Source organism: Nonomuraea ceibae, from assembly GCF_019396325.1.
Lineage (GTDB): Bacteria > Actinomycetota > Actinomycetes > Streptosporangiales > Streptosporangiaceae > Nonomuraea > Nonomuraea ceibae.
The window spans coordinates 53,891-110,196 of the sequence record NZ_JAHKRO010000010.1 but is presented as its reverse complement, the minus strand read 5'-3'; the positions used below and the strand labels follow the sequence as shown (position 1 = coordinate 110,196).

The window sequence follows — 56,306 nt, the reverse complement described above, 5'->3', positions numbered from 1 at the left end:
ACCACCTGGCAGTGGGTCGGCTTCCCCATGCTGCTGTTCAGCGCCGCCCTCGGCGGCATCCCGCAGGAGTACGCCGAGGCGGCCACGACCGACGGGGCCAACGCGTGGCAGGTCTTCTGGCGCATCACGCTGCCGCTGCTGCGCCCCGCGATGGGCACCATCACGATCCTGAGCTTCATCGGCAGCATGAACACCTTCGCCCTGGTGTACGCGCTCGGCGGCTCCAACGGCGCGCCCGCGGGCGCCACCGACGTCCTGGGCCTGCTGTTCTACCGGGCGGCGTTCGCCTCGGGCGACGTCAACGCCATGGGCACCTCCTCCGCGCTGGCCGTCCTCATGTTCACCTTCATCTTCGGCTCGACCCTCCTGCTCGAACGCGTACTGAGGAGGAAGGCGTGAAAACCCTGTGGATCAAGCTGCTGCTGTGGGGTTACGCCGTCTTCTCCATGGCGCCCCTGGTCGTGATGCTGCTGAGCTCCTTCCGGCCGACCAGCGACATCTTCGACGACCCGATCGGGCTGCCCGCCGGGCCGGAGTTCGGCAACTACGTCAAGGCGTGGACCGAGGCGTCCTTCTCCACGTACGTCATCAACTCGCTGGTCGTCGTGGTGACGGCGGTGCTGCTCGGCGCCGCCGTGTCGCTGCTGGCCGCCTATCCGCTCGGCCGCAGGCGCTTCACCGGGCGCGGGCTGTTCACCGCCTACTTCATCTCCGGCATGACCCTGCCCGCGCACCTCGGCGTGCTGCCCCTGTTCTACCTGCTGGAGAGCATGGGGCTGATCGACTCGCTGCTCGGCCTGATCCTCGTCTACGCGGCCGGATCGGTCCCGTTCAACGTGTTCGTGCTGACCGCGTTCTTCCGGCAGCTTCCCGGCGAGCTCGACGAGGCCGCCTCGCTGGACGGGGCCGGGCCCCTGGCGACGTTCTGGCACGTGATGCTGCCCCTGGTGCGGCCCGCCATCGCGACCGTGATCGTCTTCCAGTTCGTACCCCTGTGGAATGACTTCTTCTACCCGCTCGTCCTGATGCGCGACGAGAGCAAGCTGACGCTGCCCGTCGGGCTCACCCACTTCTTCGGCGAGTTCCAGAACGACTGGGGGACGTTGTTCGCCGGGCTGGTGATGACGACGGTCCCCCTCGTCGTGCTCTTCGTCCTCGCCACCCGCCAGATCGTCGCCGGCCTCACCGCCGGCATGAACCGTTGAGGAGCACCCTGTGGACCTTGTGACAGCTTTCGCCGACGAGACGCGCGAACGCGTCGACGAACTTGTGGCGACCCAGTTGCCGGCCATCAGGCAGGCGGGCGCGCTGATCGCCGGCGCGGTGCGGGCAGGCGGGGTGGTCCACGCCTACGGCACCGGCCATTCCGAGGCCGCCGCGCTGGAGCTGGCCGGGCGCGCCGGCGGGCTGATCCCGGCCAACCGGCTCGCCCTGCGCGACCCCGTGGTGCTCGGCTCGGCCAAACCCGGCGACTTCGACCCGCTGGCCGAGCGCGATCCGGACACCGCCCACCAGGTGCTGGCCCTGCACACGATCGACCCCCGGGACGTCTTCGTGATCGCCTCCAACTCCGGCGGCAACGGCTCCACCGTGGAGATGGCGAAGCTGGTCAAGGAGCGCGCGCTGCCGCTCGTCGCGATCACGTCGATGGCGCACACGAGCGCGATCACCTCACGCCACCCGTCGGGCGAGAGGCTGTTCGAGCTGGCCGACGTCGTGATCGACAACCTCGCACCGTACGGCGACGCGGTCCTGCAGACCGAGCACGGCCCGGTGTGCGGCATCTCCTCGATCACCTCGGCGCTGGCCGTGCAGCTGATGGTCGCCGAGGCGATCGGCCTGCTGAGCGCGGCGGGGATGGTCCCGCCCACCTACCTGTCGGCCAACATCCCCGGCGCCGACGCGCACAACGACGCCCTTCAGGCCCGCTACGCCGGGCGCATCAGGATCGGTGCGCTGTGACGCTGACGATCGCGGCCTTCTGGCCACCGCCCCCGCACGAGACCACCGTGGCGCGCTACCGGCAGATCGCCGACGCGGGCGTCGACCTGGTCATCACCGGAAACTACCTCAACGACGCGATCTCCATCCGGCACGCGCTGAACTGCGCCGACGAGGCGGGGCTCGGCGTACTGGTCGCCTCCGACCCGAGGATCGAGGTGCTCATGCGCGACCTCGACCCCGGCGAGGAGCAGACCAGGGCGCTGATCGGGCGGGTGATCGACGACTACCGGGACCACCGCTCGTTCCGCGGCCTCAGCCTGATGGACGAGCCGACGCCTGACCGGTTCGGACGCCTGGCGATCGGCGTGTCGGCCGTGCGGTCGCGCGGCTTCCTGCCGTACGTCAACCTCTTCCCGAGCCACGCCACCGGCCCGTACGACGAGTACGTGGGCGGCTTCGTGTCGGCCGTCCGGCCCGCCCTGCTCTCCTTCGACCGCTACCCCTTCCTCTCCTCCGGCGACGACCCCGGCTACTTCGCCGATCTGGCCACGATCCGCGCCCACGCCGCCAAGGCCGAGGTGCCGGCCTGGATGTACGTCCAGACACTCGCCTACGACGGGCACCGCACGCCCACGGCCGCCGAGATCGCCTGGCAGGTCAACACCGCGCTGGCCTACGGCTACACCGGCATCCAGTACTTCACCTACTGGACGCCCGACCCCTCGCGAGGCGAAGGCTTCCGGCCGGCCCTGGTCGACGACGGGCGGCCCACCGAGCGCTACGCCGCGGTCCGCGAGCTGAACACCCGCTGGCTGCGACCGGTGGCGGAGGAGCTGGCGCGTCGGCCGTGGATCTCGGCCGGGCACACGGGCCCGCTCCCCGACGGCGCGCGCCCTCTCCGCGACGGTCTCGTCGCCTCGGGCGAGGTCGTCGCCGGCCGCTACGGCGAGCGGCACCTGTTCGTGTGCAACGCCCGCCACGACACCGCCACCACCGTCACGCTCGCCGCCCGGGCCTGCGCCTTCGACCCCGCCACCGGGTCCTACGACCCGTGCCCCGCCACCTTCACCCTCGACCCCGGCGCCGCCCGGCTGCTGCGGCGGGAATCCTGATGCTCTTCGCAGGCGTCGACGCGGGCGGCACCTCCACCCGCGTCGCCGTGCACACCGCGTCCGGCGCCAGAGTCGGGCACGGCACGGCCGACGGGGGCAACCCGGCCGCCCACGGGCCCGGCCCGGCAGGCGCGGCGATCGCGGCGGCCCTGCGCCAGGCGATCCACGCTCTCCCCGTCGCCGAGGTGACCGCGTCCGTGGCCGGGGTCGCCGGGGCCGACGACGCCTTCGCTCCCGTGCTCGACCGGATCTGGGCCGAGCACGGTCTGACCCACCGGCCCAGCCTGGTCAGCGACCTCACGGTCGCCTACGCCGCGGGCACACCCGCGCCGGCCGGCACGCTGCTGCTCGCGGGAACGGGGGCGGCCGCGGCCCGGTTCGCGAAGCGGGAGATCGACGGCGTGGCCGACGGGCTCGGGTGGCTGCTCGGGGACGAGGGCGGCGGCTTCTGGATCGGCCGGGCCGGGGTACGGGCCGCGGTCCGCGCCCTGGACGCCGGATCACCGCACGGCCCCCTCGCCGAGCTGGTCTCACAGCGGTTCGGCGCCTCCGGCCCGCCCCGGCGACGGGCCGACCACATCGTCCGAGCAGCGCAGGCGGACCGGATGGCGCTGGCGGCCAGCGCCCCACTGGTCGGGCAGGCGGCCGACCTGGGCGACCCCGACGCCCGCGCGATCGTCCACGAGGCCGCACGACGCCTGGTGGCCACGGCCCGCCGGGTACACCGCGCCGGACCGGTCGTGCTGGCGGGCGGAGTCCTGGCCAACGACGGCCCGGTCCGCAGAGCCGTCATGCGGTCACTGACCGGACCGGAGCCCGTACCGGCCATGGCGGAGGTGACCGGTCTGCGCACCGCCCGCGACGGGCCGGGCGCGGCGAGCTGGCTCGCCGCCCTCGAACACCTGGGAGACAGCCGGGCGCGGGCGGCACACCTGCGGTTCACCACCGCGGACGGATGACGGCTGGTCGCGGTGATCGTGGTCACCTGCCGCGTAGTCCTTCGACCGGACGATCTGCCCGCAGGTCACTTCAGGCCGTTGGCGGCGGTGTCCCGCTGGGGACGGAGCGGCCCGAGGGTGAGCGGCGTCCGGACCACATTGGGGGCTGCCCATCGCATCCCCGGACCTCGTTGACGCAACCCGGCCAGCAGGGGCACCGGACGGTAGCTCTCATCATCGAACGAGCCCCGGACTCGGCGGGAGCGTGCGGCAGGCCGGGGTCAGCCCTGGGCGCGAGCCGCCTGGCTGTGCGGCCGGACAGGGGCAGGTCGAGGGACTGGTAGGTCAGCTCCAGTTGGCCGACCTGGGGGTGCCACAGCCGTTCGGCGCCGTCGTGGCGGATGCGGACGTCGTGGGCGGCCCACCGGCTGCGGAACTCGGTGCTGAGGGTGGACAGCTCGCCGATGAGTTCGCGCAGGGCCCGGTCGTGGGGCTCGCGGCCGGCCTCGGCGCGCAGCAGTGCCGCGGTCGCGGCAGGCCGTCCTGATGGTGAATCCTGCGGGGATCGAGCCCGACCTCATCCTCGCCTTGTGCCCTTCAGCGCGTGTTGAGCGGCGCGTGTGTGCTCGCGGGCCGTCTCCGGCCGTCCCATGCGGTCGGCCAGCTCGGCGAGGACCTGATGGGTGGAGCCCCAGCACGCGCTGCCGATCCCGAGCACGACGAGCAGGTCGGCGGATGGCAGGAGCGTCTCGTACAGGTCGTGCGGCGAAGGGGTGCCGAGGCGGGCGGCGACGAGACCCCAGACGGGGGTGAGGAAGTCGGCGGTCCAGTCCTGCCTGATCCGGGCGCCCCACCGGGCGATCAGGTCGTGGGCGAGATCGGTCCGCCCGGATTCGGCGGCGGCGAGGATCGCGAGGGGCCGGACGGGCTCCAGATGGCGCTCCTCGGCCGCGGCCAGGAGGTCGTTCAGCACCGTGCCGCTCTCACCGTGGGCCCGGGCGCGGGAGTAGACGGTCGCCAGCCGCCGGTACGGCGCGCCCCACAGGCTGGAGCCGTACCGCGGCGACGCGTGCCCGGTCGCGAGCTGTTCCACCTGGTCCCAGTCGCCGTCGAGCATGTGGCGGCCGGTCTGCGCGATGCGCACCATCGCCTCCAGGTCCGGCCGCCGGTCGCGGTCGAGGAGGCGTTCGCAGCGGGCCAGCTCGCGGTCCCACTCGTCCAGCTCCGCCGTACGCAACAGGCAGGCCAGGCGGGTGACGCGGGCGACCAGTTCGGTGCTCGGCGACAGTCCCGGCAGCGCCGCCATCCGTTCGGCGACGGCCCGGCGCTCGTGGGTACGGCCGGGCACGAAGGCGGCGAGCAGGTGGTTGCTCAACGTCCGCGCCTGCAGCATGCGGTCGCCGGTCCGGCCGGCCAGGTCGATCGCCTGCGCGGTGAGGCGTTCGCCTTCGGCCTGCCTCGGGCCGTAGTGCAGCTCGACGCCGAGCGTGCCGAGCAGCCGGGCCCGGTCGTCGTCCGGGAGTGGCCCGTCGAGCAGACCTTCGAGGGCTGCCACGAGCCGCTCGTCGACCTGACCGTAGGGCCGCCAGTACCAGAGCGCGGGCGTGCCGAAGAAGCTCAGCGCGTCGATCATGGCGGTGCGGTCGCCGAGCCGGTCGGCCAGCTCGATGGCTTCGAGCAGGTCCCGCTCCGCGGCCTCGGCATCGCCGTTGGCGCGCCTGGCGTGCGCCTGGCCGATCAGCAGCCGGGCGCGGGTGGCCTGGTCGCCGGGCGGCAGGTGGGTCAGGGCGAGCTGCCAGAACTGCACGGCCTCGGTGTGGGCGAGCTGGCGGGCCGCGTGCTCCGCCGCGCGGGCGGCGTGCCGTACGGCGTCGGCGGCGCCGCCGACCTTGGCGGCCTGGGCGAAGTGGTGGGCCAGCGTGGCGGCTTCGGCGTCGGCGGTGTACGGCTCCAGCGCCCGCCCGACGCGCAGGTGCAGGCGGGCTCGCTCGACCCGGGACAGCTTGCCGTACAGCGCTTGGCGGACCAGGGCGTGGCCGAAGCGGTAGTCGGGTCCGTCGGCGGGCTCGGTCAGCAGTCCCGTCGCCACAGCCGGTTCCAGGGTGAGCATGACCTCCTCCGCCGATCTGGAGGTGACGGCCACGAGCGTCTCGACGTCGAGCTCGCGCCCCACGACCGCCCCGGCGCGCAGGAGCTCGCGGGTCTCCTCCGGCAGGCGGGCGACCCGGCGGTCGATCACGTCGCCCGCGCCCCTGGGCACGGCGGTGGGGTCGCGGCGCTCGCTCTGCCGCAGCCGCAACACCTCGCCGAGGTAGAACGGGTTGCCGCCGGTGCGCTCCAGCAGCGTGCCCGGTTCCTCGTCGAGGTTCCTGGCGCGCAGGTAGGCTGCGACTTCCTCCAGGGTGAACGAGGTCAGCTCCAGCCGGTCCGCCCCGTGCTGGCGGGCCAGCGCGGCGAGCGTGTCGCCCAGCTCTTGGGGGTGGTCGCCGGGCTCGGGACGGACGGTGACGACCGCCAGGACCGGGAGCCGCGAGAAGGGGCCGGCCGCGTAGGCGAGCAGCCGCAGCGAGGAGGCGTCGGCCCAGTGCAGGTCGTCCAGGATCACCAGGAGCGGCCAGGGGTCCTCGGTGAGGGCCGCGACGGCCTGTTCGAACCGGCCGTACAGGGTCGGTTCGAGGGCCTCACCCGACAGCGGCTCGCCCGCGTGGCCGCTCTGCCGGATGATCTGCGTCCAGGGCCAGAAGGCGGGAGCCGTACCCTCCGCGCAGCGCCCCCAGGCGACGCGGAAGCCGCGCGCCTGCGCCAGCTCGGCCGCGACCTGGGCGAGCCTGGACTTGCCGACGCCCGCCTCGCCCGTGACCAGGACGACGCCGCCCCGGCCCGCGCGGGTCTCGGCGAACCGGTGTTCCAGCACCGCGAGCTGGTCCGACCTGCCGATCAGCGTGGTCGTCGCGGGCGCGGGCGCCGGGGCGGGCGGGCTGGGCGGTTCAGGGGCAGGTGTGGCCGGGCGCAGCTCCGCCGTCTGGCCGAGCACGGCCTGTTCCAGGGCGCGCAGTTCGGGTCCCGGATCGAGTCCGAGATCCTCCGACAGCCGGTCCCGCACACGGCGCAGCGCCGCCAGCGCGTCGGCCTGGCGTCCGGAGCGGTAGAGGGCGAGCGCCAGCAGCGCCCATCCACGCTCGCGGTAGGGGCGTGCTTCGACGAGGTCGTGCAGGCCGGGGACGAGCGAGGCCGCCTCGCCGAGTGCGAGCCGCGCGTCGAAGCGGTCCTCCAGCGCCGCGGTCCGTACCTCGGCGAGCCGCGCCACGGTGGGCCGCGCGAACTCCTGGCCGGCGAACTCCCCGAGCGGATCGCCCGTCCACAGGGCCATGGCGTGGTCGAGGGCCGAGATCGCCTCCTGGTGCTCGCCGCGCGCCAGGGCCAGCCGCCCTTCCTCGGCGTACGAGACGAAGCGCCCGAGGTCCACCTGGCCGGGAGCGACGGCGAGCAGGTAGCCGGGCTCGCGGGTGAGAAGCACCCTCGGCGGGGTGCGCGCCGCCCGGCCGGGCTCCAGGATTCTGCGCAGGTGCGCGATGTACGCCTGCAGCGTGCGGGTGGCTCCGGCCGGTGGCTCGCCGGTCCAGAGCTCGTCGATCAGCCGGTCGAGCGAGACTACGCGACCCGGCTCCAGCGCCAGCATCGCCACGAGCGCCCGCTGCTTGCGCGTGCCCAGATCGTACGGCTCGCCGGAGGCGTCGGAGACCTGCACCGCACCGAACAACCGAAACGCCAGCATCATCCCACTTTGCCGATAGATTCCCCGAGGTCACAGCATATGCCGCCCGCCTCAACCGGACCTCAGCTCGACCCCAGCTCGACCCCAGCTCACCTGCGAGAGCCTTGCTCCAACGCCGACGAAGGGGATGCGACATGAACATCGGGGACGAACTGCGCAGTGTGGTCAGGGGCGCCGTGCTCGCGGCCGGGGACGACGGCTTCGAGCAGGCTCGCCGCCCGTGGAACCTGGCGGTGGAGCAGCCCGTCCGCGCGGTCGTGGAGGCCGCCGACGCCGACGACGTGGCGGCTTTGGTACGGCACGCGCGCCTGGCCGGTCTCACCGTCACCACCCAGCCGAACGGCCACGGCGCCAGCGGTGACGTGGACGACGTGATCCTGCTCCGCACCGGCAGGCTGGACGAGCTGGTGATCCGCCCGCAGGAACGGCGGGCCCGAGCGGGTGCCGGCGTGAGCTGGGGCCGGGTGCAGCAGGCGGCGAGCCGGCACGCGCTCACCGGACTGGCGGGCAGTTCCCCGGTGGTCAGCGTCACAGGCTACACGCTGGGCGGCGGTCTGAGCTGGTTCAGCCGCAAGCACGGGTTCGCCGCCTCCAGCGTGCGCGCCTTCGCCGTCGTCGACGCCGACGGTGCTCGTGCCCGGGTCGACGCCGACAGCGACCCCGACTTGTTCTGGGCCCTCCGTGGCGGCGGCGGTGACTTCGCGATCGTCACCGCCGTCGAGTTCGACCTGCACCCCGCTCCCGCCCTGTACGGCGGGCGGATGCTGTGGCCGGGCGACAAGGCCCGCGACGTCCTCGCGGCCTACCGGGAGATCACCGCCGACGCGCCCGAAGAGCTCACCGCCTGGTACGACCTCCTGCGCTTCCCCGGCGCCCCGCCCATGGTCGCCGTGGACGTGACTTTCCTCGGCTCGCAGGGGGACGCCGAACGGCTGCTCCGCCCGCTCGACAAGATCGACGGCGGGCTGTCGGACTCCCGCGCCATGATGGCCGTCGCCGACCTGCCCGCCATCACCGCGGAACCCACCGATCCCGGCGCCGGCCGCTCCCGGGCGGAACTGCTGACCGGGCTGGGACCGGAAGTCGCCGACGTGCTGCTGGAGCGGCCCATCGACCCGCTGCTCAGCGTGCAGCTCCGGCACCTGGGCGGCGCACTGGTCCGCCCCTCGGACACGGCCGCGGGCCACCTGGCCGAGCCGTACGCCCTCTACCTCTTCGGCCTGTCCCCCACCCCGGAGGCGGGCGCCGCCGTCACCGAACGGCAACGCGAACTCAGCACCTCGCTGCTGGCGCACACCAGCGGGCGCAAGCCGTACACCTTCCTCGGCCAGGGGGAACGCGCCGCGAGCGCCTTCACGGGCGCGACTCTGGCCCGCCTCCGCGACCTCAAGCATGCCCGCGACCCGCACGGGGTCTTCCGGAGCAACTTCCCAGTCCTCGCCTGAGCTCCCACCCCGTACTGCTCTCGGCCGAGGCCTGTCAGCCTGCCGCCGGGCTCTGCCCGCTGTCATGGCGAACCGTCCCGAGGGGGATGCAGTTGTCCGGGGTTCCGGTACGTACCCCCTCGCACAGTTGAGCCCGCGACAGGTCGGCCTTCTCCGGTACCAGTTGCCAGGCGCGGGTCCAGTACGGAGTGTCCGCCGCCAGGTCGCCGAACTGCTTGGAGACGCCGGTGCCGTACTCGGGGGAGTGCATGTCCTCTTCGGTGAAGTAGTTGGTCCCGTTGTCCATGCCACCACAGCCGACCTGACTGTTGGCGTCCTGGGCGGCCTTGCAGCCGTCGTAGTGAACCACCCAGTACGCCTGGGGATGCGGGGCTTTGAGGGGGCGTCCCGGAGCGCTGGTGACCTTCAACACGAGCTGGATGTAGGTCAGGCCCAGCGGCGCCGGGGATTGCGGAGCGTCGGGACTGAGCTGGGCGTCCACGATCTGAACGGAGTGCGGATAGGGCCCCTTCTTCACAGACAGCACCGGACCGCGTCCCTCGAACGAGGCACCCGATGGAGAGGGTGACGGGCTCGCCGTGGCAGGCGTCTCTGGCGTGACCGCCAGGTCGGGGGCAGACCGGTCCGGTTGCGCCCACCCTCCGCACGCAGCGAGAAGAGCACTGCAGGCGAGGGCAAGACCGCCTCGCGCCCACCGGACCAGGTGCATGCGTCCACCGTTCCCCATCGATCCTCCCATTGGCTGCAACGGGGTCGCGCTCCCAGCCACCCCCTTCTGATCTTGGAACACAGTAGCGAAAGCGGTTCTTCAGGCTTTAGAGGGGCATCTAATCTTCTTTCGTAATGATCTGTCCGTATCGGAGCCAGCGCCGCTATCCGATCCTGCCGGTGCTGGTCGCTCAGACGCGGTCGATCAGCTGGGCGAGGTCGGGGCGTTGTTCGATCAGGCGGTGCCGGCACGCGAGCCGCACGCCAAGGCCGAGTCTCCCCGTCCGGCCGATTTGAAACGACCATTACTAATGGAGTAGGTTGATCGTCATGTCCCGGGCGCGAGGCTTCGATGATGAGCAGGTGCTTGACGCCGCCATGGAGGCGTTCTGGGCCCGCGGGTACGCCTCCACGTCCGCGCAGGATCTGGTGGACTGCACCGGATTGGGGCGCAGCAGTCTCTACAACGCCTTCGCCAGCAAGCACCGGCTCTACGAGCTGGCACTGCGCCGATACCTCGAACGCAACACCGAGGCCGATATCGCACTGCTGGAGGAGTCCGGGCCGGTGAAGGAGCGCATCCGGCAGTTGATGCTGGGGGTGATCGATGCCGAACTCGGTGATCCCGGACGGCGGGGATGTCTGGCGGTGAACGCCGCGATCGAGCTGGCCGGCAAGGACGAGGCGGTCACCGCGCTGGTGCGGCGCATCTTCGCCCGCGTCGAGGAGGCGTTGGCGGCGGCCCTGGCGCGTGGTCAGCGAGATGGTGAGATCACGCGTGAGCGCAGTGCTGCCGCCCTGGCGAGGTTTGTGTTGAACGCCGTCTACGGGCTGCGGGTGCTCGGCAAGGCCGCCACCGACCGACAGCAACTGGAGGAGGTGGTGGACGCGACGATCGCCGCCCTGTGAGGCGGCCGCGGCTTTTTTATTTACCCTCGATTTGGAACGAACATTACAGATGGAGAGCGTCATGTCCCTGTCAGGAAAAGCAGTCGTGGTGACCGGAGCGAGCCAGGGAATCGGGCTGGCCATCGTCACCGACGCGATCGCCCAGGGCGCCCGGGTGGCGGGAGTGGCCCGCACGGCCAGGCCGGAGCTCAAGGCCACCGGAGCACATCCGATCGCGGTCGATCTGGCCACCGCCGAAGGCCCGGCCGAGGCGGTAGGCCAAGCCGCCGACGTCCTCGGCGGCATCGACGTGCTGATCAACAATGTGGGCGCTTTCGACGCGCGGCTCGAAGGGTTCGGCGCGATCACCGATGCCCAATGGCAGTACACGTTCGAGGTCAACTTCTTCTCCGCTGTACGCGCGATCCGCGCCGCCCTGCCGTCCCTGCTGGAACGCCAAGGAGCGATCGTGAACATCTCTTCGATCCGCGGACGCTTCCCCCAGCCCGCCACCGTCGATTACGGAGCTTCCAAGGCCGCGCTGACCAATCTGGGCAAGGCGCTGGCCGAGGAACTCGGGCCGCGCGGGGTGCGGATCAACACGGTCTCTCCCGGACCGACCCGCACTCCGGCCTGGGAGAGCGAGCACGGCATCGGCGCAACACTGGCAGCGGCCGGCGGCAGCACCGTCGCGGACTTCCTGACCGGCTTCCCGGCCAAGGCAGGCTTCAACACCGGGCGACTCACCGAACCCGACGAAGTCGCCGCACTCGTGCTGTTCCTGGCCTCCGGACAGGCCCGCAACATCAACGGCGCCGACTACGTCATCGACGGCGGCCAGTCCAAGACGGTCTGACAGGCCATGCCGACGACCCGGGCGCCGGCCGCCGAGCCCCAGCGCCCGGGGCGGAACCACCAGCCGAGCGCCTGTCCCCGAAACGCTGGGCCGCAGGCCGGGCAGTGGGAGCCTCGTCGGAGGCGTGGCCGGGCGCGCCTTGGCCATGCGCCGGTACGAGATGCTCGCGCCGCACCCGCACGAGGGAGTACCGCAAGGCGGCACGTGATCTGGCGCGAACCCGAACCGGACTGGCGCAAGAACAGGGGCCGGCACCCCGTCCGTGGCCGGCGTCTCCTGCGTGCTCGCCGACGGTGGAGGCAGTCGTGGGCATGCAGTGAGCGCGCTGCTTCCGCAGCCGGGCCGTCGACCTGGCGGCCCGGGCACCGCTCGCGGCCCGTAATTCGCCGACAACAACATGGGTGCGGCGACAGTAAACACATTTGAAAAGATATATACCCGTAATATCAGCTCCGCTGCCGAGACCTCCCGACCTTTTTAGAATTTGCCCTGTCGGCCCGCCTTGGCCGGTGAAACCCGTTCTGCAATGAGCTCTGCCCCATCATCGGTTCACCGGCGCAGGGAGGCTTCTGTGCGGGCAGGTAAAGCGTCGTTATGCGTGATAACGGTCGCCGTCACGGTGGCAAGCCTTTTGTCCGCCCCTCCGGCGTACTCGCTCCCGACGGTCAAGGGAGCACCGGATATCGGTGATGACCGGCCTCCGGTGCGGGGAGAGCGGGTGCCGGTTCGTCCGCGCACCACCGACTCAAGGGCGGGGGAGCGGGTGGCGCGGCCGCGGTGGCCGTCCGCGGGCGACGCCGCCGAACTGCGCGCGACGGGGAACGCCCGGGTGCGCGCCCTCGACAGAGGCGCCGCGGCGAAGGCCGGCGTAAGCGGGCTGCTGTTCACCGTGGACAGCGCGGGCCCGGCCGAAGTGCGCGTGTCCTATTCCGGGATCGGCGAAGCCTACGGCGGCTCCTATGGGTCTCGCCTCCGGCTCGTCCGGCTGCCTGACTGCGCGCTGACCAGCCCCGGCGCCGAAGCGTGCCGTGCCACCACTCCGGTGCCCGCGGAGAACGACGCCGAGTCCCGGACGCTGACCGCCGACGTCGCCGCCGGGTCGGCGGTGTTCGCCGTCCAGGCCGGTCCCGCGAGCGGGCTCGGCGACTATCGGGCCACACCGCTGGCTGAGGCGGCGACCTGGAGCGGTGGCGGGAACTCCGGCGACTTCAGCTGGTCCTACCCGTTGCGCGTGCCGCCGGTGCCGGGCGGACTGACGCCGCAGGCGGCGATCGGCTACTCCTCCGGCTCGGTGGACGGCCGGACCTCCAGCACCAACAACCAGTCCTCATGGGTGGGCGAAGGTTTCGCGCTGTGGCCGGGGTTCATCGAACGCAGCTACAAGGCGTGCGTGGACGACGGCGCCCCCAAGAGCAACGGCGTCGACCCGGGGGACCAGTGCTGGGCGTACGACAACGCGACCGTCACCTGGAACGGCAGGGGCGGTGAGCTCATCAAGGCAGCCGACGGCACGTGGCGGACGCGTGGCGACGACGGCACCCGGTTCGAGCGTCTCACCGGCGGGCCGAGCCGCGGCGGGGACGGCGACGACGACGGCGAGTACTGGAAGGCCACCACACCCGACGGCACCCAGTACTTCTTCGGCCGCGACCGGCTGCCCGGCTGGACCGCGGAACGGCCGCGCACCGGCTCGGTCTGGACGGCCCCGGTCTTCGGCAACCAGGCCGGCGAGCCGTGCCATGACCCGGCGGGGTTCGCGAAGTCGTCGTGCCGCCAGGCGTGGCGCTGGAACCTCGACCACGTCGTGGACACCCATGGCAACGCCATCACGTACTACTACGCCAAGGAGAGCAACCGGTACGGCCGCAACGTCTCCCTGACCGACGACGTCGCCTACGAGCGCGGCGGCCAGCTGAGTCGCATCGAGTACGGCCTGCGGTCCGACGACCTGTTCGCCCCGCCCCCGGCCAGGATGGTGTTCGGCACCGCGGAACGCTGCCTCCCGGACAGCGGCTTCGACTGCGCCCCCGCCAAGATCGCCAGCTCCCCGGACAGGTGGCCCGATGTGCCGTGGGACCAGAACTGCGCGGCGGGGTGCACCGCGAAGGGGCTGATCTCGCCGACCTTCTGGTCCCGTAAGCGGCTCGCCGACATCACCACGCAGGTCAGGCGGCCGGACGGCGGCTACCGCGACGTGGACACCTGGCGGCTGCGCTACAGGTGGGGAGACGCCGACGTGGATCGGCCGTTGCTGCTGGAAGGGATCGAGCACACGGGCAAGGCCACCGGCACGCCGGTGACGCTCCCCGAGGTCACCTTCAACCACGTCCAGATGAAGAACCGGATCGACCGCGTCGGCGACGACATCCCCCCGTTCGTCAAGTACCGGCTCGGCGCGATCTTCGACGCGTACGGCGGCCAGATCGAGGTCCAGTACTCCGGCGAGGACTGCACCCTGTCCGACCTGCCCGCCCCCGAGACCAACACCAGGCGGTGCTTCCCCGCCATCTGGCAGCCCGCAGGGCGCGACAGTCCGATCCGCGACTGGTTCCACAAGTACGTCGTGACGAAGGTGATCCGGTCGGACCGCACCGCCCGGTCGCCGGACATGGTCACCAGCTACCGCTATCTGGGCGGCGCGGCCTGGCACTTCGCCGACGACGACGGCCTGGCCAAGGCCAAGGAGAAGACCTGGTCGCAGTGGCGCGGCTACGGGCGGGTACAGGTCGGCACCGGTGGCGACGGCGAACCCCTCACCCTTGAGGAGAACCTGTATCTGCGGGGCATGGACGGCGACCGGCTCAACGCCTCCGGTGGCACCAAAGACGTCACCGTCTCCGACGGCGAGGGCGGCACGCACACCGATCACAACGCCCTGGCCGGGTTCGAGGTGAAGCGCACCGTCTACACCAGCCCGGGCGGATCCGTACACACCAAGACCGTCAACACGCCCTGGCAGCATCAGACCGCTTCCCGCGTCCGCTCCTGGGGCACCTCCAACGCGGTTCTCACCGGCACCGCCACCACCCGTACCTGGACCGCCGTGGACGGGGGCTTCTGGCGGGAAACCCGCACCGACACCGCGTACGACACCGTCACGGGTCTGCCGACCCAGCTGGACGACCAGGGCGACACCGCCCGCCAGGACGACGACCTGTGCACGCGCACGACGTACGCGATCAACGCCGCCGCCTGGATTCGCGACCGGCCCGCCCGGGTCGAGACCGTCGCCGCCCGCTGCGCCGCCACGCCCGCCCGGCCGGACGGCATCGTCTCCGACGTGCGCACCTTCTACGACGGAGGCGCCTTCGGGGCCGCGCCGGAGAAGGGGGACGCCACCCGGGTGGAGAAGATCGCAGAGTACGACGACGGCACACCTGTCTACGTGCCGTCCGCGCGCTCGGCGTACGACGGCCACGGACGAGTCACGGCCGTCACGGACGCGCTCGGCCGGACGACCCGGACCGCGTACACCGAGACGGCCGGACTGACCACCGGGATCACCACCACCGGACCGCCCGTCACCCCGGGCGACGCCGCATCCGCCCACGTCACGACCGAGACCCTCGACCCCGCGCACGGCGTGCCGGCCACGCGGACCGACCCGGCCGGCCGTACCACCAGCTTCGCCCACGACGCGCTGGGCCGCCTCACCAAGGTGTGGCTCCCCGGCCGCGCCACCACCGAGACCCCAGACGTCGAGCACGACTACGTCGTCGCCGAGGACGGCATCGCCACCGTCACCACCAAGGCCCTGGCACCTGGCGGAGGCCGCCAGGTGACCCAGGAGCTGTTCGACGGACTCCAACGCCCGCGCCAGCGGCAGACCGAGGGACCGGACGGCGGACGGCTCATCACCGACACGTTCTACGACAGCCGGGGCAACGTGGCCCGCACGTACGACCCCTACTACGCGGAGGGAGAGCCGCGGCCCGAGCTGTTCGGCGTCCAGACGCCCGGCGACGTCGAGTCGCAGTTCACGTACACCTACGACGGGCTGAACCGGGAGACCCTGCGCCGCTTCGTCGTCGGCGGCAACGACGTCCAGGAGAAGTGGCGTACCGTCACCGCCTATGGCGGCGACCGGGTGGCCGTGGATCCGCCCGATGGCGCCACCCCCACCGTCACCATCACCGACGCCCGGGGCCGTACCACGGCCCTGCGCCAGTATCAGGGCCCGTCACCGTCCGGCTCCTACCAGGAGACGACCTACACCTACAGGGCCGGCGGCGAGCCGGCCACGATGCGCGACCCCGCGGGCAACACCTGGTCCTATGCCTATGACCTGCGTGGCCGTACGACCAGGAGCGTCGCCCCGGACACCGGCACCCGCGTCACGACCTACGACGACCTGGACCGGCCGGTGACGACCACAGACGCCCGAGGCCGGACGCTCGTCCGGAAGTACGACGCGCTCGGCCGCAACACCGAGATCCGCGAGGGCTCCACCACCGGCACGCTGATCGCGGCCTGGACGTACGACACCCGGAGCAAGGGCGACCTCACCGAGCAGACCCGCCACTCCGAGGGGCGGGCCTACACCGAGCGCATCGACGCCTACGACCACGCGGGGCGCCCGGTGAAGTACACGGTCGTCGTTCCGCAGGAGGAAGGCGCACTGGCCGGAAACTACACCTTCACCACGGCCTACAACCCGGACGGCTCGGTCCGCAGCCGCGGCTACCCGGCGGCCGGCGGCCTGCCCGCCGAGAACGTGACGACCACCTACGACGAGCTGTCCCGGCCCACCCGGCTCACCGGCAGCCTCGGCACCTACGTCAGCGCCACCACGTACTCGGCGACCGGCGCCCCCCTGCAGTACGAGCTGAGCACGGGCGGCAAGAAGGTGTGGCAGACCTTCACCTACGAGCACGGCACCGGCCGCCTGGCCACCGCGCGCGCCGAACGCCAGGACGTGGCGGGCGCGGACAGGAACGCCACCTACACCTACGATCAGGCCGGAACCATCACCTCGATCGCGGACGTGTCCCGCTCGGGCACCGATACCCAGTGCTTCACCCATGACCATCTCCAGCGGCTCCTCCAGTCCTGGAGCCAGGCCACCACCGATTGCGCCGCCGCGCCGTCCGGCGCCGTCGTCGGCGGGCCCGCGCCGTACTGGCACAGCTACGCCTACGACGTGACCGGGAGCCGCACCCGGGAGGTCAGGCACGGGCTCGGAGGCCAGGCCGACACCATCCGTTCCTACGGCAACGCCCCCGCGGGCCAGGGCCACCGGCTGGACTCGATCGACCAGACCGGTGGCGCGGGCACCGGTGGCGAAAGCTTCGGCTACGACGCGGCGGGCAATCTCACCAGACACACGACCGGCACCGAGAACAAGACCTTCACCTGGGACGCCACCGGGTTCCTCAGCAAGGTCTCGGTGGACGACGCCGACACGTCCTTCGTCCACTCCGCCGGCGGGAAGCGGCTCATCCGCCGCGATCCCGGCGGCAGCACGCTCTACCTGCCCGGTATGGAGGTGCGCGCCTCGACGGCGTCCGCCGCCGCCCAGCCGTCGGCGGTCCGCTCCTACTCCCACAACGGCCGCACGCTGGCGACGCGCGCGGCCTCCGGCGTGAACTTCCTGGTGCCCGACCACCAGGGAACCGCGTTGATCACCGTCGACGCCGCCGACCAGACGCTCACCCAGCGGCGCTTCACCCCCTTCGGGGACGAGCGCGGCCAGGCCCCCGCCACCTGGCCGAACGAGAGGACTTTCGTCGGCGGAACCTCGGACGCGAGCACCGGCCTGACCCACCTCGGTGCCCGCGACTACGACCCGGAGACCGGCCGCTTCGTCTCCGTGGACCCGCTCCTGCTGGGCGACCCGCAACAGTCGCACGGGTACAGCTACGCCAACAACACCCCCGTCACCAGCAGCGACCCGAACGGCCTGGCGCCCTCCTGCGGTGGCGGGGGAGGCAAGGCGCGGCTGCTGTCCGACGACTGCGACGGCGACTACGTGCGCCCGCCCGGCGACTCCGACCGCGACTACCACCCCCGGCCGGGCCGCCCCGGCCGCCCCGGGCCCGGCCGTGGCGGCGGTGGCGGCGGCGGTGGCGGCGGCCACCAGGGCGGTGGCGGCGGCGGGGGATACCGGCCTCCGCCCATCGGCCCGGTCCGCGTGTGCTCCGGCTGGTGCGCGATCGGCGACAAGGTCGGCGACTTCCGTCCCGACATCGGCATCCCCGACCTGCCTGGCGTGCCCGGCCTGCCGTCGGTGCCCGGCATCCCGAAGCCCGGCTGCCAGGTCTTCATGCCCATCCCGTCCCTGCCGGGATGCGACAGCCCGGACCCCGGAGGCTGGGAGTGGAAGGGCAAGGGAGAGTGGGGCGGCTGGAAGTGCACCATCACCGGCTGCACCATCGTGCTGCCACGGCACATCGTGAAGATGCTGGATCAGTGGCTCAACAACGACGGCGTGGGCGACTTCGTATGGGCCGTACTCGGCTCGACCATGGCCGCGGCTTGCACTCTGGGATCGAAGAGAATTGAGGTCGGGATCGCCTGCGGCGTGCTGACGGCGATGATCGTCGACGAGTTCCAGGAACTGCTCCGCGACGCGGCGAAGAACGACCAGTGCGTGGGATTCCCCATTTACTCCCCGCCGCCGGGAAGACCCGGCTGGCCGGGCCGTACCTCTGATCCGTCCATCTGCCCGCCCTGACGAACGGCCCGCGACCTGCCCGCGACCCTGGAGATCGGAGACCGACGCATGCGAACGTTACGGGGTGGGAGAGCCCGGCAGGCGGTGGTAGTCGCGTGCGCCGCCGTCGTCACGCTCTCCCTCGCGCCCGGCCTGACGCCGCAGGTCGCGGCTCACGGCGCCGGGGAGCCGCCTGCGGCCGTCACGGAGGCGCAGGCGACGCGGGAGGCACGGGCGTCCGGGCAGCCGGTGGAGGTGACGGCCCTGCGCGGCGAGTCGCGCGAGGTCCGCGCCCTGCCGTCGGGCACCTTCGAGCTCATCCAGCACCAGCGCCCGGTCCGCACCCGGAAGAACGGCGTCTGGACCCCGGTGAACCCGGCGCTGACCCGGCTGCCCGGCGGCGGTCTCGGCCCGGTCGCGGCGACGGTGGACCTGCGCCTGTCCGACGGCGGCGCCGAACCGTTCGCGTCCATGGGCAGGGCGGGCCGTACGTTCGGGCTGTCCTGGCCGGGACCGCTGCCCGAGCCCGTGGTGACGGGGGACACCGCGACCTACCCTGAGGTGCTGCCGGGCGTGGACCTGAGCGTGCGCGCCGACGTGGACGGTTTCGCGCACCTGCTCGTGGTCAAGACGCCTCAGGCGGCGCGCAACCCGGCGCTCTCCCGCCTGCGGCTGCGGACCGAGACGCGCGGCCTGCGGCTGGCGGGCGACGCGGCGGGCGCGCTGCGCGCCGTCGACGCGGTGACCGGTGGCGCGGTGTTCGAGGCGCCGGCCCCGCTGATGTGGGACTCCGGCCCGCCGCCGGGCGCGGCGTCACTGTCGGCGGGTCAGGCACAGGCGGCCGGACCCGCCGAGGGGTCGCGCGTCGCCCGCGTGGGCATCGACCTGGGCGGAGACGAACTCGCCCTCATGCCCGACCGCAGGCTGCTCGCCGACCCCGCCACCCGCTTCCCCGTCTACATCGACCCGGTGTGGAAGACGGTGGGGGAGGCGGCCAGGCTGATGGTCTCCAGCGGCTACCCCACCACGACGTACTACAACTGGACGGGCACCCAGGGCGTGGGCCTGTGCGACGTGCAGTTCGACGGCGCCTGCGTGAGAGACCAGAAGAAGCGGCTGTTCTACCGCATGCCGATCGGCTCGATCGCCGGCAAGCTCGTGCTCTCCGCGGAGTTCATCGCGTACGAGACCCACGCCTACAACTGTTCCAACCCCACCTCGGTCCAGCTGTGGCACGCCAGCGGCTTCGGCTCCTCCTCGACCTGGAACAGCACCGACGACAACTGGGTCAGCCGGCTGGCCTCACGTGACGTGGCGCACTGCTCCAAGACGCCCGTCGAATTCGGCGGAACCTCCCTGCGCAACGTCGTGCGGGCCGCGGTGAGCGCCAGGGACGCCGCGATCACTTTCGGGCTGCGCGCCTACTCCGAGGCGACGATGGACTGGTGGAAGAGGTTCACCGCGGACGCCAACCTGCGCATCGAGTACAACACCCCGCCGCCGCAGCCGCTGATGAAGAACCTGACCATGAGCCCCGGCGGGCCGTGCGTCTTCCCGGGATCGCCCACGGTCAACCGGCCGCCGACCCTGTACGCCATCCTGACCGACCCCGACTCCGGATCAGCGGCCAAGCTCCAGGCCGAGTTCCGCATCATCTGGAACAACGACACCGGCTTCTGGAATTCACCGCTCTCAGCCGCCAAGACGAGCGGGTCGACGTTCCAGGTGACCGCGCCCGCGACCATCCCGCAGAACAGGCGGATGAGCTGGATCGTCCGCACCTGGGACGGCCACCAGTGGAGCCCCTGGAGCTCGGCGGGCGACGCGACGGGCTGTTACTTCACCTACGACGCGACCGCCCCGCCCGCACCCTCCCTGACCTCGGCCGACTATCCGCCGTCCGACCCCGAGAACCCCGATGACCCGTGGCACGACGGCGTGGGCCGCTACGGTTCCTTCACCGTCAGCACCACGCAGAGCGACGTGAACCGCTACTGGGTCGGGGTCAACACCACGCCCACGTCGGCGGGCGAGTACCGCCCGGCCACTCCTGGCGGTCCCGTGACCGTACAGGTGGCGCCGACCAGGGCCGGAGTGAACTTCCTTTACGTCAAGGCCCTCGATGCGGCGGGTAACGCCAGCGCGCCCACCACCTACATGTTCCGCGTCAGCGCGGGCGCCGAACCTCGCGCGCACTGGCCGCTGGACGAACCCGCGGGCGCGACCTCGCTGTCGGCCACCGTCCGCGAAGGCACCCCTGCGATCAGCACCGGCCTCTCCGGCGGTACGACGATGGGCGTGGACGGCCAGGTCGGCACCGCGATGCGCGGCGACGGCACGACCGGCTATGCGCAGACGTCGGGACCGGTCATCGACACCGCGAAAACCTACTCGGTGGGGGCCTGGGTCAGGCTCGCGCACACCAACGGCTTCGCCACCGTCGTCAACCAGGACGGCAACGTGGTCAGTGGCTTCTACCTCCAGTACGTCCACGACGACAACCGCTGGTCGTTCAGCCTGAGCAACGCCGACGCCGTGCAGGGCGGGGTGCGGGTGCTGTCCACCGCGCCGCCGGAGGTCGGCGAGTGGACCCACCTGCTGGGCGTGTACGACTCCGTCGCCAAGACCGCCCGCCTGTACGTCAACGGGGTCCTGCAGCAGGAGAAGGCGTTCACGGTGACCTGGAGCGCCACCGGCCCGATGGCCATCGGGCGGGCCAAGCACAACGGCGCCGAAGTGGACCACTTCCCCGGTGAGCTCGACGACGTGCAGGTCTTCGATCGCCTGGTCAGCGAGGAGGAGGCCGCCGACCTGTTCGCCCGCCACCCCGTGCTTTCCGGGCGCTGGACGCTCAACGTCGACGGACAGGACGATTCGGACCAGCGCCACCACCTCGCCCTGGCGGGGGACGCCCGGGTGGATCAGACGGCCGGCTGGCTGGGTTCCCCGGCGGGCGCTCTCGTCCTGGACGGCGCCGGCGACCACGCGGCCACCGCCGGGCCCGTGGTGTCCACCGCCCGCAGTTTCACCGTCGCGGGATGGGTGACGGCCTCCAGCAGGCCCACCGCCAAATCCGCGATCTTCTCCCAGGAGGGCGTCGTCAACAGCGGGTTCACCGTTCGCTACGACCCCTCGGCCGCAGGCGGGACAGGAGGCTGGCAGGTGGAGATGCCGGGTTCCGACAGCGCGGGAGCGGTGGCGCAGCGAGCGGATCACCCCTCCTATCAGAGCCAGCTGGCCTGGGATCATGTGGCCCTCGTCTACGACTCCTTCGCCGACGTACTGCGCCTGTATGTCAACGGCTGGCTGGAGGAGACCGAGGAACAGGTCTCGGTCCGCTGGCACACGATCGGCTTCGACGCCACAGGACCCCTCCAACTGGGTCGGTCGAAGACCGCGGGGGTGTGGGGGGAGCACTGGCCCGGTGCGATCGACGACGTGTGGGCCTTCTCCGGCATCCTGACCCAGGAGCAGGTCCAGATCCTCGCGGGATACACGGAAATCCCTACCGGTTCTCCCTTCTGATCCTCGTCCACCAGCCGCCCGGGTCTCATGCCGGGGGCGTGACGGTGCTGAAGACCCCGCCGCGCACCGCGGGCCAACTGCTGTGCCGAGCGGCGGGTGTGCACCGTACGGGCCGAGTGCACTGACCGCATGCAGATCTACGGCCAACGGCGCCTGCGCTCGGTGCCGGCCGAGTACGTCGATCACTACAACGGCCACCGGCCGCACCAGCCCCGCGCGCAGCGCTCCATGTTCGATGTTCCAAAAGATCGAAGAAGCTAACATGGCGGGATGAGGCAGGCGCATCATCCCGAACAGGCCGAGATCGCCTTGACGGAGGTGATGGCCGCACTCAGCGACCCGATCCGCGTCGGGCTGGTGCGGGTGCCGGCCGCCGGACGCGAACGCGGCTGGGGAGAGCTGCGGGTGCCGGCCTGACGCGCATCCGGCAGGAGGGGACCCGCTGCTACGTGGCCTCGCGCCGGAGGATCTGCAGGCGAGCTTCCCGGGCTGATGCGCGTGGTCTGATTGCCGCCGTGATCGACGGCATCGGACGTCAGGTCGGCGTGAAAGACGGCCCCCGTAGGCTGAACCGGCCACTTCGGATGGACGACCGCAGCGCCAACGGCACGACCGTGGGGAAGGGCCGGTGGCGCGCCGTACAGACAAGGAATCCTCATGACCACCACCGCGCTAATCGTCGGCGATCTGCAGGCGGGCATCGTGGACAATTATCCCTTCGCCGCCAAGGTGATCCCCGTCGTGGAAGAGGTTCTTCCCGCGGCCAGGGCCGCCGGAATCCCGGTGATCTTCATTCGTTTCGGGCTCCGGGGCTCAGGGCTTGACGTGGCAGCGGGGAACCAGTTGATCAGGGGCCTGCATGGGGCGGGGACGCTGTTCCATGAGGAGTCTCCCGAGACGCTCGTGCATTCGCGCATCGAGCCGTTGCCGGGCGAGGCCGTCGTCCTCAAGCGCAGGGCCAGCGCGTTCGCGGCGACCGACCTCGATCGCCTCCTGCGCGCCCAGCGCGTCGACTCGATCGTGCTGACCGGCGTCGCGACCGGGGCGATGATCGCCGCCACGCTCTACGACGCCTCCGACCGCGACTACCACGTGACCGTGCTCAGCGACGCCTGCGCCGACGGGGAGCCGGACGTGCACGACTTCCTGGTCAACCGCGTCTTCCCGGCCAGGGGTGCTGACGTCCTCACCGCCCACGAGTGGACCGCTCGCCTGTGATCATTCCCCCCAGGGGGTGACTGAACGTAGGCAGCCTGCGCGGGTGCTGGGGGCCAAGGCATACTCCTCCCGCGACAACCGGGGCCACCTGCGTAGGCGCGATATCGAAGCGGCCTGGTCATCGTTACGGCGTCAGCAGCAGCGTCATCGTGGTTGTCGCGGCGACCACTGCCAGGAGTACGGGAGCCGCGGCGTGGGAGCGGTGGCGCCGATGGGCGAAGTCGCGGGTGCGCACGTGATAGCCGATCGCGCCGATCAGCAGCAGCGTGAGACCGGCTGCTGCCGCTACGGCGATCGGTCTCCACAGGAGCCCGGCCACAAGCCCCAGGGCCCCGGCTGTCTCCAGGACGCCGATGGTTCGGGTCATCGTCGAGCCGACGCCGAGTCGCAAGAGGTTGGCGGTCACTTGAGGGCGTAGCAGCAGCTTCTGGGCGCCGGCGAGCAGGAAGACGAGAGCGACCAGAGCGCTCAGGATGGTGGCGGCCAACAGCATGGCATGATCCTTTCTATAGAGAACGAACGTTCTTTCACTATGACGTACACGGCGAAGTTGTCAAGGACGAATGTTCGTTCTACGTTCGGTCCATGGCCCGCATGCCCAAAGAACATCTCGAAGCCCGCCGCCGCCAGATCCTGGACGCCGCCCGCCGCTGCTTCCTTCGCAACGGCTTCCATGCCACTTCCATGCAGGACGTGCTGGCCGAGGCGGAACTGTCGGCCGGAGCCGTCTACCGCTACTTCAAGAGCAAGGACGACATCATCGCCGCGACCGCCTCCGAGGCTCTGGCCGAGGTCGCTTCGGCGTTCGAGGCGGACGACGCGGCGCCGCCGGATCTGGACGACATCGTCGACCTCGTGCTGGGCGTCGGCCGTCCGCCGCTGTCCGGCTCACGCGAGTCCGCGCAGTTCCTGGTCCAGGTGTGGGCGGAGGCGCTGCGCTCGCCGTCGCTGCGCGCGAAGCTGCAGGAGGTCGTGCAGGAGGCGCGCCACGTGGTCGGCGGCCTCGTGGCCCGTCACCAGCGGCGCGGGCTGCTGTCCGCGGACGTGCCGGCGGAGCAGGTGGCCGATGTCCTGATGGCGCTCGTGGACGGGTTCCTGGTGGCGCGTGCGGTGTACGGGCACGCGGACCCGGCGGCGTTCAGGAGCGGCCTGAAGGCCCTGATGTCGGCGTCGAGGCAGGCCGGTCAATAGAGAACGAACATTCGCTCTTGACGTTGGAGTCGGCATCGTGCTGTTCTAAAAAGAACGATCATTCGTTCTAAGGATGGATCTGTGACCGTGAACGCCGACATCCTCATCGCCGGTGCGGGCCCGACCGGACTGGTGCTGGCCATAGAACTGGCACGCAGAGGCGTCATCCCGCGCGTCGTCAACGCCGAGAGCGCCGACCATCGAGAGAGCCGGGCGGTCTCCATCGTGGCCCGATCGCTGGAGATGCTGGACGACATCGGGCTGGCCCAGGCCGCCCTCGACCGAGGCGTCCCGCTGCACACGCTGAACTTCTACCAGGGGACGACGACGCTGGCCGAGATGGACGTGACAGCCGTGGACTCCTCGTTCCCGCTGGACCTGTGCATCCCGCAGTGGCAGACGGTCGCGCTGCTGCGCGAGCACGCCGAGCACCTCGGGGTCACCGTCGAATGGGGCACCCGCCTGCTCGGTCAGAAGACGGACGAGCACGGCGTCAGCGTCGAACTCGAGCACGAGGACGGTCGCCGCGAGCGGTGCCGAACAGGCTGGCTGATCGGTGCCGACGGCGCCCACAGCACCGTTCGCGAGACGGCGGGCATCGGCCGGGTGAGGACCGATCTGAAGCGGGGCTTCATCCTGGGCGACGTCGCCGTGGACTGGCCGCTGACGCGGGATCGTTTCCACGTCTACTTCGACCGATCCGGCCTGGTGGCCGTCTTCCCGATGGTCGGGGGCTACTGGCGCATCCTGGCCAGCACGCCGGACGACCGGCCACCGCGCACCCCCGGGCTGGACGACTTCGCCACCTGGGTCGCCGAACGCACCCCCCTCGACCCTGGCGTCCGCGACCTGCAGTGGAGTTCGTCGTTCGTGGCCCGCGAAAGCCTGGCCGACCGGCTCCGCGACGGCCGGATCCTGCTGGCCGGAGACGCCGCGCACAGCCACAGCCCGGTGGGCGGCCAGGGCATGAACACCGGCATGCAGGACGCGTACAACCTGGGCTGGAAACTCGCGCTCGTCGTCACCGGCCGCGCCGACGAATCCCTCCTGGACAGCTACCAGACCGAACGCTGGCCCGTGGTCAAGGCCGTGGTCGAGGCCACCTCGACCACCACGAAGATCGCCACCGGCACCACCCTGGTCGCCCGCAGAGCCAGACGGCACGCGCTGCGCCTGCTCGGCAAGCTCAACCCCGTGCAGCAGCGGCTGTCGAACGCCTTCGGCGAACACCTCGTCCACTACCGCGACAGCCACCTCGTCTTCCAGCGCTGGAACGAGTCCCGGGCCAAGGCGTGGAGTGACATCGCCTCCACCGGACCGGAAGCCGGCGAGCTGATGCGCGACAGCTACCTCGAGAACCGCCAGGGCCCGGTCTCCCTGCGGCACCTCCTCCGCACCCCCGGCCACCACCTTCTGCTGTTCGCCGCCGACACCACCGATTCCGCCACCCTGGCCCGCTGGCAGGCCACGGCGCACGAGGCGATGGCCGGGCACGGCGAGGTCCATCTCATCACCCGCGGCCACCTGCCACCCGGCCTCTCCGGCGGCGTCTTCGCCGACCTGCGCAGCGAAGCGCACAACCGCTACGGCGTCCGCCGCCCCAGCCTGTACGTGATTCGCCCGGACAAATACGTCGGCTACCGCGGCGACAGCATCGACCTCGCGCCCGTCAACGACTACTTCCACGCCCTGGGCGCCGCACCCGTCAAGGAAGAGACGGCACCATGACACCGGACCCGACAGCCTGACCGCAGGTTCATGGTCAAAGACGCGCGGCCGGCGCCTGTGGCGGCGCTGAACTGGCCGGGAGCGCTCGGCCACCATGCCCGGCGAGCCTGAATGGCAGGGTCAGGCATGCAGCCGTCCTCGGGTCACGCGATGGACCGTGAAGAGGAATCGGGAGTTCGCCGAACCAGGGGTGTTCCGAGGTAACCGCCTGAAAGGCAAGCATGCATGCCAGCTCCACCCCAAGATTCGGCGCCTCCCAGCGAGGACACCGACGCGCAGCTGATAGAGGCGTCGTGGCGTGACCCGGATCGCTTCGGCGCGGTCTTCGATCGCTATTTCGCGGCCATCCACCGCTACGTTCACCTGCGCTTGGGCGAGTCCGCCGCGGACGACCTCACCGCGGAGACCTTCCTGCGCGCCTTTCGCGGCCGGGACCGCTTCGACCTCACCTGCTCCAGCGCGCGCCCCTGGCTGTACGGCATCGCCTCCAACCTGATCGCCGACCACCACCGTGGTGAAGCGCGCAGATACCGGGCGCTGGCCAGAAGCGCCGATGCCGCGCAGATCGCCAGCCACGACGAGCGCGTGGTGCAGCGGGTCTCTGCGGCGACCATGCAACCGCGGCTGGCCGCGGGCCTCGCCCGGCTCTCGGCCGGGGACCGGGATGTCCTGGTGCTGGTCGCCTGCGCCCAGCTCAGCTACGACGAGGTGGCCGAGGCTCTCGGCATACCGCAGGGAACGGTGGGCTCACGCCTCAACCGCGCCCGCAAGAAGCTCCGCAAGAGCATCGGTCCCGCCGGGGAGGCACTGTGATGAACGAACTCGAAGCGATCAAGGCTCACCACGACAGCCTGCCCGAACCCGCGCCCGAGGTGACCGCGCGCGCATGGGTGCTGGTGGCCGAAGAGATGGAGGCCGAACGGGCCGGCACCGCGCGGCCTGCTCGCCGCTTCCCGGGCCGCAGGCTGGTGATGAGGGCCGGCCTGGCTGCCGGCCTCGCGGCGGCGGTGACCGCGGGACTCGTCATGGTGCGTGGCGGTGAAGACTCCGCTCCGTTCGTGGCCGCTCCGGCCAGTGCCGCCGAGTTGCTCCGGAACGCGGCCACGGTCGCGGCGAAGGAGGACGTACGGCCCGGGCCGGGGCAGTATTTCTACGTCGACCAGGAGGCCGTCACCTTCGCCAGCGGTTCCGAGGGCGACTACACCCGGCACGTGCGCCGAGAGATGTGGATGCCCGCCGAGGACCCCGCCAAGCCCGCGCTGACGCGCTCGACGTACGGGCAGATACAGGTCATCAGCGGACCAGGCCCGACGCAGGTGCAAGCGCCCGGGACCGTGGAGTACGAGCGCGCCGGGCAGTGCCGCAGGGGCTCCCTGGGCGCGCCCCCGCAGGTCGCCGATCTGCCCGCCGATCCCGATCGGCTTCTGGCGAAGATCCGCCAGGACGCGACGGCGTTCGTACGGTCCGACCAGGCCAGACGAGGTGAGACGGAGCTGGGCCAGAACGAGATCGACATGCGGGTCGACAAGGTCGTCGCGAGCCGGTTGCTCAAGCTGGCGCAGAACCCGCTCATCTCCTCCCGGACCAGGGCCACGATCTTCGGCGCGCTGTCGAAGATGCCGACCGTGACCATCGTCCCGGAGCTGACCGACACCGCTGGGCGACGCGGGGTGGGCGTCTCGCTCAAGTTCGAGCATCCCAGCGGCTGGGAGCGTGGGGAGCTCATCTTCGAGCCGGGCACGTACCGGTTCCTCGGATCCCGGAGCTGGATCGGCCGGAAGGAGGGCGGACAGGTCGAGGAGATCCCGGGCGGCAGTATGGCGGTGATGTCGGTGAAGGTCGTCGACTCCGTACCGGAGGTTCCCAAGGACGCGGCCAAGCCGATGTTCTGCTGACCACCCCTCCAGCGGCTCCAGACCGCCGGGTTCGACCTGCCCGGCGACCCCGCCGTGCTGGCGCCTGCCTTCCGCCTCACCGGGGCAGGGGCTGGCAGGAGTGGGAGCGCCTGCTGACGCGTCCTGCTCGGCAGGCGTCGCCCGATTCGAGCGGAGCGGTTCCTGATCGTCCCCGTCAGCGGCGGCGTGGCGTGTAGGGCGCCAGAGCGGCGGTGTCCACGTCCGCGTCGGGCCAGCGGCGGCGCAGGGCCTCCGCCAGGTGCAGGCACAGGCCCGCCAGGTACGGCAGAGCACGATGCTCCCGGGCAGCGGAAGCAGCGGCCTCCAAGGAGGTGACGAGCTGGGCCCGGCTGTCGTCACCGGCCGGACGCCCGTCCAGCCGGTGACGGCGCGACAGGCGGGCAAGCGCGAACGCCACGCACGCCGCCGCCAAGGCCGTCCCATAGAGCCGATCGTCCTCGGCCTGCGGCACCCCGGCCGCCAGAGCACGCCGGTAGACGTCCCCCACCTGCGGCAGCGTCGCGGAGCCGCCGACCCACATCCAGGCAGGACCGGGGACATACAGGCAGACGGCATCGTGCAGGGCATGGGTGAACCCGGCGAACTCGAAGTCGATCAAGCGCGCGTCGGCCGGCCCGTCCGTACGGACCAGGACGTTGTTGGTCTCCGGATCGCCGTTGCTGAGTGCCAGGAACGGCCCCGGATCGGCCAGCACGTCCAGCGCGCGAGCCAGTTCGCGCTCCACGGCCCCGGTGAGAGGCACGCCCAGCGCCTCGGCCTGAGAAGAACTCTCCCTGCGCAGCCGGGTGACGTGCCCGAGCCGGTCGGCCTCGGGATCGACCGGCCCCAGGAGGTGTCGCCTGCGGTAGTACAGCTCGGCGTGTCCGGCGGTGACCGCGCCCAGCTCGCCACGGGCCCGGGCGAATGCCTCCAGGCGCGGGGCATGTGCGACGACGCCATCTCGCCGCAGGAGTCCGTCCAGCGCGACGCGCGGCGCCAGATCCTGAAGGATGACACGCTCGGCGCGAAGATCCTCCGCCAGGACGCGTGGCGCCAGGTCAACGCTGAGATCGTCTGCCAGAAACCGCAGCGCGGCCACCTCTGTGCGCAGCCGCCAGGCGTCGGTGTGCCTGCCGTCGACATGGGGACCCGCCCACTTGACGATCACGGACTCGCCGCGGTCGGTGCGGGCACGAGCGACTCGCCACGGCTCCAGCCTGGTCCACTCCACCAAGTTGAGCACCGGGACAGCCTAGGCCCGTCGCCGTACGCGCAGGAAGTGGGCAACCACCAGGCCGGCAGCCACAGCGGCCGCCGTCCACACGACCCACTGCCCGATGTTGGTGAGCACATCGTTCCTGCCCGGTGGCAGCACGGCCATCTGTACGGCCGCGCCGACCGGCACGGTCAGCCGGGCGAGCATGCCGATCACTCCCGGATGTCCGGCGCAGGCTCCGATGGCGCCGAGCACCGGACCGAACAAGGCGCTCGCCACCCACCAGTAGACCGTGTCGTAGGCGTAGGAGCCGGATGAGACGTCGTGGACGATCGTGTCGGCGATGTAGTAGGCAGCGGTGGCGGCGAGCAGGGCCACCACACCGGCGACGGCGCCTCGCGCCAGGCGGCGGCCCGTTGGGGCGCCCCCACGAGTGGCCCGCCATCCCGCCAGCACCCCCAGCCCCGCCCACGCCCAGCCGGCGTCCAGCATGAGGCTGACGATCTCCATGAGCGACCACCCTCGGGTGGTGGCCTCGGCGCTTTCCCGCGCTCAAGCCCCCGCTGTCGTGAGTTTGAAGCTCAAGGTGGGACCTCCGAGGCCCTCAGGACCCGATCAAGGCGAGGGTGAAAACCCCTACCTGTCCTCCGCCTGGTCTCGTTCCGATCGGTTACCGGGGGTCTGAAGCTGCGCTCTTGCCTCAACGATCTGGCGCACGATGCGCTCGGCACCGCAGGACTCCGCGATCGCGTACGCCTCCTCTGCCAGTGCCAGCGCGTCGTCCCTGCGCCCCTGCGCCGCAGCGATGTAAATCAGGCCGACCTGATTGGCCGCGACTCCTGCCCAAAGCTCAATACGCCGGCGCAGCCGTACCGACTCCTCCAGCTTCTCCCGTGCACTGTCCAACCGGCCCGCAGAATGATCGGCGATGCCCAGGTGACGAAGCACCTCGGATTGAATTCCCAGGTCGTCGGCTTTCAGCGCCAGCTCAAGAGACTGTTCGAACAGAGGGATCGCGGAATCGGCATCGCCACGAATGACCTGGTGGACGCACCCCATCCAGAACAGCGCCTCAGCTTCTCCGGCCACATCGCCGAGCCTCCGATAGAGGTGTGCCGCACGCTCCATCAAGGCCAGTTCGTGGGAATCCTCGTGACGTTCCTCGAGAAACCGCGCATGCAAGATCCGACCTCGAGCCAGCGCGAGATCAGCCTCGACCTTGTCCAACTCCCGCTCTGCCTCAGACAACACGCCCTGGTCACCAGCGTAGACAGCCCGCTCATAGGCCAGCCTGGCCCGCTCGATACGGCCCTCTGCGTGCATCCCGCGTTACCTCGTCCCCATCCTTGGTGACGCCCGAGCTTCGATGTCACAATCATAGGGATTCATGGCAGAGCGCCCCAGCGATGTCGCGCGCTCAGGGAAGGTCGGCCCAGGTGACGAGGCCATGCCGGTGGGCGTAGATGGCCGCCTGCACACGAGTCCGCACCCCCAGCTTGGCCAGGATCCGCTCGATGTGAACCTTGGCCGTACCGGGCGAGATCACCAGTGCCTGGGCGATCTCGGCGTTGCTGTAGCCTGCGGCGAGATGGCGCAACACGTCGGTCTCGCGTGGCGTCAGGGTGGCCGGTTCGGTGGACGGACGTGGTGAGGTCGCCATGAAGCGGTTCAGCAGACGGGGGGTCACCCGAGGGTCCACCAGCCCCTGCCCGTTGTGGGCGACTCGCACCGCGTCCAGGATCAGGCCGGGGTCGCTCTCCTTCAGCAGGAACCCGACCGCCCCGGCCTGCAACGCGCCGAACAGATAGTCGTCGAGGTCGAATGTGGTCAGTGCCACCACGGCCGGCGCAGGGTCGAGAGCCAGCAGGCCGCGGATCGCGGCAAGTCCGTCCATGCGCGGCATGCGGATGTCGGTGAGCACAACGTCCGGCCGGTGCCGCCGGGCCATCTCGACCAGCTCGAACCCGTCGGCCGCCAGCGCCACGACCTCCAGGTCCGGTTCGGACGACAGGAGCAGACGCAGACCCTCCCGGGTGGGCGCCTGGTCGTCGGCGACTATCAGGCGGATGCTCACGAAGTGGCCTCCTGTGTGTCACGGCCGGCTGCGGATCGCGGCTTGGGGCGGCTCGCGGTCGGGGCAGGACTCGCTCCTGTCGCGGTGGGCGTCCGGCCGGCGGAATCATCCACGGGCAGGCGGGCGGTGACCTGCCACCCGCGAGAGGTACGCGGCCCCGCGGTGAGCGTGCCTCCGAGCAGTTCCGCTCGCTCCCGCATCCCGCGTAGCCCATCCCCGTCGGGCCTGGCCGGACTGCTGGGTGTCGCCTGCCCGTCATCCTGCACGACGATCGTCAGGTCGTGGCCGCTGCGTTCGATCCGCACCGTGGCCTGCGCGCTCCCGGAGTGCCGCATCACGTTGGTCAGCGACTCCTGAACGATCCGGTAGGCCGCATGCCGTACCCGTAGGGCAACCCCCTCCAGCAGGGAGCCGCCGCGCAGCCGCACCCGGAGCCCCTGCTGTGACAGGCGAGCGGCCAGCGAGCCGAGGTCGGTGTCGCCGTCGTCGTCGCGGAGCAGGCCGAGCAGCCGCCGAGTGTCGCCGAGCGCGGTGGCGGAAATCTCCGCGATCGTCTTCAGCGCCTGATCGGCGTCGGCGGGTGTGCCCCTCCGCGCCCCCACTGCCTGCAGCCGGATCGCGCTGAGATGGTGGCCCACCACGTCGTGCACGTCCCGGGCGATCCGGGTGCGCTCCTGGGCCCGCTCGACCAGGACGAGTTGCTGGGTCCTGCTCTGGTTCAGCCGCAGTACGTGGCCGAGCAGGACCGGGGCGAGGCCGGCGAACACCGACATTGCCAGCCGGGACAGACTTGACGGGTCCGACGGGGCATCGCCTGTCAACAGACCGGCTGTGACCAGCCAGCAGGCCGCGAGGACCGCGGTCAACCACCGTGCCCGGTCGCGGTGGTAGGCCGCCGAGGCGAACGCCACGACCGTCACCCAGGTCGCGACGGAAGGGTGGCCGAGAATGATCGCGAGCAGGACGGCGGTGCCCGAGGCGAGCGCCGCGGTCAGTGGCAGACGGCGGCGCACGGTCAATGGCGCGCACACCGCGCAGGCCAGCACCGCCCAGACCGGCGTGAACCCGTTCGGGTTCGTCGTGCCGGACCCCAGCAGCGGAACTCCCAAGGTCACCAGCGCCAGGGCGACCGCCAGCCCGCCGTCGCCGACGAGCACGGGCACCGCCTTCCAAGCCTTGATCATGCCCGGCTCACCCCCGCGGGAACTTCGCCACCAGGTCGCCGGGGCACCGCGCTCCGGGTGGGGGCAGGCTACCCGCCGTCAGGTAGTCATGGACGTACGTGCGCAGGCAGGTCCTGCCCAGCCCTCCGGCGCTCTGCATGAGGTAGGCGGCGTGCCCGTCGCCGTGCCTGACCACACGCGCCCCCGGGAGCTGGGAGGCGAAGTGCTCTGCGGCGAGGTTGGGAGTGTTGTCGTCGGTGTCACCGATGGCGACCAGTACCGGTGGCACACCCTGGGCCCGCAGCGGGTGCGGCGGGTTGGCCGGCTTCTTGCCCATGCCGAGACACCGGCCGATCTGGTAGCGGCCCTGGATCCAGCCGATCCGCGGCGCGGCCTTGCGCAGCCGCGACTCCAGGGCGCGGAAGGCCCCGTAGCTGGGCAGGTCGGGCATGTAGTCGTGGCACAGCATCGTGTTGTGGGGATTCGCGGGAACCTCGGGAGGCAGGGGCCAGATCTTCGACAGCTCCGTGGCGTCGCCGTCGGCGGCCCTGCGCAGCGCCGCCGCCAGGGCGGGCCAGCGCGGCGGGGCCAGTCCTTCGCGTACGGCGACGAGGAACTCCTGCTCGTTCATCGTGGCCTTGCCTGCGGGCAGGGGAGCTTTCCGGACACGGGCCAGCAGGTCGTCGAACACCTTGATCGCGTCATCGCCGCCCAGCGCGCATCCATCCTCGCACCAGTCACGGAAGCGACCCAGCTGCTTCTCCTCGGTGACCGCGTTGTCCATCAGCCAGCGTTCCAGCAACGGCTGGGTGTGGTCGGCGACGCTGTCCAGCACCATCCTGCCGACCTTGGCCGGGAACAGCTCCACATAGGCCTGCCCGTAGGAGGTGCCGTAGGAGTTGCCCAAGTAGCGCAGTTTCGGCTCGCCGAGCGCGACCCGCAGGGCCTCGAGATCGTGGGCCACCTGCCAGGAGGTCATGCCCGCGTAGGCGGCGCCCATGGCCTTGCGGCAGGAGGCGTCGTAGGCCGCGTTGGCCTTGGCCTGCGCGTGCCAGCCCTTCTCGCCGGGCCGCAGGATCAGCCCGGCGCTGCCGGCCTGCGGTGTATCGCACGTCACCATCGAGGCGCTGCCCTTGTCGCCCATTCCCCGGGGGTCGATGAGGACCACGTCGAACCAGGTGGTCAGCTCCGACACCACGGCGGGCATCCCGCGTACGGGCTGGATGGTCGCGCCACCACCGGTGTTGACCACCAGCGAGCCGAGCTTGCGCGCGGGGTCGCGCGCAGGCAGCTTGGCAAGGTCGACCTGAGTTTTCGGGCCGTCAGGCTGTTTCCAGTCGATCGGCACCGGCAGTTTGGCGCAGTCCATGCCATCCCCGCACTTCACCCACGTCAGGGTCCCGGTATTCAGGGCCTGGGCCGCTTGGGGTATGACCGCCATCGTCGTCCCGAGAGCGAGAGCGGCGAGCGTTGTCCTGAGTTTCTTCACGAGGCCAACCTCGCACCGCAGCTCCCGCGGGGCATCTGCCGTCCGGCATATCCTCTCAACACCAGCACGGCCCGGGCCGGCGGAACCGAGAGGGTTGTCCCGTACGGCTGAAACTCATGACCGCTTCGGTGCTGACGGCCTCCCCGGCACAGGCCGCGGCTTCGCCGTCACGGTGCACCTGACGAGAGCCGCCTCGTGACGATCCGCGTCGTGGTCGCCGACGACCGAGATGGCCGCGGCCATGGTGGTCAGCGAGCACACGGTGAAGACCCACGTCAGCAACGTGCTGTCCAAGCTCGGCCTGCGCGACCGGATCCAGGCGGTCATCTGCGCCTACGAATCCGGCCTCGTCCAGCCAGGCCACTGGCGCCGTTGAGGGCATGCCCGTCAGCCAGGGCCGGCAGATGATCAACCCGTGGCCATCCGGCCTTCGCGGGGCGGCCCGCTGAAGGGCCGCACCGGGCGAGTCAGCCTGGGCATCAGGCAGTACGGGTGGTCGGCGGCCTCGTCGTCGTGAAGCTCAGCAGCAGTTCGCCGACCGTCTCGGGCGCTTCCAGCATGGGCAGGTGCCCGACGCCTGGCAGGAGCTCGACCCGGGCGCCCGGCACCGCGTCGTACCGGTGCGCCGACGACGGCTCCCAGCGGGGGTCGGCGGCGCCGAAGATCACCTGTACGGGGACGTCGAGGGCGGCCAGCCGCTCGGGCACGCTCCGTTCGGCGATGTAGGCGGTGTTCTGGCGCAGTACGGTCCGCATCACGCGGTAGGTGATGCCCCGTACGTCGGCGACCACGTCGTCCGGGAGGTCCACCGGGCGGACGGCCGTCGCGCCGATCCCCTTGCGGATCATCGCATCCGAACGCCTCGGCCAGATGAGCGGGCCGAACGGCGGGGCCAGCAGCACCCGGAGAACGAACGGCTGCCGGAGGAGCGCATCCGGGCTCGGGCCGCTACTGATCAGCGAAAGCGAACCGACGAGGTCGGGACGCTGCTCGGCGAGCGCGGTGGCGACGTAGCCGCCGCTGGAGTGCCCGGCCACGGCGACGTGACGAAGCTCGAGGCGGTCCAGCAGCGCCGCCACCTGACCCGCCTGCGCGGGAACGTCATACGACGGCGCGGGCGGGGACTGGCCGCAACCCGGCAGGTCGACCCGGATGACGTGATGGTGGGCGGCCAGCGCCGGGACCACCGGACCCCAGAAACCGCCCGAGGCCCCCGACCCGTGGATGAGCAGCAACGGCGGCGCCTGCCGCAGGCCGTCATGGACCACGTGCATGCCAGGCGGGTGGTCAGTGTCGTATTCACTCATGGGGAGACTGTGCACGGGCGGCCGGCCGCCAGGATTGGACAAATGTTCCCGCGGAGCCGAAAAGGCCGGGCGGCCGTCACCATCACCACCGGCCGGGTGAGCAGGGCCCGCGCGATCGCACGCTCGCTATCCTGTGGCACGTCGAACCAGGACCACGAACCATCGGGAGGCGACGACCTTGGCCGTGGTGGCACACGTGGTCATCGCTCTCCTGTCCGTACTCACCTTGGTGGCCGTCCGGTTGCTCGGCGCGGACCTCTGGCAGCTCCTGGTCCTGGCAGTCGCCGCCGTACTCCTTCACGCGGGCGCGCTGACAGCCGCCAGGCGGCCGTGGACCGGGTACGCGCTCGCCGCGCTCGGCATGCTCCTGCTGGCCGCGATGCCTTCCCTGAGCTGGTCACCCGTCATGCTGCCCTCGGCCGTGTGCTTCCCGCTCATGTTGTGGCTGCTGACCGCCCGGGTCCCGTTCAGGTCCTCGGCGGCCGCGCTGGCCGTCGCCGTGCTCGGGATCGTCCTCACCGAGCTGGTGGCGTGGGCCCGGCTGCCCGCTGACCTCCCGGCCCGTCTGGGCGAGGGTGGGCTGCTGATGCTCGTGGTCGGCGGCCTGTGGCTCGCGGCCCTGCTGGTACGCCGCAGGCACGAGGCCGGCCGCAGAGCCGAGAGCGAACGGCTGGCCGCGGCCGTCGCCGACGAACGGGCCGGCATCCGCCGCGACCTGCACGACGTGATCGCCCACACGGTCACCGTCATGGTCGCGCGGATCGAGGCCGCGGCGGTGACGACGGCGGATCCGGCGACCCGCCGCGAACTCGGCGACATCGCCGAGACCGGCAGGGACGCCCACCAGGGTCTGCGAGCGATGCTGGCCACCCTGGGCCCGCGCGCCGATGCCCGGCCGATCTCGCTCGACGCCCTCCCCGACCTGGTGGCCTCGGCGGCCAGCCCGCTCCACGCGGTGACGTTCGACGAGGTGGGTGCGCGGCGGCCGTTGAGCCTGAGCGCCGAGGTCGCGGTGGTCCGTACCGTCCAAGAAGGCATCACCAACGCGCTGCGCCACCTCGTACCACCGGTGGAGGTGACCGTTCGCCTGCATTGGACCCCGGCCGAAGTGGCGGTGGAGGTGCGCGACGACGGCGGCACGGCGCTTCGCGGCGCCGGCGGCCAGGGGGCCGGCCTGATGGGGATCGAGGAACGCGTGCGTACCGCGGGCGGCACCCTGTCGATCGACGACGGGGACGACGGATGGGTCCTGCGGGCGCGGCTCCCCACGAAGAAGGCGGCATGAACGCGATCCGTGTCATGCTCGTCGACGATCAGGAGTTGCTGCGGGCCTCCCTCCGCACGGTGCTGTCGGCCGACGAGCGCATCGAGGTCACCCACGACGTCGCGAACGGCGGCGACGCCGTCGAGGTCGTCCGGCGGCACCGCCTCGACGTGGTCCTGATGGACATCCGCATGCCGCGCATGGACGGGGTCGCCGCCACGGAGGAGATCGTCAGGATCGCGCCGGCGACCCGGGTGCTCATGCTGACGACGTTCGATGACGACGAGCTGGTCGTGGCCGCCGTCCGGGCCGGCGCGAGCGGCTACCTGACCAAGGACGTCCGGCCCGCCGCTCTGGCCCAGGCCGTGTGCGACGTCGCCTCCGGCACGTCGGCGCTGGCTCCGGGAGTGGCCGCGACGATCCTCGATCTCGTACGGCACGTGCCGGTACGGCGGACGGCGGCGCTGGACGGTCTCACTCCACGCGAGGTCGAGATCTTCGGCCTGCTCGCCCGCGGCAGATCCAACGGCGAGATCTGCGCGGAGCTGACGCTGAGCGAGAACACGGTGAAGTCCCACGTCCGGGCCGTCCTGCAGAAACTGGGGCTGCGCGACCGCGTGCACGCGGTGATCCACGCGTACGAGAACGGGCTCGTGGGCCGCAACGATCTGCCCGGCTGAGATCCCATCCCGCCGGGTGGTGCCGCCTCACCCCGCGGGGTGATGTCCGCAGGTGACACCCCGGCCTAGGTTCGGTACCGCGTACAAGATCACCGCACGCTCGCGCGCACGAAACGAGATCATCATGACCGCGTCCCCCACGCGCTCCCGTTCTGCCGGATCGGCGATTTCCGATGTCACATGGTTCTTCGCGATCGCCGTCCTGCTGTGTTTCGCACTGTCCATCCCGATGGTCTTCCGGCTCGTCCCGGCGGACGCCAACAACCTGATCACTCCGATCCTGCAACTGACCCCGCTGCTCGCAGCGATCATCATGTGGCTCGCCCGGCGACCCGGAACGTTCCGGAAGACGTTCGCCACCAGATGGCGCGGCACACCCAAGTGGGTCGGCATCGGAATCCTCCTCATCGCCGCGATCGCCGCGATGCAGACCGCCATCGCCCTGGCATCGGGGATCTGGCAGCTCAACCCGCTTGACCAGATCCTCGCGGCGACCATGTGGGTCGTCCCGGTCTTCCTCATGCAGTCGGTCTTCGCCATCGGAGAGGAGTTCGGCTGGCGCGGCTGGCTGGCGACGCGCGCCGCGTCATGGGGATTCTGGCCGCTGGCCCTTGTCAGCGGTCTGGTCTGGATCGTCTGGCACCTGCCGGTCCTCGCCGTCATCGGCGATCGACCGACCTGGGACATCGTCATCTACTTCGCGGGCATGCTGCCGTGGGCGCCGCTGTTGCTCGCGCTGCGCCGGCGGTCGGGGAGCGTCTGGCCCGCGGTCCTGACGCACGGCGCGATCAACAGCGTCCGGGTGTACGTGCTGCAGTCCGTTCCCAGCGCAACGGATCACCTGCTCATCGAAGTGATCGGCTGGGCGCTCACTCTCGCCGCCGCCGCATGGCTGATGCGCCCGAGCGTCGCATGACCTGCGCCTGCCGGAGCCCGAGATTCCTGCCGCTCCTCCGCCGGCCACGACTCTGCGCAGCCTGAGATGACCATCGTCAGGAAGGTGCGGCACCCATCGAGGTCAGACCCGCGCCTCCCAGCAGATCCAGCTCAATCGATTCGGCCGAGTGAACGAGTTGCAGTGCGGCGGACGCCTCCTGGCTGCCCGCCACCTGCCTGAGAGCGGCTTCGAGGTCGGCTTTGCTGCGCCAGAGCTCGGTCACCCAGATCGTGTCGGGAGCATCGGTCTGCCGGTTGACCAGGTAAAGCTCGCATCCGGGCTCGTTCTCCAACTCGCCTGCGGCGCTCAGCAAGAGCTCACTCAGCTCCTGGCCTCGCCCGGCCTGAGCCACGAACTTCCCGTATCGCGCAACTCTGTCCATGCTGATCGAGGCTATCGGGTGAGCCAGTCATGCGTCTGAATCGGACACGCCTCCGAAATCCGCGAAAGATCCGAAGCGCTACAGCAAGAGCATGGGATGGCTTGCGTGCAAATGGCTGGAGAACATGTCCGCCTTACGATCACGTCCATGGCTGAGATCGTGCGCACAGAACGAGCGCAGAGGGTGTTCGTCTCCTACCACACGCTCATGGTGGGTGACCGCGACTCCGAAAGAGGACATCCAGACCATGCATTCGACCAGCTGGCCTCCAGCCGGCCAGGAATCGCAGTGATCCGGACAGGGGTGCACACGGGGTTTCTCGACGTGACGATCCAGCTCGCGACCGGACCTCCTCCCATGCCCCAGCCCGACGCCTGGGAGGACGGCACGGAGTTCGACCTCATCACGTTGACCGGTGAGACGGTGCTGTGCGGGTTGATGGGTGAGCCTCCTTCACAGTTTCCCAACCTCACTCCGCAAGGACCAGGCCGCTATCGCATGAGGGTCCACACGAACGGCAGAAGCGTCAACAACAAGGCCTATAGGCAGGTCTGCCCAGAGGCGTACCTGATCACGATCTGGCCTGTCGACGCCGGTCCTGATGCCACCGCGAGGTACCGGAAGATGGCGGACAGCGAACCGCTGAACAAGTCCGACCGAATGCGGGCATGGGCCAGAGAGCAAGCATTGAAGGAACCGGGCAGGCCGGCTCGCCGTGTCAAGCACCACCCGGCGTAGGTAGTCGCTATCGCCATTGCATTCGCCTGTGACGTCATCGCAGGGGCCCCGCGCCTGCCCGGGGGGCATGGCCGCGGTTTCGAAGACATATCCGGTGCGGACCGAATACGGTGACCCATTGACGATCGCCCCGCTCGCAAGCCTCCCGGAGACTTCTCATGCGTACCGCAGCGGCAATCCTCTCCTTCGTGCTCGCCATCACCATCCTGCCCGCCCAGCCGGCCACCGCTGCGGTGTCCGCCTCGCCCCTGCCGGGCGGCAGGACCACCTTCGTCGTCTCACAGGGTCATCTGAAGGCCGCCTCCCAGCAGAACTGGGTACGCCTGGGCAACTATCGCTTCGCCGCGAACGGCACGGTGAAGGCCGCCATGTACCTGTGGTGGCAGCGGCATCCCAAGGCCAGGCAGCGCACCGGCACCGTCCCCGATCCGAGCTGCACCACCAAGAAGGGCGGTGTCGCATCACGGCCCCGCGGCTGCGAGGTGCTCACCGCCGGAGGGTTCACCGGAGCCCCCGGGGAGAGCCGTACCGGGACGTACACCGTGGCGGGCGGCGTGCTCACCATCCGGTGGAAGATCGCCCAGACCTGGACGGAGCAGTGGTACGTACGGTCCTCACCTGACGGCAAGCTGGCCCGTCTGGACCTCAAGCGGAGCACGCTGGCAACGCACGGGTACGGCTACGGCAGCAACGCCGCCTTCGGCACCCGGCGCGCGATGAGTTCGGTCAAGGCGTTCCCCCGCTCGCTCAGGCAGGACCTGACGAGCTGGGCGGGCGGCAAGCTTGTCGCCTCCGGCAATCAGCCGTTCGGCCACTCCGCCTTCCGCGCCTGCGCCTCGACCACCTCGTGCCTGACCTACCTGCAGCCGTCTTCGCGTGGCGCTTGCCAGAAGTCGGGCGGCTGCCCCAAGTACGGCGGCGGAACCCGCTCCAACATCAGCTCCATCCAGTACTACCTCACGACGATCTCCAAGTCCGACCGCCGCGACACGCTGTGGCACTGGTGCACCTGTCTGGCGATGGAGCGCGGTGAGTTCTGCTACACCGGCAACTCCCACGTCAAACCGCTCATGCAGATCATCGACGACACGGGAGCCTTCCGCGGCTGGGTCGGCGCGGAAGCCTCCTTCTCGACCGGCGGCTCCCGGGCGGCGGACATGCTGGCAGTGCTGCGCATCTCCGACTTCCGCTGACAACTCGTCTTCGCTGCTAACGACATGCTGACCTGGGATGCCGTCCGGCCGCTGCTGCCCCCCGAGGGCCGGGGACGGCTCCGCCCCACGTCAGCGCAGGTCGGAACGGAATCCCATGGACCAGTCGCCAACCCACATGTACGACCTGCTGCATGAGCAGTGGCTGAATGTCCGTACCAGCTTCTACACGGTTTGGGCCGAGGGACTGGACCTTGAGGAAACCGCCGCGAGGATAGGCGTGAACCCAGACGACGGCGCCGTCGTCTCGCTCTCCGAAATCACCGGCGGCATAGACGAGGACCCGCACTGGCGCGACGGAGCGGGCGTCGTCCTGATCGGCGAGGCGGACGACGACTCCTGGACGGTGTCGTTCCAGGTGCAGGGTGGCGACATCGCCGGCGGAGACCTCCTCGCGAGGCTTTCCGCCGGCGGCGGGCGAGCCCTGTCCATCGGCTGGAACATCAACGCGAACCACCGCCTCGAGTACGCGGTGGACGGCGACGTCGCCGTTTCCGTGCCGCTGCACGAAGCGCTGCCGCACTTCGACGAGCACGCGGCCGGCCTGAGCATGCCGGATGTCTGGAACGAGGACGGCGACTTTCCGATCGAAGAAATGATCTCCACCGGATTCCAGCTCGCCCAGCGCATCACCGGCGTCCATCTCGACCGGTACTGGCTACGACTGGCGCACACCCGTTTCGTCCTGCCGTATTAGAGCTTGTGCGAAGTTCGGGTCTTCAGTCCGATCCATTCCTTCATCCGGTTGATGCACCGTTCCGCCGTCCTGTGCTGCTTTGTAGGGCTCGGCATCATGACCCACCGGCCGACCGCCGCCACGGTGCGCGGGCGGCCGACGGGCAGGCAGAGCACGACGTGCTCCAGCACGGCGCGGAACTGCGGGCCGTCTGCGGCTCGGCCCGGGGCCAGACGAAGGCCGGTGGTCGGCAGCGGACAGTCGGCCGCAAGATGCACCTTGCTGCTCAGCCCGTCGTGAGCGACGCACGGCGTACCAGCGTGCCGGGGTGGTTGGGGTCAGCAGTGCTTGGTCCGGTCGTCGGCGCTGGGGCCTGGCGTTGCCCGGAGCATGTGGGCTTCGCCTGCTCTGCCGTAGGCAACGGCTTGCGGTGATGCCATTCTTAGGGCTCATGATCCGGCCATCCGTGGTGGCGGCCTGCCTGCTCGACCCGCTCACCGCCTGCACCTCAGACTCGGCTCCACCCTCCGCCGCTGCCCCGGCATCCGTGTCCGCCTCCGTGCTGCCGTCGCCGACGGCCGTGTCGGAGCTGCCCGCCGGCGCGGAGCGCTATGACGTCAGCGAGTTACGGCCCGGCGACTGCATCGACCCCATACCCGAGACCTACGAGGTGACCGTCGTGCCATGCGCCGAGCCGCACATGGCGGAGTTCGCCACCACCTACGTGCTGCCCGACGGGCCGTACCCGGGGGCGGACATGCGACGCCTCGCGGAGAACGGGTGCCTGCCCCGGATGCGCATCAAGGACGGCAAACGCGATGCGGTCGCGTTGCTGGGGATCGGCCCGACGGCAGCAGGCTGGCCCCTCAACAGGACCATGTACTGCCTGGCCATATCCGTGGACGGGGAGAAGACCACAGGCAGGGTCGTCAAGTAGGCGGGTGACTGGTGCCGCGTCAGCTGGCCTCGGCGAACGCGATGTCTGAAATCCGCCAGCATGCGCGCGGCCGGTTCGGCGAGGATCCGCTCGTGATCGCTGAAGCACGGGGAATCCGCATCCGCCATCGCGGGCACGAGCCCCAGGTCCATCCCACCGCGTATGTCGCCCCGACGGCCACGCTGGTCGGCGATGTCCGCGTGGGGCCGAGGGCGCGGGTGATGTACGGCGCGGTGCTCGATGCCGAGGGGTCCCGGATCGAGGTCGGGGAGGCGGCGGTGATCTGCGAGAACGCGGTGCTGCGTGGGTCCGCGGTCGCCGGCGATCAGCCGGTGCTGGTCGGCGACCACGTCTTCGTGGGGCCGCACGCCACGCTGCTGGGCTGCGAGGTCGGCAGGTGCGCCTACGTGGCGACCGCGGCGACGGTCCTGCAGTGTGCACGGTTGGGGGCCGGCTCGGTGGTCGCCGTCGGCGCGCTCGTCCACGCGAGCACCGTTCTGCCGGACGAGTACTTCGTGCCGCCGCACACCGTGGCGCTTGACGCGCCGGTACGGCTGCTGGCCCCTGGCGATCCGGGCCTGGCCGACGCCATCAGGCGGGTGGGCTTCGCGCAGGTGGCGTTCGGCGTCGACGCGGAGTGGACCGACCGGATCAGCCGGTACGAGCACATCGCGGAGGTGCGGGTCGCCGAGTTCGGCGCGCACGCGGACGACGAGGTGCTGAATCCCGGCTAGCGTTCCCCGGATGAGCCGGACCGGCACCAGGTGACCGGAGTCCTCGCTCGGCACAGCGGTTCGCCCTTGGTGTCGAACCGCAGGTCAGGGCCGTCGGAGCTGCGCGGCTTCGGCGCCGGCCGGCAGCCGGTACGGCTCGCCGCAGAAGTAGCGGTTGAGCGCGTCGATGGCGCCCAGCAGCATGCGCACCGCCCCTGGATCGTTGCGCTGCACGTTGACCGACAGCGTCATCCGGCGTTCGCCCGTGGCGTCGGCGAAACTGAGCGTCTCGTAGCCCGGGATGGAGCCGGTCGCGCCCCACATCTCGCCACAGCTGAGACCGATCGACTCCAGCCCGAGCCCGTACCGGGGGAAGACCGGAGCCTGGGGCGTGGCGACGCCGGTGCGCATCTGGGTCAGCATCCCCTGGCTGAGCAGCCGGCCGCCGAACAGTGCCTGGTAGAAGCGGTTCAGGTCACCGACGCCGGCCGGCCGCTGAGGGGCGGGGGGCCGCCGGGCGCGGGTCAGCTCACCGCGTGCTTCACGAGCGCGGCGATCTGGGCCTCGACCTGGGCCGTCACCTCGGTCAGGGCGAATCCGACCGGCCACATCGTGTCGTCGTCCAGGTTCGCCCGGTCGCTGAACCCGAGCGTGGCGTAGCGCGTCTTGAACTTGGCCGCGCTCTGGAAATGGCAGACGATCTTGCCGTCCAGCGCGTACGCGGGCATCCCGTACCAGAGCTTCGGCGCGAGCTCGGGGGCGCCGGCCGTGATGACGGCATGGACGCGTTCGGCCATGACGCGATCCGGCTCCCGCATTTCGGCGATCTTCGCGAGTACGTCGTCCCGGTCCTGCGCGGCCTTGTCGGCGCGGGAGGCACGGCGTGCGGCCTTCTTCTGGTCCTGGGCGTGCTCTTTCATCGCGGCCCGTTCCTCGGCCGTGAATCCCTGGTACGTGGTTCCGTCGTTGCTCATGGCGAGTTTCTTTCTTGAGAACGCTGATCCGGGTCCCGTGGTGGCCCGGCGAGGCCGTCGCCGGAAGGGGGACGTCCATCGCTTGCTTCGAGGATCAAGTACGGTCAGGCCCCGGAACAACGAGGAATGCCGGAAGATCACCTTCAGCGGGAGTGAACAGCGCAGGTCAGGGCGTGGAACCGCGTGACCTCGTGATCTTCATGAGTCCTGCACATACGTGTGTGAAGATGCTCGCATGGGACGAACGATCACCAACGGCCCGGGCTTACGCTGGGCAGCGATACTCCTGGCCGGCGTGCTTCTCCTCGTGGGGCTCTTCTGGCTCAAGCCCGGCCAGGACGATCGGTTCGCTGACGCGGCTCCGCAGATGGAGGCCGTCGCCCGCGCGCTGGGCAAGGACGAGGTGCTGGGGCGCCGGACCATCGGCGGCCTGACCTTCGACGCGATCTACTGGGACGGCGACGTGGTCGTCTTCTCCCTCAGCGGCGCCCACCGCGCGTACATGTGGAGTCCTGACCGGAGGCCGGGCGACACCCTGCGCGTGTGGGGCCCGTGGTACACGCACCTGAGCGACCCCCACTGACCTTCGTCCCCATGCGGCCTGTCTGATCCCGGCCGTCCCGCGTCACTCCTCGTCGTGCCCGTCCCACTCCGGTCGCAGGATTGAGTGGACGACGGAGTCGCGCCAGCCGCCGGCGAGCTTCAGGTGCCCGCGGATGGTGCCTTCCTCGACCATCCCCTCCTGGGCCATGACCCGGGCCGACCGCTCGTTGACGGGGGAGCGGGCGCCCCAGATCCGGTGCAGGCCCAGATGTTCGAAGCCCAGCCGCAGCAGGAGCTGAATGCCGTGGCCGCCGAGCCCGCGCCCCCACTGGTCCGCGCGGAACGCGAACCCGATCTGGCCGCTGGACTGGAGCGGGTGGCCGATGTCGACGGCCAGCCGCAGATGGGCGACCAGCTCCCCGCCCGGAAGGACGCCGGCGAGGGAGTACTCGGTGCGCTCCGGCCGGCGGGCGGCCTTCATCGCGCGGTCGACGATGCCGGCGACCTGATCGCGGTCGCGCGGCTCGAACGACATGTGCTCGGCCACCAGGGGGTCGCCGTAGATGGCGAGCAGCGGGTCGACGTCGCCGGGCTCGAACTCGCGCATCCCCAGCCGCGGGGAGGAGAGCTTCACCGGGAACATGAGCCCTCACCCGGCCCGGCGAAGCCGCGCCCGGCCTGACCGTCGCCGGCAGTGGCCGGCCGTCCGCTGTCCGTCGCCCACGATCTCGCCACCTTCCCTGTCACGGGCAGATCTCCCGACCGTACGCCTTCCGCGTGTTCGTGCGAGCGATACTACGGCGGTGAACGACATCGTTGTACGAGCCGCCGAACCGGACGAGGCGGACGCGCTCACCGCGCTCACCCGGCGTTCCAAGGCGTACTGGGGTTACCCGCAGGCGATGCTCGACGGCTGGGCGGAGCTGCTGTCGATAAGCTCCGCCACCATTCGTGCCGATCGGGTCGTCGTCGCGGAGCGGGACGGTGTGCCGGCAGGCTACTACCACCTCGCCGGCGAGCCTCCGCACGGCGAGCTCGCGGATCTCTTCATCGAGCCGGAGGCCATCGGCACCGGGCTGGGGCGCAGACTCTGGGAGCACGCCGTCGAGTCCGCGCGTGGCGCCGGCTTCCAGACCCTCACCCTTGAGTCCGACCCGCACGCCGAAGCGTTCTACCTGCGGATGGGGGCCGAGCGCGTCGGGGAACGAGAGGTCGCTCCCGGCCGGCGGCTGCCCGTCTTGAGGGTCACCGTGGGGTCCGGGGCGGGAGTCCCCGGCGGCGCACCCTGAGGGAGATCCCGGCGGGGGTGGACCTGGATCCACCCCCGTCAGGTTGCCAGGTGCAGTGATCGCAGCGCGGCCGGACGGAATCGTCGGTCCCATGCTGAAGACACAGACTCCGGCGACCTCTCGCGTCCTGGCGCCCGTGGGGGTGTTCCTCGCCGTCGCCTTCGTGGCGTCCGGCCTGCTGGGCGCGGCGCAGGCTTTCACGCCGATCCCCGCCGAGGTGATCCAGCTGACCCAGTTCGGGCCGGCCCTCGCGGTCGGGGCCGTCGCCCTGTGGTGGCCGAGCCTCACCCGGCGGGCCCTGTCCGGCGCGGTGAGCCAGGAGGCCGGCGGGGTGGGCCGTCACGGGCTGCTGCTGCTCGCCACGGCTCCGGTGATCGTCGCGCTCTGCGTCGGCGGGTACGGCCTGCTCACCGGCGACGCCGGGTTCACCGGGCCGGGGACGCTGGGCAGTCCGTTCGCGCTGATCGTGGTCGCGCAGCTGGTGGGCGCGTGCGGCGAGGAGATCGGCTGGCGCTGCCTGCTGCAACCGCTGCTGCGCCGCCGGTTCGGCCCGCTGACGGCGTCGATCGCGGTGGGGGTGCTGTGGGGGGTGTGGCATGTGCCGGTGTTCGGCAGGCCGCCGGCGCACGCGGCGGCGTTCCTGCTGGCGACGGTGTCGATGTCGGTCGTGATGGGGCTGGCGCTGGAGCGGGTGCGCTCGCACCGGCTGCTGCTGACCGGCGGCTTCCACACGCTGATCAACCTCGGCCTGCTGCTGTTCATGGACGAGGAGAGCGGGGCGGTCGTGCCGATGGTGATGTTCGGCACGTCGTGCGCGCTGGCGGCGCTGCTGTGGGTGTGGAACGCGCCCGTTAGAATCCACGACCGATGAGAGCGAAGGGGGCGCTGGCCGCTGTGGGGCGCTGCCAGTTGGCGGGACTGCTCGCGGTGGCGGTGTCCGCCGTCGGGTCGCTCGTCGTCCTGGCCCTCCTGCTCCTCCCCGTGGGCGCCGGTTTCCGGCTGCTCGTCCCTGCCGCGACGGCGCTGCGGCGCCTGTCGGACCGCTCGCGCGCCCGCGCCGCCCGGTGGACGGGGGTGCGGATCAGCGCGCCCGAGCCGTTCGCCGGTGACCCCTCGTGGAGCCGGCGCAGGAGAGCGGGCGCGATCCTCGCCGACGAGGGCTTCTGGCGGGATCTGGCCTGGGCCTGGCTGGAGCCGTGGGCCGGGGGAGTCCTCGTCGCGATCCCGCTCATGTTCCTCTGGTACGGCGCGTTCGGCACGCTGGTGCAGCCCTTCGTGTGGCGGTACCTCGGCGACGGCAACTGGTACGCGTTCGTCCCGGTCCACAGCACGCCGACCATGCTGGCGGCCCTCGCGCTGGGCGTGGGCTTCCTGGTCGCCGGGGTCGTGATGGCGCCGCGGATCCTGAGCCTGCACGGCCGCTGGACCCGGCTCCTGCTGTCCGTGCCGCGCCGTACGGAGCTGACCAGGCGGATCGCCCACCTGACCGACACCCGGGCGCAGGCGCTCGACGTGCAGGCGGCCGAGCTGAGGCGCATCGAACGCGATCTGCACGACGGCGCCCAGGCCAGGCTCGTCGCGCTCGGCATGACCCTGGACAGCGCCACCCGGGTCCTGGACAGCGACCCGGCGGCCGCCCGCAGGCTGCTGGCCGAGGTGGGCGAGACCACCGCGCGGGCGCTGGAGGACCTGCGCACGCTCGTGCACGGCATCAACCCGCCGGTCCTCGCCGACCGGGGCCTCGGCGACGCCGTCAGGTCGCTCGCGCTCGACAGCTTCCTCGACGTCCACGTCGACGTACGGCTGGCGGGCCGCCTGCCCGCGCCGGTCGAGTCGGCCGCCTACTTCGCGGTCGGCGAGACCCTCGCCAACGCGGCCAAGCACGCCGGCGCGCGGGAGGTCGGCATCGTCCTCGACCACGACGGGCGGACGCTGCGCGTCAGCGTCACCGACGACGGGCGCGGCGGCGCCGACCCGGCGAAGGGGACCGGGCTGCGCGGCCTCCAGCGGCGGCTGGAGACGTTCGACGGCGTTCTCACCCTGCACAGCCCGCCAGGCGGGCCGACCACTGCGATCATGGAGATTCCGTGCGTGTTGTCCTCGCCGAAGACCTCTTCCTGCTGAGGGACGGGCTGACCAGGACCCTGCGCGAACACGGCTGCGAGGTGGTGGCCTCGGTCGACAACGGGCCGTCGCTGCTGCGCGCGCTGCTCCAGGACGAGCCGGACGTCGCCGTCGTGGACGTCCGGCTGCCGCCCACCTATACCGACGAGGGGCTGCGGGCCGCGATCGAGGCCCGCCGCCGCCGTCCTGGACTGCCGATCCTGGTGCTCTCCCAGTACGTCGACCAGCTGTACGCCAACGAGCTGCTGGCGGCCGGGGACGGCGCCGTCGGCTACCTGCTCAAGGACCGGGTCACCAACACCGAGCAGTTCGTCGACGCCGTCCGCCGGGTCGCGGCGGGCGGCACGGTGATGGACCCGCAGGTCATCGCCAAGCTGCTGTCCCGCAGCCAGGCCCGCGGGATGATCGGCAGCTTGACGCCGCGTGAGCTGGACGTGCTCGAGATGATGGCCGAGGGCAGGTCCAACGTCGCCATCGCGGCGGCCCTGCACTTCAGCGAGAGCGCGGTCGCCAAACACACCGCGAGCATCTTCGGCAAGCTGCGGATCACCCCCTCGACGGACGACAACCGCCGCGTCCTGGCCGTCCTGGCCTACCTCAAGCGCTGATGGCGCCGCGCTGCGTGTGCGGGCAGCGCGGCGCTGACGGTGACGCCGCCGCCGGGCACCGCGTTCGTCGACAGCCCGCCGCCCAGCCCCGCGAACCCGGCCCGCCTGACGCGCAGGCGTCCGGCGAGCCCTTCCCGCGGCAGGCCGGAGCCGTCGCCGCTGATCGTCAGGCGCAGTCCCCGGGCGCCGAGGGTGAGCGCGAGGCCCACGCACCGCACCGATCCGTCCTCGGCGAACGCGTCCAGCGTGTCGAGGATCGTGGCACGGACGAGCCCCTCGACGACGCGGGGCGGCGGCTCGCCAGGCAGCGCCCACACCTCCACGGTGATCCCGGTCGATCGGGACCAGCGTTCCACCTGGTCGTGCAGGTCCCAGGCGCTCTCCACCCGTACGTCCAGTGCCATGGTCTTCCTCATTCCTCAGGTGCGGCGCAGCAGGCCGTACAGCTGGTCGATCTTGCCCGCGTCGGCGATGAGGGGCAGCGTGTCGAACGTCAGGCTCCAGTCGGTGACCTTGCCCTTGTGGTGGCCGAAGCGTTCGATGATCCCGTAGGAGATCTCCCGCTCCTGGCTGCGTACGGTGCCGTACCACTCCTGGTACGTGGCGTCGCGGGTGTGGATCGCCTGCCCGGGCCGCAGCGCGGTGACGTTGCCGCGTTCCGGGTCGTTCTCGAACCTGCTGAGCAGCCTGTCGACGTAGGCGAGCTTGGCGGCCTTCGTGTACAGCTTGCGCCCGTCCAGGCCGGGGCCGCTCAGCGGCGCCCTGCCCGAGGCCGCGACCAGTGCTTGGGCGTTCCTGCTGTTCCAGGCGGCGGCCCGGCCGAGCAGACCCTGACGCGAGCTGTCCACCTGTGCCTCGGCCTCGGGGGCGGCGGCGGCACGATCGGCGATCCCGCCGAACAGGTTGTCCAGCTTCAGCTCACCGGGGGCGATGGGGGCGAACCAGGAGTACCGGTCGTAGTAGCGCCGCCCCTGCGCGACCTCGCCGGCCTGGTTGAGCACCACGCGGTAGATGGCGGGGTACTCGATCGTCCTGCCGTGGACGACGATCGTGTTGTGGGCTCCGTACATCACGGTGTCGCCGCCGGCCGCGATGCGCTGAGGCGTGAACCCGAAGTTCGGCACCAGCGCGAGCGTGCCCTTGATGGCCTGCTCGATGGCCGGCCGGCCGTGGATGAGGTCGGCGGCGGCCTCCCAGAGGGTCGCGTCGGCGGCGAACATCTCACCGTAGATCCTGATCCGTTCGGCGCCGTCGCCCGTGGGCATGGCGCCGAACCGGGTCTGCCGGTCGATGAAGATCTTCGCCTGAGGGCTGACCCGGCCCTCGATCACGGGACCGTCCGTCCGCTGCGCCTGCGCGGGCGAGGCGAGTGCGACGATCGGCAGGACGGCCAGCAGGGCGGCGGCCAGATGGCGCCTTCTGTTCCTCATGGTCTCAGGCCCCGCTGGGGATCTTGTCGAGGAAGCCGTGCACGCGGTCGATGCGGCCGTCGGCGGTCAGCACGGCCACGTCGAAGCCCACCACCAGGGCCTCGGCGCCGTCCTGCGCGAGCTCCCAGGTGAAACGGGCGATGTCGTGGTGGGCGTCCACCGGCCCCGCCAGGGTGAAGGTGAAGCCGGGGAACTGCTCCTGGACCGCCGCGATGGTGGCGTCGATCGCGTCGGTGCCCGCGGCGACCGCCATCGGGTCGGTGTAGACGCCGTCCGGGGTCCACAGCTCGTCGATGGCCGCGCGGCGGGCGGCGGCGTCGGTCTCGTTCCAGGTGGCGAGGTAGCGGGCGATGGTCTCGTCGATGTTCTTCATGACGAGAACGCTAGGGAAACCGCACATAATGGGCATCTGTCGCGATTAGGTACTTGTCTCAGTAAAGGGAGACCATGCTGTACGGGCGAGAAACCGAGGCATCCGTCATCGACGAGCTTCTCGCCACCGTGCGGTCAGGACGCAGCGGCGCCCTGGTGATCAAGGGCGAGCCGGGAATCGGCAAGACCGCCCTGCTCGACCACGCCGCAGGACGCGCCGACGGCATCCAGGTCATCCGGCGCAGCGGCGTGCCGTCCGAGAGCGAGCTGGCGTACGCGGGACTGCACCTGCTGCTCCGTCCGGCGCTGGACCGCACCGGCAAGCTGCCGCCGCCGCAGCGACGCGCGCTGGAGACGGCGCTCGGCCTGACGGAGGGGCAGGGCGCCGACGCCCTCCTCGTCGGCCTCGCCGTGCTGTCGCTGCTGGCCGAGGTGGCCGAGGACGGGCCCGTGCTGTGCCTCATCGACGACGCGCAGTGGCTGGACCCCGGCTCCCGTGCCGCGCTGGCCTTCGCCGCCAGGTGGCTGGACGCCGAGGGCCTGGCCCTGGTCATGGCCACCCGCGACGAGGAGGACGCGCACGGGCTGCCCGAGCTCACGCTGACCGGGCTGCCCTCCACGGCCGCCGCGGCCCTGCTGAAGGGGAGCGACCTGACGCCGGGCCAGCGCTACCGGGTGCTGGCCGAGGCGCAGGGCAACCCGCTGGCCCTCATCGAGCTGCCCGCCGCTCTGCGCCAGGACCCCCACGGGCCCGGCGGGCTCCCGCCGAGCAGCCGGCTCCAGGCGGCCTTCCACAGCCAGGTGGACCACCTGCCGGCGGCGACCCGGACCCTGCTGCTGGTGGCCGCCGCGGGAGAGGGGCTGGACGAGGTGCTCGCCGCGGCCACGTTGCTCGGCGTGACCGCCGCCGACCTGCGTCCCGCCGAGACCGAGGGGCTCGTGACCACCAACGGGCAGCACGTGCGCTTCCGCCACCCGCTGATCCGCGAGGCCGTCTACCAGCGGGCCCCGATCAGCTCCCGGCTGGCCGTGCACGCCGCGCTCGCCGAGACGCTGACCGGCGACCACCACGCCGACCGGCGGGCCTGGCACCTGGCCGCCGCCACCGTCGGCCCCGACGAGCAGGTGGCGGCCGAGCTCGAACGCACCGCCCGGCGCGCCGCGCTCAGGCACGGGTACGCCGCCGCGGCCACCGCCTACCAGCGCGCCGCCGCCCTGACCGGCCACGGCGACGAGACCCGCGCCCGGCGGCTCACCCTGGCCGCCGAGTCCGCCATCGAGGCGGGCGACCTCGACCGGGCCCAGGAGCTGGCCGGCGAGGCCGGATCGCTGACCGCCGACCGGGCGATGCGCTCACGCGTCATCCACACGCAGGCCACCGCCCACTTCGGGCGAGGCCGGTACGCCGAGGCGCACCGCCTGATGACCGAGGCCGCGGAGCTGGACCCGGCGCTGCTGGTGCGGGCTTATCAGACCGCCTGGTACGCCGGCGAGGCCCAGCTGTCGGAGGTGTCCGCCCGCCTGGCGGAGGTTCTGTCGCAGGGCCTGCTCGACGAGCCCGTCGCCGCCCTGGCCCGCCTGGAGTCGGCCGCCTTCGCCCGGCTGTCGGGCGCCGACCCGGCCGGGCCGAGCGCGCTGGAGCAGGTCGTGGCCGAGGCCGAGCACGCCCTGGCCGGTTACCCGCCGGGGCTGGCGGCGATGGTCTGCGGCACGCCGCTCATCGCGGGGCAGGACGCCGCCGCCCTGCGCATGTCCACCCGCCTGGTCGCCCGCTGCCACGCCGAGGGCAGCATCGGCGTGCTGCCGATGGCGCTCTACTTCCAGGCGCAGGCCGAGCTCTTCCACGGGGGACGCCTCCACGCGGCGGGCGCCGCCGCGACCACCGCCCTGCGCCTGGCCGAGAACACCGGCCAGCACCAGTGGGCCGCCCTGAACACGGGCCTGCTCGCCTACCTGGCCGCCGTCGAGGGCGACGAGGACGGCCACCGCGGGCTCACCGCCGACGTGGCGCGCAGCCCGGCCGTCCCCATGCAGGGCGCCATGTGGGCCGACTGGGCCCGGGCGCTGCTGGACCTGGGCCAGGGCCGGGCGGAGGCGGCACTCGGCCGGCTCGAAGCCCTCGCCGACGGGCCGGGCTGGTATCACGTGTCGGCCATCCGGTGCGTGCCCGACCTGGTGGAGGCCGCCGTGCGCAGCGGTGAGCCGGACCGCGCCCGGCCTGCCCTGGCCCGCTACCTCCGTCTCGACCAGCGCCACCTCGTCGAGCGCTGCCTGGCCCTGCTCGCCGGGGACGACGCCGAGGCGCACTACCTGGCGGCGCTGGAGGCGGGCGGACCGGCCTTCGAGCAGGCGCGCACCAGGCTGCTGTACGGGGAGTGGCTGCGCAGGGCGCGCCGCCGCGGCGTCGCGGCCGGTCAGCTGCGCGAGGCCCTGGAGTCCTTCGAACGCCTGGGCGCCGTCCCGTGGGCCGGCCGGGCCAGGGGCGAGCTCCAGGCCGCGGGCGGGCTCGCCGACGCGCCCGCCCCGGACCGGGCCGCCGGCCTGACGCCGCAGGAGCGGCAGATCGTCCAGCTCGCCGCGCGCGGGCTGTCCAACAAGGACATCGCCGCCCAGCTCTTCCTGAGCCCTCGCACGGTCGGCTACCACCTGTACAAGGCCTATCCCAAGCTGGGCGTCGCCTCCCGGGGCGAGCTCGCCGCCGTGGTCACCCGCGCGTGACGTGCAGGCGCGAGGCCGCAGGCATCCTCCGAACGGAGGATGCCGGGCATCGCCCGTTCGCCGCCGGATCGCGCCCCGCCGCACGATTCGCCGGCCCCGCCCCCGGCCCCACACTCGGGTGCGAGATCCGGTGACGAAGGGGAGGCGACGTGGTCGCGGTCGAACGGTTGAGCCCGGTGGGGCAGGGGGCGCGGCAACTCGCCCCCGACCTGGCCAGGGGAATCATGCTGGCGCTGATCGCGGTGGCCAACTCGGCCATCTACCTGTACGGGCGCCCGTACGGCATCAGGCAGCACATCGTCGAGCACGGCTGGCTCGACCGGCTGGCCTCGGCGGTGAGCATGACGGTCGTGGACGCGCGGGCGTACCCGATGTTCGCAGCCCTGTTCGGCTACGGCATGGTGCAGATCTGGAACCGGCGCCGCGACGACGCCGAAGGGCGGCGCGTGCTCAGGCGGCGCAGCTGGTGGCTGCTGGCGTTCGGCGCGGTCCACGCGACGCTGCTGTTCTCCGGGGACGTGCTCGGCGTGTACGGGCTGGTCGGCCTGGTCCTGGTCCGGTTGCTACGGGTGCGTGACCGGACGCTGCTCGTCCTGGCCGCCTGCTGGCTGGTTCCGGTGGCGCTGGCGTCGGCTCTGGTCTTCAGCACGCCGGACGGCGCGGCGGAGCGGTCGTACTTCTGGTCGTTCGCCGTCGAGGACCCGCTGACGGCGCTGGCGCTGCGGCCGGTCGAGTGGGTGACGGGCCCCCTCGGCATGCTGGGGGTGGGCACCGCGGCCCTGGTCGGCGTGTGGGCGGGGCGCCGCGCGCTGCTGTCCTCGCCGGACCGGCTGCGGCGGGCGGCGCTGTGGGGGCCGCTGGCCGGCGCGGCCGGTGGGCTGCCGGTGGGGCTGATCGCCGCGGGGGTCCTGACCGTGCACGACCCGGTGGTGATCATGGCGCTGAACGCGGTGCACGTGGTGACGGGGATCGCGGGCGGGCTGGGGTACGCGGCGCTGATCGGCGTACTGGCCGACCGCATCGGGCGGCGGCGAGGGCCCGTCGTGACCGCGCTCGCGGCCTGCGGTCAGCGCTCGCTGACCTGCTATCTACTACAGTCAGTGGGGTTCGTGGCGCTTCTGTCCCCCTATGCGGGTGGGCTCGGCGGATGGCTGGGATCGGCCGCCACGGTGGCGCTGGCGCTGCTCGTCTGGGCGGGCACCGTGGTGGCGGCCGAGGTGATGCGCCGGGCCGGGGCGCGCGGGCCCGCCGAGGTGCTGCTGCGCCGCCTGGCCTACCCCCGCAGGTGAGAGCGAGGTCTGGGTGGTGCGGGTACGCGACTGGGACCGGCGCTGGCACGCCGTGCCGCTGGCCGTGCTGGCCGTGGCGACGCTGATCGCCGTGGCCGACTCCGCGGCCCTGCCGTCCGGCCGCGCCGTCACCGTGGCGCTGGCCGTGGCCGCCGGGCTGTGGCACGGCTGGATGGTGATGGCCCATCCGCAATGGCGGAGCGGGCGCTGGCGCCGATGGCGGTGTACTTCGCGGGACTGCTGGCGCTCTCGTGGGTGCTGTCGACCCGTCACCCGGCGTACGCGCTGCTGGTCGTCGCCTGCTTCCCGATGGCGTTCGTGGCCCTGCCCGGCCGTTACGCCTATCTCGGCGTGGCCGCGGGCGGGCTGCTGGTGCTGGGCGACCCGTTCGCGCTGTCCTGGCCGGTGGACGTCTGGCCCAGGGTGCCGGGGGTGCTGGCGTCGGTGGCGCTGGCGGCGTTCATCGGCTGGATCATCCGCGCGATGGAGGCCGAGGTGGGACGGCGGCGCGCGGCGAACCGGGCGCTGGAGGAGGCCAACGCGCGCCTGGCGCGGCTCGCCGAGGAGAACGCCGCCCTGCAGGGCGAGCTGCTGGCCGCCGCCCGCCAGACCGGCGTCGACGGCGAGCGCGGCCGGCTGGCCCGCGAGATCCACGACACCGTCGCCCAGGGGCTGGCGGGCATCGTCACCCAGCTCGAAGCCGCCGACGAGGTCGCCTCCGACCCCGACGCGGTACGCCGCCGCCTGGCCATAGCCCGGGCCCTGGCCAGGGAGAGCGCGAAGGAGGTCCGCCGCTCCCTCGACGACCTGAGGCCCGGCCCGCTGGCGGCCTCCCGGCTGCCGGAAGCGCTGTCGGCGCTGGTGTCCGGCTGGGGCGAGACGCACGAGACGCCCGCGACGCTCACCGTCACCGGAACCGCCCGGCTGCTGCACCCCGAGGTCGAGGTGACGCTGTTCCGGGCGGTGCAGGAGGCCCTGGCGAACGTGGCCCGCCACGCCAGGGCGGGCAAGACCGTGGTCACCCTGTCGTACATGGAGGATGTGGTCGTGGCTGACATCAGGGACGACGGGGTCGGATTCACCCCCTCGCAGACCGGCGGCTTCGGGCTGACCGCGATGCGCCAGCGGGTGAGCCGGCTGGCGGGCGAGGTCGAGGTGGAGTCGGCGCCCGGCCGGGGCACCGCGGTGAGCGTGAGCGTGCCGGCCATCCCGGCGGCCGGCGAACGGGAGGCGCCGTGACGGTGCGGCTGGTGATCGTCGACGACCATCCCGTGGTACGCGACGGCCTGCGCGGCATGTTCGTCGAGCAGGCCGACCTGGAGATCGTCGGCGAGGCCGGTGACGGCGAGGAAGGGCTGGCGGTGGCCGTAAGGGAACAGCCCGACGTCGTGCTGACCGACCTGCGGATGCCGGGACTGGGTGGGGCGGAGTTCATCGGGCTGCTGACCGCGCGGGTGCCGTCGGCCCGGGTGCTGGTGCTGACCACGTACGACGGGGACGACGACGTACTGCCGGCCGTGGCGGCCGGCGCGATCGGCTTCCTGCTGAAGGACTCGCCCCGCGAGGAGGTCTTCCGCGCCGTCCGCGCGGCCGCCGTGGGGGAGACGGTCCTGACGCCCGCCGTGGCGGCCCGCGTCCTGCGGCGCGTACGCGAGCCCGCGCCCCGGGCGGCCGAGCTGAGCGAGCGCGAGCACACCGTGCTGCGGCTGGTGGCGCGCGGCGCGACGAACAAGGAGGCGGCCGCCGCGTTGTTCATCAGCGAGACCACGGTCAAGACCCACCTGGCGCACATATACACCAAACTGGGCGTCTCCGACCGGGCCGCCGCCGTCGCCACCGCCTACACGCGCGGCCTGCTGCCCTAGGCGCGAACGCGCGGGCCCTGGAGCCGCTGTCGCGCGTTGCTCAGCGTCGCCATCGGCTCCAGCATGCGACGGTCGTACGCCTCCAGCGGCAGGCCCCGCGACAGGCGATGGGGAAGATCGGGGTTGGCCAGCGCGCCCCGGCCGACGGACAGCAGGTCGGCATGGCCGTCGGACAGGACCTGGGCCGCCTGCGCGAGATCGTGCATGCCGCCGTTGGCGATGACCGGAAGGCCGCTCACCTGGCGAGCCAGGCTCGTGATCGTGACGCCGCCGTCCAGCCGGGCCGTCTCGATCCAGTCGCGCCCCTCGCTGGCGATGTGCAGGTACGTGGCGCCCGCCTCCGCCAGCGCGGCGAAGATGATCCGCGCGTCGGCCGCGCCGCCGTCCCAGCGGTGGCCGAAGTCGTTGACCTTGCCCTGCGACAGCCGTACG

52 protein-coding genes and 2 pseudogenes (2 of these 54 running past the window's edge) are annotated in these 56,306 nt (G+C 71.5%); 35 read left to right on the top strand and 19 right to left on the bottom strand.

Annotation, left to right across the window (positions count from 1 at the left end; translation table 11 throughout):
* The 5 genes in view from KME80_RS09950 to KME80_RS09930 are tightly spaced (at most 10 nt apart) and all read left to right on the top strand, a layout consistent with a single transcriptional unit that may run on beyond the window.
* Nucleotides 1-399, top strand: partial view of a carbohydrate ABC transporter permease gene (locus tag KME80_RS09950; protein WP_219503038.1) — the end only. The gene continues 498 nt to the left of window position 1, outside the view; 399 of the gene's 897 nt are visible here — the last part of the coding sequence; its start codon lies off the left edge, out of view; its stop codon occupies nt 397-399.
* Nucleotides 396-1,205 (top strand): carbohydrate ABC transporter permease, encoded by an 810-nt coding sequence (locus KME80_RS09945; RefSeq protein ID WP_308125690.1) that lies wholly within the window; start codon nt 396-398, stop codon nt 1,203-1,205. The genes KME80_RS09950 and KME80_RS09945 overlap by 4 nt, the downstream gene beginning before the upstream one ends.
* Before the next feature lie 10 nt (nt 1,206-1,215).
* Nucleotides 1,216-1,962: a sugar isomerase domain-containing protein gene (locus tag KME80_RS09940; protein ID WP_219503036.1), complete on the top strand. Its 747-nt coding sequence runs from the start codon at nt 1,216-1,218 to the stop codon at nt 1,960-1,962.
* Nucleotides 1,959-3,056 (top strand): hypothetical protein, encoded by a 1,098-nt coding sequence (locus KME80_RS09935; RefSeq protein WP_219503034.1) that lies wholly within the window; start codon nt 1,959-1,961, stop codon nt 3,054-3,056. Before KME80_RS09940 ends, KME80_RS09935 begins: the two co-directional genes overlap by 4 nt.
* Nucleotides 3,056-4,015, top strand: coding sequence for an N-acetylglucosamine kinase (locus KME80_RS09930; RefSeq protein WP_219503032.1), 960 nt, complete (start codon nt 3,056-3,058; stop codon nt 4,013-4,015). Before KME80_RS09935 ends, KME80_RS09930 begins: the two co-directional genes overlap by 1 nt.
* Nucleotides 4,016-4,085: 70 nt before the next feature.
* Here the strand turns inward: KME80_RS09930 and KME80_RS50145 are convergent, their stop codons facing one another.
* Nucleotides 4,086-4,514, bottom strand: a complete 429-nt coding sequence (locus KME80_RS50145; RefSeq protein ID WP_281426920.1) for an MmyB family transcriptional regulator — start codon at nt 4,512-4,514, stop codon at nt 4,086-4,088.
* A 57-nt stretch (nt 4,515-4,571) separates the two neighbouring features.
* The gene (locus KME80_RS09920; protein WP_219503030.1) at nt 4,572-7,772 is read right to left on the bottom strand and encodes an ATP-binding protein; all 3,201 of its coding nucleotides are present in this window, start codon (nt 7,770-7,772) and stop codon (nt 4,572-4,574) included.
* 131 nt (nt 7,773-7,903) lie between these two features.
* Here KME80_RS09920 and KME80_RS09915 point away from each other — a divergent pair, with 131 nt between their 5' ends.
* The gene (locus KME80_RS09915) at nt 7,904-9,214 is read left to right on the top strand and encodes an FAD-binding oxidoreductase (protein WP_219503027.1); all 1,311 of its coding nucleotides are present in this window, start codon (nt 7,904-7,906) and stop codon (nt 9,212-9,214) included.
* A 34-nt stretch (nt 9,215-9,248) separates the two neighbouring features.
* Here the strand turns inward: KME80_RS09915 and KME80_RS09910 are convergent, their stop codons facing one another.
* Complete coding sequence (locus KME80_RS09910; RefSeq protein WP_219503024.1) at nt 9,249-9,740, bottom strand: hypothetical protein; 492 nt, start codon at nt 9,738-9,740, stop codon at nt 9,249-9,251.
* A 512-nt stretch (nt 9,741-10,252) separates the two neighbouring features.
* Between KME80_RS09910 and KME80_RS09905 the strand changes: the two genes are divergently transcribed.
* The 7 genes and pseudogenes from KME80_RS09905 to KME80_RS09875 all read left to right on the top strand — a co-directional run bounded on the left by KME80_RS09905 (nt 10,253) and on the right by KME80_RS09875 (nt 23,061).
* Nucleotides 10,253-10,831: a TetR/AcrR family transcriptional regulator gene (locus tag KME80_RS09905; RefSeq protein ID WP_246644430.1), complete on the top strand. Its 579-nt coding sequence runs from the start codon at nt 10,253-10,255 to the stop codon at nt 10,829-10,831.
* Between the two features lie 61 nt (nt 10,832-10,892).
* A complete protein-coding gene (locus KME80_RS09900; RefSeq protein ID WP_246644408.1) occupies nt 10,893-11,666 on the top strand; it encodes an SDR family NAD(P)-dependent oxidoreductase in 774 nt (257 codons plus the stop codon).
* A gap of 718 nt (nt 11,667-12,384) precedes the next feature.
* Nucleotides 12,385-18,339 carry an RHS repeat domain-containing protein gene (locus KME80_RS51755; RefSeq protein WP_219503006.1) on the top strand — a complete coding sequence of 1,985 codons (5,955 nt, stop codon included), beginning with the start codon at nt 12,385-12,387 and terminating at the stop codon, nt 18,337-18,339.
* Between the two features lie 48 nt (nt 18,340-18,387).
* The gene (locus KME80_RS09890) at nt 18,388-21,843 is read left to right on the top strand and encodes a LamG-like jellyroll fold domain-containing protein (RefSeq protein WP_219503003.1); all 3,456 of its coding nucleotides are present in this window, start codon (nt 18,388-18,390) and stop codon (nt 21,841-21,843) included.
* Nucleotides 21,844-21,915: 72 nt separating this feature from the next.
* A pseudogene (locus KME80_RS09885) lies at nt 21,916-22,104 on the top strand (integrase core domain-containing protein); the annotation flags it as partial.
* Between the two features lie 9 nt (nt 22,105-22,113).
* Nucleotides 22,114-22,260, top strand: a complete 147-nt coding sequence (locus KME80_RS09880; protein ID WP_246644407.1) for a hypothetical protein — start codon at nt 22,114-22,116, stop codon at nt 22,258-22,260.
* A gap of 240 nt (nt 22,261-22,500) precedes the next feature.
* Nucleotides 22,501-23,061 (top strand): cysteine hydrolase family protein, encoded by a 561-nt coding sequence (locus KME80_RS09875; RefSeq protein WP_219502998.1) that lies wholly within the window; start codon nt 22,501-22,503, stop codon nt 23,059-23,061.
* 124 nt (nt 23,062-23,185) lie between these two features.
* On the opposite strand, the gene KME80_RS09870 is transcribed toward KME80_RS09875, so the two are convergent.
* Nucleotides 23,186-23,554: a DoxX family protein gene (locus KME80_RS09870; protein WP_219502995.1), complete on the bottom strand. Its 369-nt coding sequence runs from the start codon at nt 23,552-23,554 to the stop codon at nt 23,186-23,188.
* Between the two features lie 101 nt (nt 23,555-23,655).
* Here KME80_RS09870 and KME80_RS09865 point away from each other — a divergent pair, with 101 nt between their 5' ends.
* The 4 genes from KME80_RS09865 (at nt 23,656) to KME80_RS09850 (ending at nt 27,875) form a co-directional block, all read left to right on the top strand.
* A complete protein-coding gene (locus KME80_RS09865; protein WP_219502994.1) occupies nt 23,656-24,252 on the top strand; it encodes a TetR/AcrR family transcriptional regulator in 597 nt (198 codons plus the stop codon).
* Nucleotides 24,253-24,333: 81 nt separating this feature from the next.
* A complete protein-coding gene (locus tag KME80_RS09860) occupies nt 24,334-25,980 on the top strand; it encodes an FAD-dependent monooxygenase (protein WP_219502992.1) in 1,647 nt (548 codons plus the stop codon).
* A gap of 225 nt (nt 25,981-26,205) precedes the next feature.
* A complete protein-coding gene (locus tag KME80_RS09855; RefSeq protein ID WP_219502989.1) occupies nt 26,206-26,793 on the top strand; it encodes an RNA polymerase sigma factor in 588 nt (195 codons plus the stop codon).
* Nucleotides 26,793-27,875 (top strand): CU044_5270 family protein, encoded by a 1,083-nt coding sequence (locus tag KME80_RS09850; RefSeq protein ID WP_219502984.1) that lies wholly within the window; start codon nt 26,793-26,795, stop codon nt 27,873-27,875. Before KME80_RS09855 ends, KME80_RS09850 begins: the two co-directional genes overlap by 1 nt.
* A 175-nt stretch (nt 27,876-28,050) precedes the next feature.
* On the opposite strand, the gene KME80_RS09845 is transcribed toward KME80_RS09850, so the two are convergent.
* The 6 genes from KME80_RS09845 to KME80_RS09820 all read right to left on the bottom strand — a co-directional run bounded on the left by KME80_RS09845 (nt 28,051) and on the right by KME80_RS09820 (nt 33,715).
* Nucleotides 28,051-29,118, bottom strand: a complete 1,068-nt coding sequence (locus KME80_RS09845) for a phosphotransferase family protein (protein WP_219502981.1) — start codon at nt 29,116-29,118, stop codon at nt 28,051-28,053.
* A gap of 9 nt (nt 29,119-29,127) precedes the next feature.
* The gene (locus KME80_RS09840) at nt 29,128-29,601 is read right to left on the bottom strand and encodes a hypothetical protein (RefSeq protein ID WP_219502978.1); all 474 of its coding nucleotides are present in this window, start codon (nt 29,599-29,601) and stop codon (nt 29,128-29,130) included.
* Between the two features lie 126 nt (nt 29,602-29,727).
* Entirely contained in the window at nt 29,728-30,414 is a 687-nt protein-coding gene (locus KME80_RS09835) for a tetratricopeptide repeat protein (RefSeq protein WP_219502975.1), read from the bottom strand.
* A gap of 94 nt (nt 30,415-30,508) precedes the next feature.
* Nucleotides 30,509-31,165, bottom strand: coding sequence for a response regulator (locus KME80_RS09830; protein ID WP_308125689.1), 657 nt, complete (start codon nt 31,163-31,165; stop codon nt 30,509-30,511).
* A complete protein-coding gene (locus KME80_RS09825; RefSeq protein ID WP_219502957.1) occupies nt 31,162-32,349 on the bottom strand; it encodes a sensor histidine kinase in 1,188 nt (395 codons plus the stop codon). Before KME80_RS09825 ends, KME80_RS09830 begins: the two co-directional genes overlap by 4 nt.
* A gap of 7 nt (nt 32,350-32,356) precedes the next feature.
* Entirely contained in the window at nt 32,357-33,715 is a 1,359-nt protein-coding gene (locus tag KME80_RS09820; RefSeq protein WP_219502955.1) for an alpha/beta fold hydrolase, read from the bottom strand.
* A gap of 328 nt (nt 33,716-34,043) precedes the next feature.
* On the opposite strand from KME80_RS09820, the pseudogene KME80_RS09815 reads away from it, so the two are divergent.
* Nucleotides 34,044-34,193: pseudogene (locus KME80_RS09815) on the top strand (response regulator transcription factor); the annotation flags it as partial.
* 103 nt (nt 34,194-34,296) lie between these two features.
* Here the strand turns inward: KME80_RS09815 and KME80_RS09810 are convergent.
* Entirely contained in the window at nt 34,297-35,124 is an 828-nt protein-coding gene (locus tag KME80_RS09810) for an alpha/beta fold hydrolase (protein ID WP_219502946.1), read from the bottom strand.
* A gap of 196 nt (nt 35,125-35,320) precedes the next feature.
* On the opposite strand from KME80_RS09810, the gene KME80_RS09805 reads away from it, so the two are divergent.
* From KME80_RS09805 to KME80_RS09795, 3 genes are all read left to right on the top strand, one after another.
* On the top strand, nt 35,321-36,409 hold the full coding sequence (locus KME80_RS09805) for a sensor histidine kinase (protein WP_308125688.1): 1,089 nt from the start codon (nt 35,321-35,323) through the stop codon (nt 36,407-36,409).
* The gene (locus KME80_RS09800) at nt 36,406-37,068 is read left to right on the top strand and encodes a response regulator (protein WP_219502940.1); all 663 of its coding nucleotides are present in this window, start codon (nt 36,406-36,408) and stop codon (nt 37,066-37,068) included. The genes KME80_RS09805 and KME80_RS09800 overlap by 4 nt, the downstream gene beginning before the upstream one ends.
* Before the next feature lie 124 nt (nt 37,069-37,192).
* Entirely contained in the window at nt 37,193-37,984 is a 792-nt protein-coding gene (locus tag KME80_RS09795) for a CPBP family intramembrane glutamic endopeptidase (protein WP_219502937.1), read from the top strand.
* A 76-nt stretch (nt 37,985-38,060) separates the two neighbouring features.
* Here the strand turns inward: KME80_RS09795 and KME80_RS09790 are convergent, their stop codons facing one another.
* Nucleotides 38,061-38,387 (bottom strand): putative quinol monooxygenase, encoded by a 327-nt coding sequence (locus KME80_RS09790; RefSeq protein ID WP_219502925.1) that lies wholly within the window; start codon nt 38,385-38,387, stop codon nt 38,061-38,063.
* A gap of 147 nt (nt 38,388-38,534) precedes the next feature.
* On the opposite strand from KME80_RS09790, the gene KME80_RS09785 reads away from it, so the two are divergent.
* From KME80_RS09785 to KME80_RS09765, 5 genes are all read left to right on the top strand, one after another.
* Complete coding sequence (locus KME80_RS09785; protein ID WP_219502922.1) at nt 38,535-39,125, top strand: hypothetical protein; 591 nt, start codon at nt 38,535-38,537, stop codon at nt 39,123-39,125.
* 158 nt (nt 39,126-39,283) lie between these two features.
* Entirely contained in the window at nt 39,284-40,318 is a 1,035-nt protein-coding gene (locus KME80_RS09780) for a hypothetical protein (protein ID WP_219502919.1), read from the top strand.
* 136 nt (nt 40,319-40,454) lie between these two features.
* Nucleotides 40,455-41,033 carry a DUF6461 domain-containing protein gene (locus tag KME80_RS09775; RefSeq protein ID WP_219502916.1) on the top strand — a complete coding sequence of 193 codons (579 nt, stop codon included), beginning with the start codon at nt 40,455-40,457 and terminating at the stop codon, nt 41,031-41,033.
* A gap of 430 nt (nt 41,034-41,463) precedes the next feature.
* Nucleotides 41,464-41,949 (top strand): septum formation family protein, encoded by a 486-nt coding sequence (locus KME80_RS09770; RefSeq protein ID WP_219502913.1) that lies wholly within the window; start codon nt 41,464-41,466, stop codon nt 41,947-41,949.
* Between the two features lie 92 nt (nt 41,950-42,041).
* Nucleotides 42,042-42,683 (top strand): gamma carbonic anhydrase family protein, encoded by a 642-nt coding sequence (locus KME80_RS09765; RefSeq protein ID WP_219502910.1) that lies wholly within the window; start codon nt 42,042-42,044, stop codon nt 42,681-42,683.
* 84 nt (nt 42,684-42,767) lie between these two features.
* Here the strand turns inward: KME80_RS09765 and KME80_RS09760 are convergent, their stop codons facing one another.
* Together KME80_RS09760 and KME80_RS09755 are read right to left on the bottom strand one after the other, a co-directional pair.
* Nucleotides 42,768-43,073: a hypothetical protein gene (locus tag KME80_RS09760; protein ID WP_219502907.1), complete on the bottom strand. Its 306-nt coding sequence runs from the start codon at nt 43,071-43,073 to the stop codon at nt 42,768-42,770.
* 113 nt (nt 43,074-43,186) lie between these two features.
* The gene (locus KME80_RS09755) at nt 43,187-43,636 is read right to left on the bottom strand and encodes an iron chaperone (protein ID WP_219502904.1); all 450 of its coding nucleotides are present in this window, start codon (nt 43,634-43,636) and stop codon (nt 43,187-43,189) included.
* A 235-nt stretch (nt 43,637-43,871) separates the two neighbouring features.
* On the opposite strand from KME80_RS09755, the gene KME80_RS09750 reads away from it, so the two are divergent.
* Nucleotides 43,872-44,219 carry a hypothetical protein gene (locus KME80_RS09750; RefSeq protein ID WP_219502901.1) on the top strand — a complete coding sequence of 116 codons (348 nt, stop codon included), beginning with the start codon at nt 43,872-43,874 and terminating at the stop codon, nt 44,217-44,219.
* 42 nt (nt 44,220-44,261) lie between these two features.
* Here the strand turns inward: KME80_RS09750 and KME80_RS09745 are convergent, their stop codons facing one another.
* Complete coding sequence (locus KME80_RS09745) at nt 44,262-44,822, bottom strand: GNAT family N-acetyltransferase (RefSeq protein WP_219502898.1); 561 nt, start codon at nt 44,820-44,822, stop codon at nt 44,262-44,264.
* 160 nt (nt 44,823-44,982) lie between these two features.
* Here KME80_RS09745 and KME80_RS09740 point away from each other — a divergent pair, with 160 nt between their 5' ends.
* From KME80_RS09740 to KME80_RS09725, 4 genes are all read left to right on the top strand, one after another.
* The gene (locus KME80_RS09740; RefSeq protein WP_219502895.1) at nt 44,983-45,468 is read left to right on the top strand and encodes a GNAT family N-acetyltransferase; all 486 of its coding nucleotides are present in this window, start codon (nt 44,983-44,985) and stop codon (nt 45,466-45,468) included.
* 91 nt (nt 45,469-45,559) lie between these two features.
* The gene (locus KME80_RS09735; protein WP_219502892.1) at nt 45,560-46,339 is read left to right on the top strand and encodes a CPBP family intramembrane glutamic endopeptidase; all 780 of its coding nucleotides are present in this window, start codon (nt 45,560-45,562) and stop codon (nt 46,337-46,339) included.
* On the top strand, nt 46,336-47,592 hold the full coding sequence (locus KME80_RS09730) for a sensor histidine kinase (RefSeq protein ID WP_219502889.1): 1,257 nt from the start codon (nt 46,336-46,338) through the stop codon (nt 47,590-47,592). Before KME80_RS09735 ends, KME80_RS09730 begins: the two co-directional genes overlap by 4 nt.
* Nucleotides 47,556-48,200, top strand: a complete 645-nt coding sequence (locus tag KME80_RS09725) for a response regulator transcription factor (RefSeq protein WP_219502885.1) — start codon at nt 47,556-47,558, stop codon at nt 48,198-48,200. The genes KME80_RS09730 and KME80_RS09725 overlap by 37 nt, the downstream gene beginning before the upstream one ends.
* Here KME80_RS09725 and KME80_RS09720 read toward each other — a convergent pair.
* From KME80_RS09720 to KME80_RS09710, 3 genes are read right to left on the bottom strand one after another with little or no spacing between them, the layout of a single operon-like run.
* A complete protein-coding gene (locus tag KME80_RS09720; protein ID WP_219502882.1) occupies nt 48,185-48,604 on the bottom strand; it encodes a hypothetical protein in 420 nt (139 codons plus the stop codon). The two genes, KME80_RS09725 and KME80_RS09720, sit on opposite strands and share 16 nt — an antisense overlap.
* Nucleotides 48,605-48,619: 15 nt before the next feature.
* Nucleotides 48,620-49,630, bottom strand: a complete 1,011-nt coding sequence (locus KME80_RS09715; protein ID WP_219502879.1) for a nuclear transport factor 2 family protein — start codon at nt 49,628-49,630, stop codon at nt 48,620-48,622.
* Between the two features lie 4 nt (nt 49,631-49,634).
* On the bottom strand, nt 49,635-50,003 hold the full coding sequence (locus KME80_RS09710; RefSeq protein ID WP_219502876.1) for a nuclear transport factor 2 family protein: 369 nt from the start codon (nt 50,001-50,003) through the stop codon (nt 49,635-49,637).
* 74 nt (nt 50,004-50,077) lie between these two features.
* Between KME80_RS09710 and KME80_RS09705 the strand changes: the two genes are divergently transcribed.
* The 4 genes from KME80_RS09705 to KME80_RS09690 all read left to right on the top strand — a co-directional run bounded on the left by KME80_RS09705 (nt 50,078) and on the right by KME80_RS09690 (nt 55,874).
* Nucleotides 50,078-52,720 carry a helix-turn-helix transcriptional regulator gene (locus KME80_RS09705; protein WP_219502873.1) on the top strand — a complete coding sequence of 881 codons (2,643 nt, stop codon included), beginning with the start codon at nt 50,078-50,080 and terminating at the stop codon, nt 52,718-52,720.
* A gap of 149 nt (nt 52,721-52,869) precedes the next feature.
* Entirely contained in the window at nt 52,870-54,009 is a 1,140-nt protein-coding gene (locus tag KME80_RS09700; protein ID WP_219502870.1) for a DUF418 domain-containing protein, read from the top strand.
* A gap of 192 nt (nt 54,010-54,201) precedes the next feature.
* Entirely contained in the window at nt 54,202-55,248 is a 1,047-nt protein-coding gene (locus KME80_RS09695; protein ID WP_219502867.1) for a sensor histidine kinase, read from the top strand.
* Nucleotides 55,245-55,874: a response regulator gene (locus KME80_RS09690; protein WP_219502864.1), complete on the top strand. Its 630-nt coding sequence runs from the start codon at nt 55,245-55,247 to the stop codon at nt 55,872-55,874. The genes KME80_RS09695 and KME80_RS09690 overlap by 4 nt, the downstream gene beginning before the upstream one ends.
* Here the strand turns inward: KME80_RS09690 and KME80_RS09685 are convergent.
* Nucleotides 55,871-56,306: the 3' end of an oxidoreductase gene (locus KME80_RS09685; RefSeq protein ID WP_219502861.1), read on the bottom strand. The gene runs 686 nt beyond the window's last position; only the last 436 of its 1,122 coding nucleotides appear in the window; its start codon lies off the right edge, out of view; its stop codon occupies nt 55,871-55,873. The two genes, KME80_RS09690 and KME80_RS09685, sit on opposite strands and share 4 nt — an antisense overlap.

What these genes read in the sequence shown, in the direction of transcription:
- KME80_RS09930 (WP_219503032.1), top strand. Translation starts at nt 3,056, where the DNA reads ATGCTCTTCGCAGGCGTCGACGCGGGCGGCACCTCCACCCGCGTCGCC.
- KME80_RS09920 (WP_219503030.1), bottom strand. Translation starts at nt 7,772, where the DNA reads ATGATGCTGGCGTTTCGGTTGTTCGGTGCGGTGCAGGTCTCCGACGCC.
- KME80_RS09915 (WP_219503027.1), top strand. Translation starts at nt 7,904, where the DNA reads ATGAACATCGGGGACGAACTGCGCAGTGTGGTCAGGGGCGCCGTGCTC.
- KME80_RS09905 (WP_246644430.1), top strand. Translation starts at nt 10,253, where the DNA reads ATGTCCCGGGCGCGAGGCTTCGATGATGAGCAGGTGCTTGACGCCGCC.
- KME80_RS09900 (WP_246644408.1), top strand. Translation starts at nt 10,893, where the DNA reads ATGTCCCTGTCAGGAAAAGCAGTCGTGGTGACCGGAGCGAGCCAGGGA.
- KME80_RS09890 (WP_219503003.1), top strand. Translation starts at nt 18,388, where the DNA reads ATGCGAACGTTACGGGGTGGGAGAGCCCGGCAGGCGGTGGTAGTCGCG.
- KME80_RS09880 (WP_246644407.1), top strand. Translation starts at nt 22,114, where the DNA reads ATGAGGCAGGCGCATCATCCCGAACAGGCCGAGATCGCCTTGACGGAG.
- KME80_RS09875 (WP_219502998.1), top strand. Translation starts at nt 22,501, where the DNA reads ATGACCACCACCGCGCTAATCGTCGGCGATCTGCAGGCGGGCATCGTG.
- KME80_RS09870 (WP_219502995.1), bottom strand. Translation starts at nt 23,554, where the DNA reads ATGCTGTTGGCCGCCACCATCCTGAGCGCTCTGGTCGCTCTCGTCTTC.
- KME80_RS09865 (WP_219502994.1), top strand. Translation starts at nt 23,656, where the DNA reads ATGCCCAAAGAACATCTCGAAGCCCGCCGCCGCCAGATCCTGGACGCC.
- KME80_RS09855 (WP_219502989.1), top strand. Translation starts at nt 26,206, where the DNA reads ATGCCAGCTCCACCCCAAGATTCGGCGCCTCCCAGCGAGGACACCGAC.
- KME80_RS09850 (WP_219502984.1), top strand. Translation starts at nt 26,793, where the DNA reads ATGAACGAACTCGAAGCGATCAAGGCTCACCACGACAGCCTGCCCGAA.
- KME80_RS09840 (WP_219502978.1), bottom strand. Translation starts at nt 29,601, where the DNA reads ATGGAGATCGTCAGCCTCATGCTGGACGCCGGCTGGGCGTGGGCGGGG.
- KME80_RS09835 (WP_219502975.1), bottom strand. Translation starts at nt 30,414, where the DNA reads ATGCACGCAGAGGGCCGTATCGAGCGGGCCAGGCTGGCCTATGAGCGG.
- KME80_RS09825 (WP_219502957.1), bottom strand. Translation starts at nt 32,349, where the DNA reads ATGATCAAGGCTTGGAAGGCGGTGCCCGTGCTCGTCGGCGACGGCGGG.
- KME80_RS09810 (WP_219502946.1), bottom strand. Translation starts at nt 35,124, where the DNA reads ATGAGTGAATACGACACTGACCACCCGCCTGGCATGCACGTGGTCCAT.
- KME80_RS09800 (WP_219502940.1), top strand. Translation starts at nt 36,406, where the DNA reads ATGAACGCGATCCGTGTCATGCTCGTCGACGATCAGGAGTTGCTGCGG.
- KME80_RS09795 (WP_219502937.1), top strand. Translation starts at nt 37,193, where the DNA reads ATGACCGCGTCCCCCACGCGCTCCCGTTCTGCCGGATCGGCGATTTCC.
- KME80_RS09790 (WP_219502925.1), bottom strand. Translation starts at nt 38,387, where the DNA reads ATGGACAGAGTTGCGCGATACGGGAAGTTCGTGGCTCAGGCCGGGCGA.
- KME80_RS09785 (WP_219502922.1), top strand. Translation starts at nt 38,535, where the DNA reads ATGGCTGAGATCGTGCGCACAGAACGAGCGCAGAGGGTGTTCGTCTCC.
- KME80_RS09780 (WP_219502919.1), top strand. Translation starts at nt 39,284, where the DNA reads ATGCGTACCGCAGCGGCAATCCTCTCCTTCGTGCTCGCCATCACCATC.
- KME80_RS09775 (WP_219502916.1), top strand. Translation starts at nt 40,455, where the DNA reads ATGTACGACCTGCTGCATGAGCAGTGGCTGAATGTCCGTACCAGCTTC.
- KME80_RS09770 (WP_219502913.1), top strand. Translation starts at nt 41,464, where the DNA reads ATGATCCGGCCATCCGTGGTGGCGGCCTGCCTGCTCGACCCGCTCACC.
- KME80_RS09760 (WP_219502907.1), bottom strand. Translation starts at nt 43,073, where the DNA reads ATGCGCACCGGCGTCGCCACGCCCCAGGCTCCGGTCTTCCCCCGGTAC.
- KME80_RS09755 (WP_219502904.1), bottom strand. Translation starts at nt 43,636, where the DNA reads ATGAGCAACGACGGAACCACGTACCAGGGATTCACGGCCGAGGAACGG.
- KME80_RS09750 (WP_219502901.1), top strand. Translation starts at nt 43,872, where the DNA reads ATGGGACGAACGATCACCAACGGCCCGGGCTTACGCTGGGCAGCGATA.
- KME80_RS09745 (WP_219502898.1), bottom strand. Translation starts at nt 44,822, where the DNA reads ATGTTCCCGGTGAAGCTCTCCTCCCCGCGGCTGGGGATGCGCGAGTTC.
- KME80_RS09735 (WP_219502892.1), top strand. Translation starts at nt 45,560, where the DNA reads ATGCTGAAGACACAGACTCCGGCGACCTCTCGCGTCCTGGCGCCCGTG.
- KME80_RS09730 (WP_219502889.1), top strand. Translation starts at nt 46,336, where the DNA reads ATGAGAGCGAAGGGGGCGCTGGCCGCTGTGGGGCGCTGCCAGTTGGCG.
- KME80_RS09720 (WP_219502882.1), bottom strand. Translation starts at nt 48,604, where the DNA reads ATGGCACTGGACGTACGGGTGGAGAGCGCCTGGGACCTGCACGACCAG.
- KME80_RS09715 (WP_219502879.1), bottom strand. Translation starts at nt 49,630, where the DNA reads ATGAGGAACAGAAGGCGCCATCTGGCCGCCGCCCTGCTGGCCGTCCTG.
- KME80_RS09710 (WP_219502876.1), bottom strand. Translation starts at nt 50,003, where the DNA reads ATGAAGAACATCGACGAGACCATCGCCCGCTACCTCGCCACCTGGAAC.
- KME80_RS09705 (WP_219502873.1), top strand. Translation starts at nt 50,078, where the DNA reads ATGCTGTACGGGCGAGAAACCGAGGCATCCGTCATCGACGAGCTTCTC.
- KME80_RS09695 (WP_219502867.1), top strand. Translation starts at nt 54,202, where the DNA reads ATGGCGGAGCGGGCGCTGGCGCCGATGGCGGTGTACTTCGCGGGACTG.